49 protein-coding genes and 1 tRNA gene (2 of these 50 running past the window's edge) are annotated in these 57671 nt (G+C 70.9%); 22 read left to right on the plus strand and 28 right to left on the minus strand.

The window, feature by feature from the left end:
• Positions 1-140 carry the 3' portion of an IS701 family transposase gene (locus tag ACWC2B_RS07435; RefSeq protein WP_450715483.1) on the plus strand. The gene continues 1060 nt to the left of window position 1, outside the view, so 140 of the gene's 1200 nt are visible here — the last part of the coding sequence; the start codon falls outside the window, past its left edge; the stop codon is at positions 138-140.
• A gap of 59 nt (positions 141-199) precedes the next feature.
• Here ACWC2B_RS07435 and ACWC2B_RS07440 read toward each other — a convergent pair whose 3' ends face one another.
• Positions 200-1900, minus strand: a complete 1701-nt coding sequence (locus ACWC2B_RS07440; protein ID WP_450715484.1) for an ABC transporter family substrate-binding protein — start codon at positions 1898-1900, stop codon at positions 200-202.
• A gap of 127 nt (positions 1901-2027) precedes the next feature.
• Between ACWC2B_RS07440 and ACWC2B_RS07445 the strand changes: the two genes are divergently transcribed.
• Genes ACWC2B_RS07445 through ACWC2B_RS07455 form a run of 3 tightly spaced genes read left to right on the plus strand, consistent with a single transcriptional unit; the run spans position 2028 to position 5985 of the window.
• Positions 2028-3011, plus strand: coding sequence for an ABC transporter permease (locus ACWC2B_RS07445; protein WP_450715485.1), 984 nt, complete (start codon positions 2028-2030; stop codon positions 3009-3011).
• Positions 3008-3889 carry an ABC transporter permease gene (locus ACWC2B_RS07450; RefSeq protein WP_450715486.1) on the plus strand — a complete coding sequence of 294 codons (882 nt, stop codon included), beginning with the start codon at positions 3008-3010 and terminating at the stop codon, positions 3887-3889. The genes ACWC2B_RS07445 and ACWC2B_RS07450 overlap by 4 nt, the downstream gene beginning before the upstream one ends.
• Entirely contained in the window at positions 3886-5985 is a 2100-nt protein-coding gene (locus ACWC2B_RS07455) for a dipeptide ABC transporter ATP-binding protein (protein ID WP_450715487.1), read from the plus strand. Before ACWC2B_RS07450 ends, ACWC2B_RS07455 begins: the two co-directional genes overlap by 4 nt.
• Positions 5986-5989: 4 nt before the next feature.
• Here ACWC2B_RS07455 and glgA read toward each other — a convergent pair whose 3' ends face one another.
• Positions 5990-7189, minus strand: coding sequence for a glycogen synthase (glgA, locus tag ACWC2B_RS07460; RefSeq protein WP_450715488.1), 1200 nt, complete (start codon positions 7187-7189; stop codon positions 5990-5992).
• Positions 7190-7653: 464 nt separating this feature from the next.
• Here glgA and ACWC2B_RS07465 point away from each other — a divergent pair, with 464 nt between their 5' ends.
• Positions 7654-9006 (plus strand): helix-turn-helix domain-containing protein, encoded by a 1353-nt coding sequence (locus ACWC2B_RS07465; protein WP_450715489.1) that lies wholly within the window; start codon positions 7654-7656, stop codon positions 9004-9006.
• On the opposite strand, the gene manB is transcribed toward ACWC2B_RS07465, so the two are convergent.
• The 7 genes from manB to ACWC2B_RS07500 all read right to left on the minus strand — a co-directional run bounded on the left by manB (position 8987) and on the right by ACWC2B_RS07500 (position 19254).
• On the minus strand, positions 8987-10333 hold the full coding sequence (manB, locus tag ACWC2B_RS07470) for a phosphomannomutase/phosphoglucomutase (RefSeq protein ID WP_450715490.1): 1347 nt from the start codon (positions 10331-10333) through the stop codon (positions 8987-8989). The genes ACWC2B_RS07465 and manB overlap by 20 nt on opposite strands.
• Positions 10326-12521 (minus strand): 1,4-alpha-glucan branching protein GlgB, encoded by a 2196-nt coding sequence (glgB, locus tag ACWC2B_RS07475; protein WP_450715574.1) that lies wholly within the window; start codon positions 12519-12521, stop codon positions 10326-10328. Before glgB ends, manB begins: the two co-directional genes overlap by 8 nt.
• A 98-nt stretch (positions 12522-12619) precedes the next feature.
• Entirely contained in the window at positions 12620-14053 is a 1434-nt protein-coding gene (locus ACWC2B_RS07480; RefSeq protein ID WP_450715491.1) for a maltokinase N-terminal cap-like domain-containing protein, read from the minus strand.
• A complete protein-coding gene (locus ACWC2B_RS07485; protein ID WP_450715492.1) occupies positions 14050-16083 on the minus strand; it encodes an alpha-1,4-glucan--maltose-1-phosphate maltosyltransferase in 2034 nt (677 codons plus the stop codon). Before ACWC2B_RS07485 ends, ACWC2B_RS07480 begins: the two co-directional genes overlap by 4 nt.
• Entirely contained in the window at positions 16080-16688 is a 609-nt protein-coding gene (locus ACWC2B_RS07490; RefSeq protein WP_450715493.1) for a DJ-1/PfpI family protein, read from the minus strand. Before ACWC2B_RS07490 ends, ACWC2B_RS07485 begins: the two co-directional genes overlap by 4 nt.
• A gap of 2 nt (positions 16689-16690) precedes the next feature.
• The gene (locus ACWC2B_RS07495; RefSeq protein ID WP_450715494.1) at positions 16691-18370 is read right to left on the minus strand and encodes a thiamine pyrophosphate-binding protein; all 1680 of its coding nucleotides are present in this window, start codon (positions 18368-18370) and stop codon (positions 16691-16693) included.
• Between the two features lie 47 nt (positions 18371-18417).
• Complete coding sequence (locus tag ACWC2B_RS07500; RefSeq protein WP_450715495.1) at positions 18418-19254, minus strand: type 1 glutamine amidotransferase domain-containing protein; 837 nt, start codon at positions 19252-19254, stop codon at positions 18418-18420.
• Positions 19255-19607: 353 nt separating this feature from the next.
• Here ACWC2B_RS07500 and ACWC2B_RS07505 point away from each other — a divergent pair, with 353 nt between their 5' ends.
• The 6 genes from ACWC2B_RS07505 (at position 19608) to ACWC2B_RS07530 (ending at position 24238) form a co-directional block, all read left to right on the plus strand.
• Positions 19608-20021, plus strand: a complete 414-nt coding sequence (locus tag ACWC2B_RS07505) for a nuclear transport factor 2 family protein (RefSeq protein ID WP_450715496.1) — start codon at positions 19608-19610, stop codon at positions 20019-20021.
• A 28-nt stretch (positions 20022-20049) separates the two neighbouring features.
• Positions 20050-21678 (plus strand): GMC family oxidoreductase, encoded by a 1629-nt coding sequence (locus tag ACWC2B_RS07510; RefSeq protein WP_450715497.1) that lies wholly within the window; start codon positions 20050-20052, stop codon positions 21676-21678.
• The gene (locus tag ACWC2B_RS07515; RefSeq protein ID WP_450715498.1) at positions 21665-22465 is read left to right on the plus strand and encodes an ester cyclase; all 801 of its coding nucleotides are present in this window, start codon (positions 21665-21667) and stop codon (positions 22463-22465) included. Before ACWC2B_RS07510 ends, ACWC2B_RS07515 begins: the two co-directional genes overlap by 14 nt.
• 28 nt (positions 22466-22493) lie before the next feature.
• Positions 22494-22865, plus strand: coding sequence for a nuclear transport factor 2 family protein (locus ACWC2B_RS07520; protein WP_344379392.1), 372 nt, complete (start codon positions 22494-22496; stop codon positions 22863-22865).
• A gap of 5 nt (positions 22866-22870) precedes the next feature.
• Entirely contained in the window at positions 22871-23320 is a 450-nt protein-coding gene (locus tag ACWC2B_RS07525; RefSeq protein ID WP_450715499.1) for a VOC family protein, read from the plus strand.
• Positions 23321-23407: 87 nt separating this feature from the next.
• Entirely contained in the window at positions 23408-24238 is an 831-nt protein-coding gene (locus ACWC2B_RS07530) for an SDR family NAD(P)-dependent oxidoreductase (protein WP_450715500.1), read from the plus strand.
• Positions 24239-24307: 69 nt separating this feature from the next.
• Here ACWC2B_RS07530 and ACWC2B_RS07535 read toward each other — a convergent pair whose 3' ends face one another.
• The 10 genes from ACWC2B_RS07535 to ACWC2B_RS07580 all read right to left on the minus strand — a co-directional run bounded on the left by ACWC2B_RS07535 (position 24308) and on the right by ACWC2B_RS07580 (position 36875).
• Complete coding sequence (locus ACWC2B_RS07535; protein ID WP_450715501.1) at positions 24308-25918, minus strand: FAD-binding oxidoreductase; 1611 nt, start codon at positions 25916-25918, stop codon at positions 24308-24310.
• A gap of 110 nt (positions 25919-26028) precedes the next feature.
• On the minus strand, positions 26029-26403 hold the full coding sequence (locus tag ACWC2B_RS07540) for a nuclear transport factor 2 family protein (protein WP_450715502.1): 375 nt from the start codon (positions 26401-26403) through the stop codon (positions 26029-26031).
• 51 nt (positions 26404-26454) lie between these two features.
• On the minus strand, positions 26455-27645 hold the full coding sequence (locus ACWC2B_RS07545; protein ID WP_450715503.1) for an MFS transporter: 1191 nt from the start codon (positions 27643-27645) through the stop codon (positions 26455-26457).
• A gap of 129 nt (positions 27646-27774) precedes the next feature.
• Positions 27775-28938 carry a low temperature requirement protein A gene (locus tag ACWC2B_RS07550; protein WP_450715504.1) on the minus strand — a complete coding sequence of 388 codons (1164 nt, stop codon included), beginning with the start codon at positions 28936-28938 and terminating at the stop codon, positions 27775-27777.
• A gap of 450 nt (positions 28939-29388) precedes the next feature.
• Complete coding sequence (locus tag ACWC2B_RS07555) at positions 29389-30294, minus strand: ribokinase (protein WP_450715505.1); 906 nt, start codon at positions 30292-30294, stop codon at positions 29389-29391.
• A gap of 60 nt (positions 30295-30354) precedes the next feature.
• On the minus strand, positions 30355-32310 hold the full coding sequence (locus tag ACWC2B_RS07560) for an ABC transporter permease/substrate-binding protein (RefSeq protein WP_450715506.1): 1956 nt from the start codon (positions 32308-32310) through the stop codon (positions 30355-30357).
• The gene (locus ACWC2B_RS07565; RefSeq protein ID WP_450715507.1) at positions 32300-33859 is read right to left on the minus strand and encodes a sugar ABC transporter ATP-binding protein; all 1560 of its coding nucleotides are present in this window, start codon (positions 33857-33859) and stop codon (positions 32300-32302) included. Before ACWC2B_RS07565 ends, ACWC2B_RS07560 begins: the two co-directional genes overlap by 11 nt.
• Positions 33856-34872, minus strand: coding sequence for a LacI family DNA-binding transcriptional regulator (locus tag ACWC2B_RS07570; protein ID WP_450715508.1), 1017 nt, complete (start codon positions 34870-34872; stop codon positions 33856-33858). The genes ACWC2B_RS07565 and ACWC2B_RS07570 overlap by 4 nt, the downstream gene beginning before the upstream one ends.
• Before the next feature lie 320 nt (positions 34873-35192).
• On the minus strand, positions 35193-36200 hold the full coding sequence (locus ACWC2B_RS07575; RefSeq protein WP_450715509.1) for a MerR family transcriptional regulator: 1008 nt from the start codon (positions 36198-36200) through the stop codon (positions 35193-35195).
• A 3-nt stretch (positions 36201-36203) separates the two neighbouring features.
• On the minus strand, positions 36204-36875 hold the full coding sequence (locus tag ACWC2B_RS07580) for a HEAT repeat domain-containing protein (protein ID WP_450715510.1): 672 nt from the start codon (positions 36873-36875) through the stop codon (positions 36204-36206).
• A 221-nt stretch (positions 36876-37096) separates the two neighbouring features.
• Here ACWC2B_RS07580 and argG point away from each other — a divergent pair, with 221 nt between their 5' ends.
• The gene (gene argG, locus ACWC2B_RS07585) at positions 37097-38545 is read left to right on the plus strand and encodes an argininosuccinate synthase (protein ID WP_450715511.1); all 1449 of its coding nucleotides are present in this window, start codon (positions 37097-37099) and stop codon (positions 38543-38545) included.
• A 127-nt stretch (positions 38546-38672) separates the two neighbouring features.
• Here argG and ACWC2B_RS07590 read toward each other — a convergent pair whose 3' ends face one another.
• Entirely contained in the window at positions 38673-39707 is a 1035-nt protein-coding gene (locus ACWC2B_RS07590; protein ID WP_450715512.1) for a PucR family transcriptional regulator, read from the minus strand.
• Positions 39708-39814: 107 nt separating this feature from the next.
• Here ACWC2B_RS07590 and ACWC2B_RS07595 point away from each other — a divergent pair, with 107 nt between their 5' ends.
• From ACWC2B_RS07595 to ACWC2B_RS07610, 4 genes are all read left to right on the plus strand, one after another.
• On the plus strand, positions 39815-40723 hold the full coding sequence (locus tag ACWC2B_RS07595; protein WP_450715513.1) for an alpha/beta hydrolase: 909 nt from the start codon (positions 39815-39817) through the stop codon (positions 40721-40723).
• A 138-nt stretch (positions 40724-40861) separates the two neighbouring features.
• Positions 40862-41734, plus strand: coding sequence for a CPBP family intramembrane glutamic endopeptidase (locus ACWC2B_RS07600; protein WP_450715514.1), 873 nt, complete (start codon positions 40862-40864; stop codon positions 41732-41734).
• Positions 41731-43017: a sensor histidine kinase gene (locus ACWC2B_RS07605; protein WP_450715515.1), complete on the plus strand. Its 1287-nt coding sequence runs from the start codon at positions 41731-41733 to the stop codon at positions 43015-43017. Before ACWC2B_RS07600 ends, ACWC2B_RS07605 begins: the two co-directional genes overlap by 4 nt.
• A complete protein-coding gene (locus ACWC2B_RS07610) occupies positions 42981-43625 on the plus strand; it encodes a response regulator transcription factor (protein ID WP_450715516.1) in 645 nt (214 codons plus the stop codon). Before ACWC2B_RS07605 ends, ACWC2B_RS07610 begins: the two co-directional genes overlap by 37 nt.
• A gap of 143 nt (positions 43626-43768) precedes the next feature.
• Here the strand turns inward: ACWC2B_RS07610 and ACWC2B_RS07615 are convergent.
• Positions 43769-43846 (minus strand) — tRNA-OTHER (locus ACWC2B_RS07615).
• Positions 43847-43913: 67 nt separating this feature from the next.
• On the minus strand, positions 43914-45161 hold the full coding sequence (locus ACWC2B_RS07620) for a serine hydrolase domain-containing protein (RefSeq protein ID WP_450715517.1): 1248 nt from the start codon (positions 45159-45161) through the stop codon (positions 43914-43916).
• 213 nt (positions 45162-45374) lie between these two features.
• On the opposite strand from ACWC2B_RS07620, the gene ACWC2B_RS07625 reads away from it, so the two are divergent.
• Both ACWC2B_RS07625 and ACWC2B_RS07630 read left to right on the plus strand, forming a co-directional pair.
• Positions 45375-45851 (plus strand): protein-tyrosine phosphatase family protein, encoded by a 477-nt coding sequence (locus tag ACWC2B_RS07625; protein WP_450715575.1) that lies wholly within the window; start codon positions 45375-45377, stop codon positions 45849-45851.
• A gap of 90 nt (positions 45852-45941) precedes the next feature.
• Positions 45942-47108, plus strand: coding sequence for a copper resistance D family protein (locus ACWC2B_RS07630; RefSeq protein WP_450715518.1), 1167 nt, complete (start codon positions 45942-45944; stop codon positions 47106-47108).
• 25 nt (positions 47109-47133) lie between these two features.
• On the opposite strand, the gene ACWC2B_RS07635 is transcribed toward ACWC2B_RS07630, so the two are convergent.
• The 3 genes from ACWC2B_RS07635 to ACWC2B_RS07645 form a co-directional block, all read right to left on the minus strand.
• Positions 47134-47784 carry a rhomboid family intramembrane serine protease gene (locus tag ACWC2B_RS07635; protein ID WP_450715519.1) on the minus strand — a complete coding sequence of 217 codons (651 nt, stop codon included), beginning with the start codon at positions 47782-47784 and terminating at the stop codon, positions 47134-47136.
• A 181-nt stretch (positions 47785-47965) separates the two neighbouring features.
• Entirely contained in the window at positions 47966-49060 is a 1095-nt protein-coding gene (locus ACWC2B_RS07640; RefSeq protein WP_450715520.1) for an alcohol dehydrogenase catalytic domain-containing protein, read from the minus strand.
• A 157-nt stretch (positions 49061-49217) separates the two neighbouring features.
• Positions 49218-49616, minus strand: a complete 399-nt coding sequence (locus ACWC2B_RS07645) for a VOC family protein (RefSeq protein ID WP_450715521.1) — start codon at positions 49614-49616, stop codon at positions 49218-49220.
• A 96-nt stretch (positions 49617-49712) separates the two neighbouring features.
• Here ACWC2B_RS07645 and ACWC2B_RS07650 point away from each other — a divergent pair, with 96 nt between their 5' ends.
• Positions 49713-50723, plus strand: a complete 1011-nt coding sequence (locus ACWC2B_RS07650; protein ID WP_450715522.1) for a helix-turn-helix transcriptional regulator — start codon at positions 49713-49715, stop codon at positions 50721-50723.
• Positions 50724-50844: 121 nt separating this feature from the next.
• Here the strand turns inward: ACWC2B_RS07650 and ACWC2B_RS07655 are convergent, their stop codons facing one another.
• Together ACWC2B_RS07655 and ACWC2B_RS07660 are read right to left on the minus strand one after the other, a co-directional pair.
• Positions 50845-51591 carry a class I SAM-dependent methyltransferase gene (locus ACWC2B_RS07655; RefSeq protein ID WP_450715523.1) on the minus strand — a complete coding sequence of 249 codons (747 nt, stop codon included), beginning with the start codon at positions 51589-51591 and terminating at the stop codon, positions 50845-50847.
• A gap of 193 nt (positions 51592-51784) precedes the next feature.
• Positions 51785-52312 (minus strand): NUDIX hydrolase, encoded by a 528-nt coding sequence (locus ACWC2B_RS07660; RefSeq protein WP_450715524.1) that lies wholly within the window; start codon positions 52310-52312, stop codon positions 51785-51787.
• Positions 52313-52690: 378 nt separating this feature from the next.
• Here ACWC2B_RS07660 and ACWC2B_RS07665 point away from each other — a divergent pair, with 378 nt between their 5' ends.
• From ACWC2B_RS07665 to ACWC2B_RS07675, 3 genes are all read left to right on the plus strand, one after another.
• The gene (locus ACWC2B_RS07665) at positions 52691-55222 is read left to right on the plus strand and encodes a collagenase (RefSeq protein WP_450715525.1); all 2532 of its coding nucleotides are present in this window, start codon (positions 52691-52693) and stop codon (positions 55220-55222) included.
• 184 nt (positions 55223-55406) lie between these two features.
• Positions 55407-56282, plus strand: coding sequence for a hypothetical protein (locus ACWC2B_RS07670; protein ID WP_450715526.1), 876 nt, complete (start codon positions 55407-55409; stop codon positions 56280-56282).
• Positions 56279-57274 carry a hypothetical protein gene (locus tag ACWC2B_RS07675; protein ID WP_450715527.1) on the plus strand — a complete coding sequence of 332 codons (996 nt, stop codon included), beginning with the start codon at positions 56279-56281 and terminating at the stop codon, positions 57272-57274. Before ACWC2B_RS07670 ends, ACWC2B_RS07675 begins: the two co-directional genes overlap by 4 nt.
• Positions 57275-57305: 31 nt before the next feature.
• Here ACWC2B_RS07675 and ACWC2B_RS07680 read toward each other — a convergent pair whose 3' ends face one another.
• A protein-coding gene (locus ACWC2B_RS07680) for a purine-cytosine permease family protein (RefSeq protein ID WP_450715528.1) crosses the window boundary here: on the minus strand, positions 57306-57671 show its final stretch. It continues 1347 nt past the right edge of the window; 366 of the gene's 1713 nt are visible here — the last part of the coding sequence; its start codon lies off the right edge, out of view; it ends in the stop codon at positions 57306-57308.

A 57671-nucleotide genomic window follows, 5' to 3' on the forward strand; every position in this document is an offset into this window, starting at 1 on the left:
AGGACTTCGGGCTCGGGGACTTCGAGGGGCGCTCGTTCCGCGGCTGGCACCACCACGTCACGCTCGCATCGGCGGCGCTCGCCTTCGACGCGCTCAGCAGACACACCGAGGAGGAGTGGCTGAGCGGGCAGGGCGCCTGAGTGCGTGAGCCAACTGGCCGTCCGCCGGGCCCACTTGGGGCCCGGCGGACGGCCATGGGCTATTTCGTCCAGCCCACCGCGGCGAAGTCGAGGTCGCCGAGGCCGGGTATCCCGTAGTTGGCGAGGCCGGCGCGGACCGCCATCAGCTGGGGCCGCTGGTAGAGCTCGACGTCGTGGCCGAGCTTCCAGATCTCCGTGTCGGCCTGGTTGTAGAGCTGGGCCGCCCGCGCCGGATCGAGGGTGCCGGAGGCCTCCTTGAGGAGGTTGTCGAGCGTGGTGTCCGAGATCCGGCCGTAGTTCTGGAAGCTCTGGGCGCCGCGCGGCAGCCGGTAGACGGCCTGTGACTGGCTGGGGTAGGTGAGGTCGGTGAAGCGGAAGATCGCCAGGTCGAAGTTGCCGACGTCGAGGTACTTCGGCCCGTAGTCGTCGGCCGGCACCTTCTGGATCTCCACGCCGATGCCGACCTGGGCGAGCATCTGCTGAAGCAGCTGGGCGAGGTCGAGGCCGAGCCGGTTGGTGGACTCCGCGATCACGAACCGCAGCTTGAGGCTCTGCCCGCCCTTGACGCGCGGCTTGCCCCGGCCGGGCGACTTCCACCCCGCCCTGTCGAGGAGCCGCTCGGCCGCTTCGGGGTCGAACGTGCCCAACTCCCCGGAATTGTCGGCGTATCCGGGCTGGTTGGTCATGAAGATGTGGTTGCCGAGCAGCGGCACCCCGACGGGCAGCCCCTCGGCCGCGACGTCCGCCAACGCCTGCCGGTTGACGGCCCGTTGGAGAGCGTGGCGTACGTCGACGTCCTGGAGCGGGCCGCCCGCGCCGTTGAGGCTGACATGGACCTCGTCCCAGGCGGAGCCCGTGCGCACCGTGCTGTCGGGGGCCGACTTGAGCTGCTGGTAGGCCTCGGCCGTGGCCGCGTTCACGGCGTCGATCTCGCCGTTGAGGTAGGCATGGAGGGCGGCGGCCGGCAGCAGCGCGCGGAAGACCACTTTGTCGAGACGTGGTTTCGTGCCCCACCAGGCGGGGTCGGGCACGGCCGTGACGGACTGTGTCGTACGGTCCATCGAGGCGATCCTGAACGGGCCCGCGGTGATCGGGATCCGCCCGGACCAGCCGGTGTTGAACTGCTCGGGCGTGCTGGTGGCGGCCGCCGGGAAGAGCGGGTCGAACAGGCGCTGCCAGTCGGCGTACGGGGAGCGGAAGACGACCTGCACCTCGCTCGGATCGCCGCCCTGGCGCACCTCGGCTATCTGGTCGTAGCCGGACGGGTCGGCCACCAGATAGCGGTCGTCGCCCCGGCCGAGGGCCTTCCACTCGGCCTCGAAGTCGGCGACGCCCAGCGGCTTTCCGTCGGACCAGCGGGCGTGCGGGTTGAGCCGGTAGGTGACCGTCTGCGGCGACGTGGCGGTGACGGACGCGGAGAGCAGGTAGTCGGGGTTGGCGTGCGGGACGCCCTTGGCGTCGCGGCGGAACAGTTTGGGCTCGACCAGGCTGTCGATCTCCGCGGCCTCCCCGATCGTCCCGGCGGCCTGGTTCACGTTGTACTGCGTGATCCACTGGGTGGTGGCGAGGGTGAGCGTGCCGCCCTGCCGGAGGCTCTGCGGAGGCCGTCGGCCGATGTCCTCGGCCCCGTAGGCGGGGGCCTTCATCGCGTGCGGCGACGCGCCGTGCTGCGGCGCCGCCGGGGAGGAACAGCCCGCGAGTACCAGTGCCGCCGCCGCGCCCAACGCCGCCCGCATCCGCGCACCCCGTAACCGAGCCACCCCAGCCTCCGTTCTGACGGCGCGTCAATTATCCGAACTGATCTGCGATTTACCGCTGGGACCTTAACATTGCGGCATGTCAGGCCGGTGAACTGGCCGCGCCGTCCGCCCCTTTGAGGAGACACTCTTGGTCGGCCGCTTGTCCAAGCGCCTCGCCCACGGCGCGCTTCTGCTCCTCTTCTCGGTCTTCCTCTCGTACGTCATCTCCTCCGCCGCGCTCAGTCCGCGCGCCTACTTCGAGGACCGCCAGCCGCGCCCGTCGCCCGCCACGGTCGACCACGAGCTCGCGCTGCTCGGCACCGACGACCGGACACCGGTCCTGGAGCGCTTCGGACACTGGTCGTGGCGGGCCGTCCACGGCGATCTCGGGCGGACCGTCGACGGGGGCTCGGTGGACGCGGAGTTCGGCCGCCGGATCGGGGTGTCCACCCGGCTGCTGCTCATCGGCACCCTGGTCGGCACCGGCCTCGGTGTGCTCGCCGGGCTCTGGGCGGCGGTGCGCCGGCACCGGCTGCCCGACCGGGCGCTGACCGTGTTCTCGTTCCTCGTCCTGTCGGTGCCGACGTTCGTCCTCGCGCTGCTCTTCAAGGAAGGCGCCCTGTGGTTCAACCAGAGCGCCGGGCACACGGTGATCCGCTTCACCGGCGAGCGCACCCCCGGCCTCACCGGATCCCTCACCACTCACCTCAAGGACCGGGCGGTCCATCTGGCGCTGCCCGCGGCGACGGTCGCCCTGGGCGCGATCGCCTCGTACAGCCGCTATCAGCGCGCCGCCACGCTCGACGTGCTCGGCTCCGACCATCTGCGGACCGCGCAGGCCAAGGGGCTCACGCCGGGCCGGGCGCTGCTGCGGCACGGCTTGCGCACCTCGCTGATCCCGCTGACCACGTTCTTCTCGTTCGGGTTCCTGACCCTGTTCACCGGCGCCGTGTTCACCGAGGAGATCTTCGGCTGGCCGGGCATGGGCAGCTGGTTCATGGACTCGGCGCAGAAGGGCGACATCAACTCGGTGGTCGCGGTGAACCTGTTCGCGGCGGTGACCGTGCTGCTGGCGGGCTTCGTCGCGGACGTGCTGCACGCGGTGCTCGACCCGAGGGTGCGCACGCGGTGAGCACGCGAGGGATCGTGCTGCGCGGGCGCGGCGCCACGACCGGGCGGGCACTGCTCCGCTCCCCCCGGGCGCTGACGGGTCTCGCGCTGATCGCGGGCCTGTTCGTCCTCGCGTACGCGGGGCCGTACGCGACCGGCTGGAGCCGCACCGACATCGACTACACGGCGTTGCGCAGCGCCCCGAGCGCCCAGCACTGGATGGGTACCAGCCGGATCGGCCAGGACGTGTTCGCACAGACGGTGCGCGGGCTGCAGAAGTCTCTGCTCATCGGCGCCCTGGTGGCCCTGGCCAGTACGACGCTGGGGGCGGCCTTCGGGACCTGCGCGGGGTACTTCGGCGGGTGGGTGGACCGGGCGCTGATGTTCGTGGTCGACCTGATGCTGGTGATCCCGGGCTTCCTGCTCCTGGTGCTGCTCGCGCCGACGCTGTGCGGCCTCGGCTGGCCCGCCTTCGCGGGTCTCCTGGCGGCGCTCGGCTGGATGATCACGGCGCGGGCGGTACGGATCATGACGCTCTCGCTGCGGGAGCGTCCCTTCGTCGCCGCCGCGCACCACATGGGCGTCGGGCCGTTCCGGATCATCGTGCGGCACATCCTGCCGCATCTGGCCTCGTTCCTGATCACGGACGCGACCGTCGCGGTGGCCGCCGCCGTGATCAGCGAGACGGGCCTGTCCTACTTCGGCTTCGGGGTGCAGCCACCGGACGTGTCGCTCGGCACGCTCATCGCCTCGGGCAGCGATGTGGCGCTGACCTGCCCGTGGATGTTCTTCTTCCCGGCCGGGCTGCTGCTGCTCTTCGTCCTTGCCGTGCACCTGGTGGGAGACACGCTGCGGGACATCCTCGACCTCGGGTCCGACCGGGCGGAGGCCCTGCGATGACGGCCCCTGTGGTGCTCGACGTCCGGGATCTGCACGTGTCGTACGCGGGTACGTCCCGTACGCCGCTGCCGGTCGTACGCGGAGTGGGGTTCGCCCTGCGGCGCGGTGAAGTGCTCGGCCTGGTCGGCGAGTCCGGGGCCGGCAAGACCGCGACCGCGCTCGCCCTGCTCGGGCTGCTTCCGCCGGGCGCGCGGGTGACCGGCTCGGTGCGGCTGCTCGGCACCGAGTTGGTCGGCCTGCCGGTGCGCGATCTCGCCCGGCTGCGCGGCCGCCGGATCGCGATGGTGTTCCAGGACCCGCTCGCGGCGTTCAACCCGGCCCAGCACATCGGCGACCAGATCGGTGAGGCCCTGCGCATTCATCAACGGCCGCGCGCGGCGCGGGAGTTCGCGCGGGGCCGCGCCCTGGAGCTCTTGGAGAGTGTGGGCGTCCCCGACCCGGCCCGCATCGCGCGCTCGTACCCCCATGAGCTCTCCGGCGGGCTTCGCCAGCGCGCGATGATCGCCATGGCGATCGCCAACGACCCCGATGTCATCGTGGCCGACGAACCCACCAGCGCGCTCGACGCCACGGTCCAGGCGCAGGTCCTCGACGCCCTGGAGAGCGCACGCCGGGCGACCGGCGCGGCGCTGCTCCTGGTCAGCCACGATCTGGGGGTGATCGCGGGAGCGGCCGATCGGGTGGCCGTGATGTACGCGGGGCGCATCGTCGAAACGGCGCCGGTGGACGCCCTGTTCGCCCGGCCCCGTATGCCGTACACGCTGGGCCTGCTCGGCTCGGTGCCCCACCTCGACGTCGCCGTGCCGCTGACCCCGATACCGGGCGGCCCGCCCGCGCCGGGAAGCGCCGGGCCCGGCTGTTCGTTCGCCCCGCGCTGCCCGCTCGCGGCCGATGCCTGCCGTACCGGGGAGCCCGAACTGGCGGGATCCGAGGGGCACTTGGCAGCGTGCGTACGCCCGGACGCCCTCGCGGGACGGAGCGCCGCCGAGCTCTTCCCCGCCTCGGTCCCGCTGCGCCGCACTCCCCCGGGCGGCGCGCCACTGCTACGCGTCCAGGGCCTCGCCAAGTCCTTTCCGCTGCCGGGTGGTTCGGGCTTCCGGCTGCGCGGACGACCGGCGGAGGTCCGGGCGGCGCTTGAACGGGTGGATCTGGAGGTCCGCCGGGGCGAGACGGTGGCCCTGGTCGGCGAGTCGGGCTCGGGCAAGACCAGCACCCTGATGGAGATCATCGCGCTGGGCGCCCCCGAGTCCGGGACCGTCGAGATCGCCGGGTACGACACGTCCGCGCTGAGCCGCGCCGATGCCCGCAGGCTGCGTGGCTCGGTGCAGATCCTGGTGCAGGACCCGATGGCCAGCCTGGACCCGCGGATGCGGGTGGCCGACATCGTCGCCGAGCCGCTGCGCGCCCAGCGCGCCCCGAAGGAGACCATCACGGCGCGGGTGCCCGAACTCCTGCGCCGGGTCGGGCTCGACGCCTTGGACGCGGAGCGCCACCCGCACCAGTTCTCCGGCGGCCAGCGCCAGCGCATCGCGCTCGCCCGGGCCCTCGCCGTCCGGCCCGAACTGCTGCTCCTGGACGAGCCGGTCTCCGCGCTCGACGTGTCCGTGCAGGCGGGCATCCTCGATCTGCTGCGGCGGCTGCGCGAGGAGCGCGGCCCGGCCTGCCTGTTCGTCACGCACGACCTGGCGGTGGTCCGGCAGATCGCCGACCGGGTGGTGGTGATGTACGGGGGCCGGACCGTGGAGAGCGGCCCGGTCACCGCCGTGTTCGAGAGCCCCCGCCACCCCTATACGCGTGCCCTGCTGTCCGCCGTGCCGCTGCCCGATCCGGCGGCCGAACGGGCCCGCGTCAGGATCGTGCTGCCGGGCGAACCCCCGGGGGCGGCCGCACGCTCGGCGGGCTGCCGCTTCCGTGGGCGCTGCGCGGTGTACGCCGCGCTGGGAACGGAGCGGCGACAGTGCGAGCGCGAGACGCCGGTTCCGGCCGGCGCTGACCCGCTGTCGGGGCACACCGCGGCCTGTCACTTCCCCTGCGACGCGAAGGGGGTGCCCGCCCGGCTCCGCACGGAGCCGGAGGAACACCCCCCGGTGCGTTGAGAGTTCACGCGCGGTGGGCGGCAAAGACGGAGCCGCGGTAGACCTCAAGGGTCCGCTCGGCCACCTTGTCCCACGAGAAGTGCTCCACCGCCCGCGCCCTGCCCGCGGCGCCGAGTGCCGCGGCCAGGTCCCGGTCCTCGATGAGGTCGTTGACGGCGTCGGCGATGCCCGCCGCGAACTTGTCGGGGTCGACCGGTTCGCCCGTGGCGTCGGGCAGCGCCTCGAAGCCGACGAGCCGCCCGGTCACCCCGTCGTCGACGACCTCGGGGATCCCGCCGACCGCGGAGGCCACCACGGGGGTACCGCAGGCCATCGCCTCCAGGTTCACGATGCCCATCGGCTCGTACACCGAAGGGCACACGAACACCGTCGCGTGGGTGAGGAGTTGGCGTACGGAGTCCTGGTCCAGCATCCCGTCGATGCGGAAGACCCCTTCGCGTACGGCGCGCAGTTCCTCGACGAGTCCCGTGACCTCGGCGGCGATCTCGGGCGTGTCCGGCTGTCCGCAGCAGAGCACCAGCTGCGCGTCGGAGCGCAGGCCGAAGGCGGCCCGCAGCAGGTGCGGCAGTCCCTTCTGGCGGGTGACGCGGCCGACGAACAGCACGATGGGCAGGCCCGGGTCGATGCCGAAGCGCTCCAGCGTGTCGCGGCGCGGGTCGGGCCGGTAGGCCTCGGCGTCGATGCCGTTGTGGATGACGTGGACCCGCTCGGGTTCGACGTCGGGGTAGACGCGCAGGATGTCGTCGCGCATCGCGGCCGACACCGCGATCAGGGCCGAGGCGGACTGTACGGCGGTGCGTTCCATCCAGCACGACAGCGCGTAGCCGCCGCCGAGCTGCTCGGCCTTCCAGGGCCGCAGCGGTTCCAGGCTGTGCAGGGTCATGATGTGCGGCACGCCATACAGCATGCCTGCGAGGTTCCCGGCCATGTTCGCGTACCAGGTGTGACTGTGCACGACCTCCGCTCCGGCACAGTCGGCGGCCATCGCCGCGTCCCCCCCGAGGAATCCCAGCGCGGCGTCGGCCGCGGCGAGGTGAGCCGGTGGCTCGTATGCGTCAACGCCTGGTTCTGTTCTGGCCGTTCCCAGACAGCGCACTTGTACGTCGGCGAGCCGACGAAGCCCCCGCGTCAGCTCGGCTACGTGAACGCCGGCTCCGCCGTAGACCTCCGGCGGGTATTCACGGGTGAGTAGATCGATGCGCATCTTTCCTCCTTCCGTCGTGAGGGCCCGCGTCGCTGCTCAGCAGCACTCCCCCGATGACGCGGGCATCGCGATCTCGGCGCGACGGACGGCGGGCGATTCCCGAGAGGGCCCCGACGTGAATACCAGATAGCCGCTGAGAATTATCCCTGCCGAGAACATCGCGACGATGATCAGCCATATCCCCTTCGATCCCATGAAAAGAGCCCCCGCCCTGGTAACCGTGATTTGACTCATCGAGTCAATCAGGAGTGACCTTTTCAGTCAAGTATCAGTTTGACGGCCTCTGATCTTGGTCGTTACGGAGGGGAGAATTCCGAATCTGGCGTGACAAGGGGGGCCCGGAAGCAGCCAAACTGCGCACCAGAGCCCCCAAAATTCGGGACGCGGACCCTTGCAGGTGCCTGACTTGCGGGTAGCATCACTTGTAATGATCTGAGTCAAGCACCGTCGCTCAAGGAGTCGCCGTGGATCACTCTGAGCCTTCCTCTCCCGTAGGCCTCGGGCAGCGCATCCGTGAACTCCGGGTCCGGCGTGGACTCAAGCAGCAGGACCTCGCGTCCGAGGAGATCTCCACCAGCTATGTGTCGCTGATCGAGTCCGGCAAGCGGGCACCGTCCGACACGGTGCTCGGCACCCTGGCCGAGAAGCTGGGCTGCTCCGCCGAATATCTGCGCACCGGCCGCGACCAGCACGAGATGGAGGAGGCCCGGCTCAAGCTGGCCTTCGGCGACATGGCGCTGCGCAACGGGGCCGACGGCGAGGCGCTCCAGACCTTCAGCGAACTGCTCGGCGGCGCGCTGCCGTTGGACGCCACCATGAAGCGACGCGCCCGCATGGGCCAGGCCACCGCGCTGGAGAAGCTCGGGCGTCTGGAGGCCGCGATCCCCCTCCTTGAGGAGATCTTCGCCGACCGCGCGCTCGCGGCGGGATCGGACGAGTGGTGCCGTACGGCGGTGGCGCTGTGCCGCTGCTACCGCAACATGGGCGACATCGTCTACAGCATCGAGATCGGCGAGCGCGCCATGAGCAAGCTGGACTCGCTGGGCCTGGATGTGACGGTGGACCACGTTCAGCTCGGGTCCACCCTCATGGGCTCCTACCGCCGGCGTGGAGACCACACCCGGGCGCATCTGCTCGCCCAGCGTCTCATCCCCCTCGCCGAGAAGCAGGGCGCACGGGCCGCTCGGGGCGCGGTGTACTGGAACGCGGGTCTGGTCGCCCAGTCGCGGGGGCAGCTGACCGAGGCGCTTGCCCTGACCGAGCGTGCGTTGGCGATGATGGCCGAGGACGACAACGTGCGCCATGTCGCCATGCTCAAGATGAACTACGGGTGGCTGCTGCTGCAGACCGAGTCCGGGGACCTCGGCCGGGCCAAGGAACTCCTGGAAGGGGCGCAGCAGTCGCTCGCGGAGACCGGTAACGCCGACGAGCTCGCGCGCTGCGAATTCCATCTGGCCGAGGCCGATACCGCGCTGGGCCATTGGACCGAGGCGACCGCACACGCGGAGCGCGCGATCGGTCTCCTCGGCAGCGAGCCCCGTGTACTCGCGGTCGCCGCCCGTGCCGCCCTCGCCCAACTGCACTTCCTGCGTCAGCAGAACGACCTCGGCAAGCAGGTCCTGGAAGCCGCGACCCGTCAGTTGCGGCACTTCCCCGCCTCATACGAGACCGCGGAGTACTGGCGCCGGATCGGGGACCTCTGGAGGGGCGAGGGCTTCACCAAGCAGGCCCTCGCCGCCTACGACGCGGCGCTGTCCGCAACCGGGCTCCAGCCGACGCCCAACCCGCGCGACGCGCTCACCGAGCAGGCACGCTAGCCGCCACCACCGAGAGCACCCGCTCCCGCAGCCCCTCCATCGCGGCCAGGGTCTCGGCCTCCACGTGGATGCGGACCAGCGGTACGGTGCGGGCGGCTCGGACGTTGAACCAGGAGCCGTCGCCGAACTCGCCGGTGACGCCGTCGAGATGGTCGAGCTCGGCGTCGGTGGCAGCGAAGTGGGCCGTGACGCGGTGCAGCGCCGCCACGGGGTCCTCGACCCGGATGCCGATCTCCCCGGAGCGCGGGTAGCGGTCGTGGCCCGCGACCAGTTCGGAGAGCTTGCGGCCCGAGTGGCCGAGCTCCGCGACGAGGTGCAGTGCGGCGAGCAGGGCCGAGTCGGCGCACCAGAAGTCGCGGAAGTAGTAGCGGCCCGAGTGCGAGCCGCCGAAGGCCGCGCCCTGTTCGGCCATCAGGGAGCGGATGGCAGCGCGGCCGGCCCGGCAGCGCAGCGGGATGCCGCCGGCCGCCTCGACCGCCTCGATGGCGCTGCGCGAGGTGATGAGGTCGTGGACCACGGCGGCGCCGGGGCGGCGGGCGAGTTCGCGGGCCGCGACCAGGGCGATGACCGCGGCCGGCGAGACCGCGACGCCGCGCTCGTCCACGGCGCGCAGGTGCTCCGCGCCCGCGTCGAAGGCGAGCCCCAGGTCCGCTCCCGTACGCCGCACCCGCTCCCCCAGATACCAACTTCCTTGCCCTGAGCGTTCGTTGGAGACCTGGAACCGTACGGGCACCAGCTCCACCGCCGGGTGCAGCACCCGCGGTGCGGTGAGCGCGGCCATGCCGTGGGGCGCGTCGACCACCACCTTCAGCGGCCGGATTCCCGAGAGGTCGACCAGGGAGCGCAGCTTCCGCGCGTAGTCGTCGAGGACCGGCGCCGCGACCACGGAGCCGGGCGCGTCCGTCATCGGCGGACGGGGTCCTGCGAGCCGCTCCCGGATGGCTTCGAGCCCCGTGCCCTCGGCGACCGCGACCGCGCCGGCCCGGCACAACCGGATGGCGTGCGGCGCGCCGGAGCCGTGGCCCGCTGTGACCAGGGCGCCGGGTACGTCCAGGTGGCCCGAGAGACAGGTCAGCGCGTCGGCCGGTCCGGGGCCCGCGTCGAGGACGTCCGCGCCCTGGTCCAGGATCCCTTGGCCGAAGGCGTCCGCGAGCGCCGGCGAGGAGCCCCGCAGGTCGTGCGCCACCGCGACGACGGGCGCCCCGGTGAGCAGCGCGAAGGCGGCGCCGGTCCGGTAGGCGCCGCCCAGGTCCAGCTCGTCGGGGACCCGGCCGCGGACGCCGTACGCCCCGATGATCCGCTCGGCGGTGCCGCGTACCTCACTCATCGTCGCTCTCCTGGGAGTTCGGGCGGAGCCAGAAGGTGGCCAGCGGGGGCAGGGCGAGGGCGGCGCTCTGGGCGCGACCGTGCCAGGGCACCGGCTCGGGCACGATGGCACCGGGATTCACCACGCCGCTCCCGCCGTACCGTTCGGCGTCGCTGTTGAGCACCTCCGTCCACGGGGCGGCGTCGGGCAGGCCGATGCGGTAGCCGGTGCGGACCACCGGCGAGAAGTTGCAGACGACGACCAGGGGACGGCCTTCGGCGTCGTACCGCACGAACGACAGGACGTTGTCCTCCGCCCGGGACCCGTCGATCCAGGAGAAGCCCGACGGGTCGCAGTCGAGTTCCCACAGGGCGGGTGTCGCGGTGTAGACGTGGTTCAGATCACTGACCAGTGACTGGAGGCCGCGGTGGTCGGCGTGGCCGGGCCAGTCCTCGTCGAGCACCCACCACTGCGGCCCACGGTCGTGGTCGAATTCCTCGCCCTGTCCGAACTCCTGACCCATAAAGAGGAGTTGCTTTCCCGGATGGGCCCACATGTAACCCAGGGTGGCGCGGAGATTCGCGCGCTGCTGCCACCAGTCCCCCGGCATCTTGGCGACCAGGGATCGCTTGCCGTGCACGACCTCGTCGTGCGAGAGGGGCAGCAGATAGGCCTCGCTGTAGGCGTACACCATGGAGAAGGTCAACTCGTCGTGGTGATAGGAGCGGTGGACCGGGTCGCGGGCGACATAGCCGAGCGAATCGTGCATCCAGCCCATGTTCCACTTGAGGTCGAAACCGAGTCCGCCGAATCCGTCCTGGCCCACCTCGTAGGTGGGCCGGGTCACGCCCGGCCAGGACGTCGACTCCTCGGCGATGGTGAGGGCGCCCGGGGCACGCCGGCGCACAGTATCGGTCATTTCCTGCAGGAAGGCGACGGCGGCCAGGTTTTCCCGTCCGCCGTGCTCATTGGGGCTCCAGCCGCCCTCCTCGCGGGAATAGTCCAGGTAGAGCATCGAGGCGACGGCGTCCACGCGTATCGCGTCGACATGGAATTCGGTGCACCAGTAAACGGCGTTGGCGACAAGGAAGTTGCGTACCTCGCGGCGGCCGTAGTCGAATTCCAGGGTGCCCCAGTCCGGATGATGGGCGCGCCGGGTGTCCGCGGGCTCGTAAAGGGGTTCGCCGTCGAATCGGGAAAGGGCGAACTCGTCCTTCGGGAAATGGGCCGGCACCCAGTCCGCGATGACCCCGATCCCGGCGCCGTGCAGCGCGTCCACGAGGTAGCGGAAGTCGTCGGGGGTGCCCAGGCGGGCGGTCGGGGCGAAGTAGCCCGTCACCTGGTAGCCCCAGGAGCCGCCGAAGGGATGTTCCATCACCGGCATGAGCTCCACGTGTGTGAACCCGAGACCGGCGACGTATTTCGGCAACTCCTCGGCGAGTTCGCGGTAGGTGAGGCCCGGCCGCCATGACGGGATGTGGACCTCGTAGACCGACATCGGGCGCTGCCGGCAGTCCTCGCCGCCCCGCTCGGCCATCCAGTCGGCGTCGCCCCAGACGTACGAGGACTCGTGGACGACGGACGCGGTCGCGGGCGGGCACTCGGTGGCGCGGGCCAGCGGGTCGGCCTTCTGCAGCATGCGGCCGTCGCGGGTGTGGATCTCGTACTTGTAGCGGGTGCCGGGTCCGGCGTCCGGCACGAACAGTTCCCATACGCCGCTGGAGCCGAGCGAGCGCATGGGGTGCGCGGTGCCGTTCCAGCCGTTGAAGTCGCCGATGACGCGCACCCCTTGGGCGTTGGGGGCCCATACGGCGAAGGCGGTGCCGGTGACGCCTTCGAGGGTGCGGATCCGGGCGCCGAGGGCCCGCCACAGCTCCCAGTGGCGGCCCTCGGCGATGAGGTGCAGATCGAGGTCGCCGAGGGTGGGCAGGAAGCGGTAGCCGTCCTCGTGGCTCTCCTCCCGTTCTCCGTAGGCGACGTGGAGCCGGTAGGCGGGCACCGCGGTGCCCGGAAGGAGGCCGGTGAACAACCCGTCTCGCTGGTGGGCGAGTTCGACCCGGGCTCCGTCCGCGGTGACCGCCGCCACGCCGCGGGCGAGCGGGCGCAGCACCCTGACCGCGACACCGTCCGCCACCGGGTGCGCGCCGAGCACGGCGTGCGGGTCGTGGTGCGCCCCCGCGAGCAGCCGGTCGAGTTCGGCGTCGGCCATACGGGTCGTCAAGTGCCGGGTCTGGAGCACGGGTTGGGGTTCCTCTCGGAGTCGTCGGGAGCCTGTGAGCCGTGTGACGGCGCATGCGGCACTCGGGTTCAGCGGGGGCCTGCGAGCCGGTGGAGCGCGGCCAGTGGGACGGGCAGCAGGGCCGGGCGGTGCCGTGCCTCGTAGACGGCCTCGTACACCGCCTTGTCGGCCTCGAAGGCGCGCAGCGGCACGGGCCGGCAGTAGGGGTCGGCGCCGCCCGCGTCGCGGTAGCCGTCGCAGAAGGCGCGCCGGTTGCGGACGGCCCAGGCCTGCGCGCGCCGGGTGCGCCGAAGGCGGGGTCCCGGCCCCGTGTCGGCGGACCGTTCCCGCACGTCGGCGAGCGCGGTGCGGGCCGCGTAGTCGAAGGAGCGCAGCATGGAGGCGACGTCGCGCAGCGCGGACTGCGGCCGGCTCCGTTCGGCGGCGGGGGTGGCGGGCTGGCCCTCGAAGTCGATGATCCGCCAGCCGTCGGCGGTGCGCAGCGCCTGCCCCAAATGCAGGTCTCCGTGCGTGCGTTGGGCGAGCATCGGGCAGCCGCGTGCGGCCATCGCCGCGTAGTCCTCGTACAGGCCGCCCAGCGCGGTGCGGTAGCGGGCGAGCGCGGGCACCTCCTCGGTCGCTTCCGCCAAGCGGCGCTTCATGCCCGCGGCGTCGTCGGCCACCTCGCCCGGCTCCAGCAGATGGCGGGGGAACGCCTCGGCGAGCGCGGTGTGGACCTCGGCGACGGCCTGGCCGAGGGTGCGGGCGTGCGCGGTGAAGCCGCCGGTCGCGGGGATGGTGCGGCAGCTGCCCTCGATGTGGTCGGCGGCGTGCCGCACGGCGCTCTCCCAGCCGTCGGCCTCGGCGGGCAGGAAGTCTTCGAGCAGCCCGAGCACCAGTCCCTCGCCGCCCGGCTCGTCGGTGTGCAGCGCGCCGTGCAGGCGGGGGGTGCGGGTGCAGCGCTGTCCGGTGAGGGCGCGCAGGGTTTCGATCTCGGCGTGCGGGCCCGGTTCCGGCCGTCGGTAGAGCTTGAGCAGCAGCCGGTCGCCGTACGCCACCGTGCTGTTGCTCTGCTCGGCGGTCAGTGCCCGGGGTATGAGGCCGACCGGCAGGGGCAGCGCGGAGGTGCGTTCCAGGCGCGGCCCGCCGGTCCGGTCGCGGACGGCGAGGGTGCGCAGGAGCACCCCGAGGAGCGCCGGGTCCTCGACGCCCTCGTACAGCGTCCAGCCCCGCCAGGGCCCGTCCGGCACCTCGGCGATGGCGGCCGGGGCGAGGCGGGCCGGGAGGTCCGGGCGCAGGCCGAGGAGGAGCTGGTAGAGCCGCTCGGGGCCGTCGGTGTGGCGGGCTCGCAGCACGGCGTGGACCAGCGCCGGGGACTGTTCCCGTACGACGGTGACGGCGACCGGGATCAGTTCGGCGAGCGGCCCGCCGCCGCCCGCGAACCAGCGGCGGGTGGTGAGCCAGGGTTCGAGGGCGGGCAGCAGCGGGGTGAGGATGCCCGGCTCGGTGGCGGTGACGCTCATGGCGTCGGCCCGTCGGTGAGCGGGGTGAGCAGGTGGGCGGGCGTGTGCGACGGCTCCAGGCGTACGTAGGTGTGCGGGTGCCAGGTGTGGAGTTCGCCGGTGAGTTCGTCGCGCACCTTGAGGGAGCCGTCGTCGGGCAGGCCGAGGGCCGCGAGGTCGAAGGAGACGGTGGCCTCGCTCGCGTGGTGCGGGTCGAGGTTGACGACCGCGAGGACGGTGTCGGTCGTACCGTCCGGCGCCCTCAACTGCTTGGAATACGCGAGTACTTGGTCGTGGTCGGTGGGGTGGAAGCGCAGGTTCTTGAGTTCCTGGAGGGCGGGGTGGGCGCGGCGCAGCTCGTTGAGGCGGGTGATCAGCGGGGCGATGGTGCGGCCCTCGGCCTCGGCGGCGGCCCAGTCGCGTGGGCGCAGCTCGTACTTCTCGGAGCGGGCGTAGTCCTCGGTGCCCACCGCGAGCGCCTCGCCCTCGCACAGCTCGTAGCCCGCGTACACGCCCCAGGTCGGCGCGAGGGTCGCGGCGAGCACCGCGCGCGCCTCGAAGGCGGACCGTCCTCCGTTCTGGAGGTAGGCGTGCAGGATGTCGGGGGTGTTGACGAACAGGTTGGGGCGCAGGAAGTCGGCGCTGTCCTGGGCGAGTTCGGTGCCGTACTCGGTCAGTTCGTCCTTGGTGTTCTTCCAGGTGAAGTAGGTGTACGACTGCTGGAAGCCGGCCTGCGCGAGTGCGTGGACCATCGCGCGGCGGGTGAACGCCTCGGCGAGGAAGACCACGTCGGGGTCGGTGGCATTGACGGCGCCGATGACGCGCTCCCAGAAGGCGACCGGTTTGGTGTGCGGGTTGTCGACGCGGAAGATGCGGACGCCCTGGGCGATCCAGTGGCGCAGGATCCTTAGGGTCTCGGCGACCAGGCCCTCGAAGTCCGTGTCGAAGTCGAGGGGGTGGATGTCCTCGTACTTCTTCGGCGGGTTCTCGGCGGAGGCGACGGTGCCGTCCGCGCGGTGGGTGAACCACTCGGGGTGCTCGGTGAGCCAGGGGTGGTCGGGCGAGCACTGGAGCGCGAAGTCCAGGGCCACCTCCAGGCCCAACTCCCTTGCCCTGGCGACGAATTGGCGGAAGTCGTCGAGGGTGCCGAGGGCCGGGTGGATCGCGTCGTGTCCGCCGTCGGCCGAACCGATCGCCCAGGGCGAGCCCACGTCGTCGGGGCCCGCCGTGAGCGTGTTGTCCGGGCCCTTGCGGTGGCTGCGGCCGATGGGGTGGATGGGCGGCAGGTACACCACGTCGAAGCCCATCGCGGCCACCGCCGGCAGGCGCTCGGCGGCGGTGTTGAACGTGCCGCTGACCGGCGCCTGCCCCGGGGTGAGCACCGCTCCCTCGGAGCGCGGGAACAGTTCGTACCAGGAGCCGACGAGGGCGCGCCGGCGCTCGACGAGGAGGTGCAGCGGCCGGGAGGCGGTGACCAGTTCACGCAGCGGACGGGCGTCCAGCGCGGCGATCACCTTCGGATCGGTGGTCGCGGCGAGCCGACGGGGGGCGGGGCTCGCTTCGTCGCGGAGCGCCCCTGCCGCCGCTGTCACCGCCTCCCGGCGGTCTGTGTCCGGGATCGCGAGGGCGGCCCGCTCGTGCAGCAGCGCCCCCTCGGCGAGCGTGAGCTCCACGTCGACCCCGGCGGGAATCTTCAGCTGTGCGTCGCGGCGCCAGGTGCCGACGGGGTCGGCCCAGGCCTCCACGGTGTACGTCCAGAGCCCGGTGGTCTCCAGGACGACGGTCGCCTCCCAGCGGTCGGCGTCGGCGTCGACGAGCACCATCGGCGTCCACGGGCCGGGCCGTCCGGCCGGGTCGCGCAGGACCACGTCGGCGCCGACCTTGCCGCTGCCCTCGCGGAACACGGTGGCGCCGATGGTCACGCTCTCCCCGGCCACCGCCTTGGCGGGCACCTCGCCGCCGCGCACCCGCGGGGTGACGTCGAGGACCGGGATGCGGGCGCCCCGGGGAGCGGCCGGGGTGGCGGCGCGTGCGGAGGTCATGGAGGTCATCGCGCACTCCTCACGGTGGCCCTGCAGGCCGGGCGCTCCCGGTCCGCGAGGAGGTCGATGATGGTCCGGGCGAACAGGTGGCAGTGGGCGCCGGTCCGCGCGGTGACCAGGTCGTCGTGGACCACCACGTCCTGGTCGACGTACTCGCCCCCCATGTTGCGCAGGTCGCCGAGCAGGTTGTTGTGGACGACCGCACGCCGCCCACGCACAAGCGAGGGGACGGGGGCGGCGAGCCACATGCCGTGGCAGATGATGCCCTTGACGATCGCCGGGTCGTTGAACGCCCGGCGCAGGAACGTGGAGGCGGGCGGCAGCCGGTCGGGGTCCTCGGTGTAGCGCAGCCGGTCGGAGACCATGCCGGAGGGCACGATCACGGCGGAGAACTCCTTGAGCGCGAACTCGTCGATGTCCTCGAAGGAGCGGTCCACCTCGAACGGCATCCGGTGCTCGTGTCCGGTGAAGGTCATCTTGTCCTGGCCCCACAGCCGGGTCAGGAAGTGCACTTCGGCGCCTTCCTCGGGGAAGCGGTGCTGGTAGTAGAGGATCTCCGGTTCGTAGAAGTCGCTCTCCATCAGGACGGCGATCTTGTGGCCGGTGAGCCGCACGGCTACTCCTCCCTCCCCCGGCCGGTGACCAGGTCGATGAGAAACGGTCCCGGAGTTCCGAGCGCCTCGGCGACGGCCGCCCCGGCCTGGCCGGGCTTGTCGACGCGTACGGCCGGTACGCCCAGGGACTTGGCCAGGGACGTGAAGTCGATGGCGGGCCGGCTCAGGTCGAAGATCTCGGGGTGGTCGTGGGCGGGGACGTCCACCGAGCGCCAGTACTGCTCGATGTTGTCCTCCAGAAGCTTGTAGCTGCCGTTGTTGCAGATGACGAACTTGGCGCCGATGCCGTAGCGGGCCGCCGTCCACAGCGCCTGGATGGTGTACATCGAGCCGCCGTCGCCGGTGAATCCCACAACTGTCTTGTCGGGGTGGGCGAGTTGGGCGCCGATCGCGCCCGGGATGCCGACGCCGAGGGAGCCGCCGCGGGTCTGGAACCAGTGGCCGGGCCGGGTGGGCGGCAGATGGCGGAAGAGGTCGGGCGACGCCGTCAGCGCCTCGTCGAAGAGGATCGCGTCCTCGGGGAGCTGGCGGGCCAGTTCCTGGGCGAAGGCGGTGGTGGGCAGGGCCAGCGGGTCGAGCGCGGCCTCGTTCTTCTGCTGGTTCGCGGCGAGTTCGTAGGACCGCTCGGCGACCCGGCGTTTCAGCCACTCCTCGGCGCGCCGCCGGCTCTCGGGGCTCATCCGGGCTTCCAGCGCGTCGGCGAGCGCGGCCAGGGTGCGCTTCGGGTCGGCGACGAGACCGAGGTCCACGGGGAAGTTCTTGGCGATGGCGTCGGTGTCCAGGTCGATGTGCACGACCGGGGCGCCGGGCGCGAAGACCCCGTCGAGGGCGGGATACACCTCGGGCAGCGCGTACGTGCCGACGATGAGGACGGCGTCGGCGGCCGCTGTCACCCGGCGGCTGTTCTCGCCGAACATGTGGCCCAACTGCCCTGCGTACGCCGGGTGTTCCACCGACAGATTGACCTCCGACCAGTCGGCGCCCCACACCTCCGCGCCCCACGTCTGGGCGAGCCGGGCGAGCTCCTGATGCGCGCCGGAGAAGTGCACCCCGTCCCCGGCGACGACGATCGGACGCTCGGCACCGGCGAGCAGCGAGGCCGCCCTGCCGAGCGCCTCGGGGTCGGGGGTGCTCGCGGTGTCGAGGTAGGTGACCGGCACGGCCTCCTCGGTGGTGGGCCGGTCCATGACATCGGCGGGCAGCACCACGAGCACCGGGCCGTACGGGGGCGTGCCGGCCACCTTGAAGGCGCGGCGCAGGGTCCGCAGCGTGGACTCGGGGTCCACGACGCGGGTGGCCCACTTGGTGACCGGCTCGGCCATGGCCACCAGGTCGGCGGCCATCTGCGCTTCCATGTTCTCGTAGCGCAGACCGGCCTCGCCGGCGATCACCACGAGCGGGGCGTGTCCCCGTTTGGCCTGGTAGAGCATTCCGACGCCGTTGCCGAGGCCCACTCCGGTGTGGAGCTGGACGACGGTGGGGCGGCGGGTGGCCCGCGCGTAACCGTCCGCCATGCCGACGGCGACGGCCTCCTGCAGTGCGAGGACGTACTCCAGTGAGGGGAAGTGGCGCAGTTCGTCGAGGAATCCCTGCTCGACCGTGCCGGGGTTGCCGAACATGTACCGGACCCCGTCGGCCTGCAGCTGTTCGAGCATCGCGACCCGCGCGGGCCTGCTGACCATGGTGTGCTCACCTCTCGTGCGGAACGGTAACTGCCGTACGGATCAGGTCAGTTGGTGAGGAAGCCCCACTGGCGCAGACCCTGCTCCAGGACCTCGACGACCTTCTGTCCGGTGAGGTAGGAGTCGGGGGTGGACCGCCCGGTGATGAACGGGTAGTCGACGATGACCGACGTCTCCTTGCCGAAGTTGCCGTGGTAAGCCCCGTCGGGCGCGGTCGCGTCGCGCAGGATGTACTCCAGCGGGTACGGCGGCGGGCCGATCACGAAGTCGGTGCCCATGAACCCGGTGCCGTCCTTGTAGTCGTACTCGATGCAGTGCCCGGTGACGTGCTTGCCCCGGATGATGCTGGTGCGGTCCTCCTGGTCGCGGGCGAAGGCGAGGGCCGCGACGCCGTAGCACTCGGCCGCGATCGGCAGGTCGAGCGCGTGGAAGGCGAGGATCAGGTCGTGCACCCGCCAGTTGTTGGCGAGGTCGACGATGGGGCCGCTGCCGCCGACGATGAGCAGCGCGTCGTAGCGCCCCGCGATCTGCTCGCGGACCTGCTCCAGGCGGGTGTTGTACGCCTCCCAGTCGCGCAGGAAGTACGGCTTGCTGCGGTAGGGGCGGTCGGGCAGCCAGGACGACAGGTCCAGCGGGTCGTCGAGGCGGTCGGAGGTGTCGATGGCCCTGACCTTGGCGGCCATCTGGGGTGTGGTGACCGAGCGGCCGAGCGGCGGGTCGATGTAGTCGGGGTCCATGCTCGGCGGCAGGGCGGGGGCGCGCTTGCCGGTCGGGGTAGCGAAGCTGACGTGATAGCCGGCCTTGTCGAACGTCTCCAGGGGGCCGATCAGCTCCTCGCCCCAGTAGCCGTATTCGGACAGGACGACGAGGATGCGCTTGCTCACGGGAGTTCCTCTCCTTGGGGGTTCCACGTGGTGCCGGGGTCCTGTCTAGATCCGCGCTGTCGGCCGGGACCAGCCCTTGACGGCCCGGGGCGCGGACATCCACAAGTGGGTGGGCGGACTACGGCATGTCGCGCTCAGGCCCAGGCCACAGGGGGTGTGGTGGCTCAACTTCCCTATGCGCGAGTCGAGTTGCCGCAGCCCGTACGACGACTTCACGCAGTGTGTACCGGCCGCCGGACGGGCCGTGCGCGACGGCTCGGGGCTGTGCCGGAATCGGTGGGCGGCACCGCGCCCCGGGTGCCGCGCCGAGTCGTGCCGCGGGCCCCGGGCCCGCGCACTGAAGGGAGTCAGCCATGACGGCCGAGAAGACCGCGCCCGGCACGGGCATCGCCGCGTTCGTCCAGCACTGGTTCGACATTCTCAGCAGCCACGAGCCCGTCGAGGAACTCCTCGCCCACATCGTCGACGACGGCCTGGAGATGGCCTTCCCCGAGCGCACCCTGCGCAGCCACGCCGACTTCCGCGAGTGGTACGAGGTGGTCGGCGAGGCCTTCACCGACCAGAGCCATGTGGTCGAGCGCCTGGACGTCTCCGAGGACAACACGGGCGTCGACATCTCGCTGACCGTCGTGTGGACGGCCAAGCAGACCTCCGACGGCTCCGTCAGCTCGTTCCGCATCGGCCAGACCTGGCGCCTCGTCCGCGAGGCCGGCACCGGTCGGCCGCTCATCTCCGGCTACCGCGTCGGCGACCTCAACCCGGCCTGACCGCGACCACCCCGATCCAGGAGGTTCCATGTCGCCCCGTTCCACGGGCAATTCAGCGGCCCGCGCCTTCGACTACATCGTGGTCGGCGCCGGGTCGGCCGGCTGCGCCGTGGCGAGCCGGCTCAGCGAGGACGAGAACACGGCCGTGCTCGTCCTGGAGGCGGGCGGCTGGGACGAGCGCCCGGAGATCCACCGCACGGACGCGGCCGCCGTGCTCGCGCTGCTCACCTCCGAGTGGAGCCCCGAGATCGACTGGGGGTACGCCACCGAGCCCGAACCCGCCCTGGACGGCCGCCGGATCCCGGTCGCCCGGGGCAAGGTCGCCGGCGGCTGCAGCTCGGTGAACGCGCTGATGTGGGTGCGCGGCAGCCGTCACGACTACGACCGCTGGGCGGCGCTCGGCAACCCCGGCTGGTCCTACGACGACGTCCTGCCGTACTTCCGGCGCTCCGAGGACTACTCGGGCGGCGGCTCGGACCTGCGCGGCAGCGGCGGCCCGGTCCGGGTGCGCGACCTCGACGACCCCACCCCGCTCGCCGAGGCGTTCGTGGCGGGCGCGGCCGAACTCGGTTACAAATCCGCCGAGTTGGACTACAACGCCGAGCGGCAGGACGGCTTCGGCTTCCTCTACCAGACAACCCGGGACGACGCCGGAGCGCGTTCCTCCGCGGCGGACGGCTATCTGCGTCCGGCGCTGAAGCGGCCCAACCTGACCGTCGAGGTGCGGGCCCGGGCCACCCGGCTGCTCCTGGACGGCACCCGGGTCACAGGCGTCGAGTACGAGCAGGACGGGCAGCTGCACCGAGCCGTCGCCGAGCAGGAGGTCGTGGTGTCGGCGGGCGCCTTCGAGTCCCCGAAACTGCTCATGCTGTCGGGGATCGGCCCGGCCGCGCACCTGCGCTCACACGGCATCGACTGCGTGCAGAACCTGCCCGGCGTCGGCGGCAACCTCCAGGACCACCTGTTCGTGCCGGTGTGCTTCCAGTCGCTCCAGGAGCACCCCGAGGGCGCGCTGCTCTCCGAGGCCGGGCTCTTCACCCACACCAAGGACGCGGGTCCCGGCGAGCCGCCCGACCTCCAGTTCACGTTCGGGCCCATCAAATTCCTGGCGCCCGACGCGCCGGCCGCGCACCAGCAGGGCCCCGGCTTCACGTTCGCGCCGATCTCGCTCCTTCCGCAGAGCCGCGGCCGGCTCCGGCTGCGCAGCGCCGACCCGACGGCCAACGCGGTCGTGCGCGCCAACTACCTCGCATCGGCGGCCGATACGGATGTGCTGGTGCACGGCATCCTGCTGGCCAGGGAACTCGCGCACACCTCGGCGTTCGGCCCGTTCCGCGGCGAGGAGCTGGGCCCGGGCGAGCACGTGAGGGACCCGCGCGCGCTGCGCGGCTACGTCGCCGCCCACGCGACCACCCTGTGGCATCCGGTCGGCACCTGCCGCATGGGCACCGGGCCCGACGCGGTCACCGACGCCGAGCTGCGGGTGCACGGCATCGACGGCCTGCGGGTCGCCGACGCCTCCGTCATGCCGACGATCGTCGCAGGGAACACCAACGCACCGAGCGTGATGATCGGCGAGAAGGCGGCCGGTCTCATCCAGAAGTCCTTCCTTCAACCGTCACTTAGGACCGAGGGGAATCCCCATGCCCACGTCTGACCACCTCCGGCTGTACGAGCGGTTCCTCACCGCGCTCAACACCGAGGACTACGCCGAGATCGGCCGCGTGATCGGCGCCGACTTCGAGGACCACCACCCCGGCTTCGACATCAAGGGGCTTGAGTCCTATCTCGACGCCCTGCGCGGCGCCCACCGCACGCTCGCGATCAAGGGCGAGCTCCTGGAGTCGATCGAGTCCGGCAGCAAGCTGATCACCCGGGTGCGCCTCACGGGCGCCCACCAGGACACCGTGCTCGGCTTCCCCGCGACCGGCCGCAAGGTGGAGTGGACCACCACCGAGATCTGGCGGATCCAGGACGGCCGCCTCGTGGAGCGCTGGGCCGAGGACGATCTCCTGGGCCTGCGCGGCCAGTTGTCGCCCGACGAGGAGAACGTCGCCGTCGTGCAGAAGGTCAGCGACGCCGTCAACGAGCGCCGCTACGACGACCTCGACGACCTGTTCGGCCCCACGTTCAAGGACAACAACCCGGCGTGGGACGTGCGGAGCCTGGACGAGCTCAAGGGCATCATCAAGGCCGCCCACGACGCGCTGGACTTCAAGGTCACCCTGGATGCCCTGTACGCGGCGGCGCCCGACAAGGTGATCATGCACATCACCTTCCACGGCAAGCACATCGCGCCGTTCTTCGGCATGGAGGCCAGCGGCAAGGAGGTGTCGTGGACCAGCCTGGAGGTCTACCGCCTGGAGAACTTCAAGGTGGTGGAGCGCTGGGTGCAGGCCGACACCGCCGGCCTGAAGCGCCAGCTCGACGTGCCGCTCCCGTAAGTACGCGCCGACCCAGGAGGGATCACCCATGAACACGCGAGAGATCGTCGACACGTACTACCGGCTCGCCAACTCCGGTGAGTGGGACGCCTGGTGCGACCTGTTCGCCGTCGACCAGACGATGGACGAGCAGCTTGCCGGACACGTCGAGGGACGTGAGACTCTCAGGGAGATGATGAAGGGCTTCCCCGAGATGTACGCGTCGTTCTCCAACACCCCGGTGCACATCGTGGTGGACGGCGAACAGGCCGCGGTGGTCTCGCACATCTCCGCCGTCACCACCGGCGGCGACACCGTCGAGGCGGAGGTCTGCAACTACTTCCGGATCTCGTCCGGCCTGATCCAGTACATGTCCAACTTCCACGACAGCGTGCCGTTCGCGGCCGTCACGGGAGCGTGACGCCCGTGTCCGCACCCGCCGACGTGAACGTCCGCTGGGCCCATGTGGGCCTCAACTGCCGTGACCAGAAGGCCACGGAGGAGTTCTACAGCCGCTGGTTCGGCTTCAGCCGGGCCCGCGTCGTCGAGGCCGACGGCAGCCGCGTGGTGTTCCTGCGCAGCGGCCCGGTCTACCTGGAGCTCTTCCCCACCGACGCGGCGCCCGCCTTCGACACCGTGAAGGACGGGCCCGACAACCCGGGCGCGGCCCGGCACCTGGCCTTCCAGGTCGACGACGTCGACGCGTTCCTCGCGGCGGCGGACGGCGAACTGGAGGTCACGCTCGGCCCGCTCACCTTCGACGAGTTCATCCCCGGCTGGAAGACCGTCTGGGTCTCCGACCCCGACGGCCTGGTCATCGAGGTGAGCCAGGGCTACACCGACCAGTCCGCCGAGGAACTGCGGACGTACGCGTGAACCCGCACGATCGCTCGGGGCACGGCCGGTCACTCGACCGGCCGTGCCCCCATGGGCACCATCCGACATCCCACGGAGTGAAACCGCATGACCGCTGTCACCGAGCAGACCGTCCTCATCACCGGTGCGACCGACGGCCTCGGCCGGGCCCTCGCCCATGAACTGGCCTCCCAGGGCCACGCGTTGATCCTGCACGGCCGCAGCGCCCGCAAGGGCCAGGAGCTCCTCGCCGAGCTGCGCGAGAAGACCGGCAACGAGAACATCTCCTACGAGCTCGCCGACTTCTCCTCACTCAAGGACATCGGCGCCCTCGCCGACCGGATCACCGACCGGCACGACCGGCTCGACGTCCTGGTGAACAACGCCGGCATCGGCGTGGAGCTGGCCCGCCAGGAGAGCCAGGACGGCCTTGAACTCACCTTCCAGGTCGACTACTTGGCGGCCTACATGCTCAGCTGCCGCCTCGCCCCGCTGCTCGTACGCTCCGCGCCGGCCCGCATCATCAACGTCAGCTCGGCCGGGCAGGCCCCCATCGACTTCGGCGACGTCATGCTGGAGCGCCGCTGGGACGGGGTGCAGGCGTACTGCCAGGCGAAGCTGGCGCAGATCAGCCTGACGGTGGACCTCGCCGAGCAGCTGGCCGGTACGGGTGTCACGGTCAACGCGCTGCACCCGGCCTCGTACATGCCGACCAAGATGGTGGTGCACCTGTTCACGCCGCAGAGCACGGTCGCCGAGGGCATGCGCAACGTGGCGCGGCTCGTGACCGACCCCGCGCTCGCGGAGGTCACCGGCGAGTACTTCGACCGCGACCGCCGCTCGCGGGCCGGCGCCCAGGCCTACGACCCGGCGGCCCGCGCCCGGCTGCGCGAACTGAGCGAGTCCCTGACGGGGGTCGCGCTGCCCGCCCTGACCTGATCTTCCCCCGTAGGTGAAGTGCCCCGTCCCGGGTCCCGGGGCGGGGCGCTTCACGTCGTACGGGACGGGTCAGGCGGTAATCGACAAGGCGTGATGGAAGACGTTCTTCGGGTCCCAGGTCTTCTTGACCTTCTGGAGCCGGGGGTAGTTGCCCTTCCAGTACAGGGTCTGCCAGGGCACGCCCGAGGTGTTCCAGGCCGGGTCGGTGAGGTCGACGTCCGGGTAGTTGATGTAACTGCCGTCGGCGGGCCCGTCGGGCAGCGGCACCCCGCCGGTGTCGGCGTACATGTCCCGGTACAGGTTGCGCATCCAGGCGATGTGCCGGGCGTCCTGGCCGGGGTCGCTCCAGTACGTGGTGAAGTTGGCCTTCAGCATCGAGTCGCGCTGCGCGAGCGCGGTGGCGCCGGGGGCGACTGTGTTGACCTGGCCGCCGTAGGTGTAGAGCAGGATGCCCGCGTGGCCGTCGTAGGTCCTGTCGGAGAGGTTGCGCCAGAGCACGGCGAGCTGCGCGTCGGACCAGCTCTCGCGGAGATAGGCGCCCTTGAACTTGCCCCGGTTGAACACGCCGGTGTCGTACGGGTCCTTGAGGGTGGCCTTCAGCCAGGGCCAGCTGGAGGTGGCCGTGTTGTGCGGCGCGGCCACCCCTTCGGCGACCGCGGCGATGTAACTGCCCATCAAATCGGACGAGTTGGAGAGCGATCCGTCGATCTGGGCGCTGAGCACCAGGGCACCCTGCGCGTAGTTGTTGAGGATGAACACGCTGTTGAGGCTGTCGTACGGGGTGCCGACGGTGTTGTTCGCGTGGTGCCAGTTGTTGTGGTTGCGCACCAGGCGGTCGAAGTCGGCCTCGGTGAGGTCGGTCCACTTCCAGCTCGCGGTGGTCTTGAGCAGGGTGTGCGGCGGCTTGGGGAGCAGGCTCGCGGGGGTGGTGCCGGTGGCGTCCGGGGAGCGGAACCAGTACCGGGTCACGATGCCGAAGTTCCCGCCGCCGCCACCTGTGTGCGCCCACCACAGTTCGCGGTTGGGGTCGGTGGTGTCCCGGGTCGCGACCACACAGCGTGCGATACCCAGGGCGTCGACGTACACCACTTCCACCGCGTACAGGTGGTCCACGACCGCGCCGTACTGGCGGCACATCGCCCCGTACCCACCGCCGCTGACATGGCCGCCGACGCCGACGGTGGGGCAGGTGCCGCCGGGTATGGTGACGCCCCACTCCAGATAGAGGGTGCGGTAGACATGGCCGAGCAGGGCGCCGGCCTCCACGGCGAAGGCGCGGCGCGCCGAGTCGTAGGTGATGGCGCTCATCTCGGACATGTCGACGAGTATCCGCACGTCGGGGTCGTCGACGAGGCCGTCGAGGCAGTGTCCGCCGCCGCGGACCGCGATTCTCCTGCCGCCGGAGACCGCCTCCTGTACGGCCTGCACCACCTGGTCAGTGGAGTGCACCAGGCGTACGGAATCGGGCTTGGCGGCGAATCTGGCGTTGTAGCCGCGGGCCGTGAGGTCCAGATAGCGGGGGTCGTCGGGGGTGACGGTCAGGGCGGCGACGGTCGTGCTCGTCGTGTCCGCGGTGCCGGTCGCGGCGCGGGCCGGGCCGGCCGCGGTGATGCCGAGCATGGCGGCGCCGCCGACTCCCGAGGCGGTGCCGAGGAATCCCCGGCGGGTCACTCCAGCCATGGTGGTCTCCTTCAACAGGGTTCAACAGGCGGGTGGGGCAGGTGAAATGAGAGCTGCCGCTCCCCGAAGCGAGGGCTTCGGGGAACGGCAGCGGGGGGAGCGGGTGTGGCTCAGTAGACGTCGTGACCACTGACCGTGGTCTCCGGCACGTCCTCGCGGACGTCCCAGTGCTCCACGATCCGGCCGTCGTCGATGCGGAACACGTCGACGACGACCATGCCGCGGTGACCCGGCTGCGGCCGGAAGTGGGAGTGCGCGAAGACCAGGCCGTCGTCGCCGGCGATCCGGCGGATCTCGAACCGGGCCTCGGGCAGCTGCTTGCGGAAGCCCTCGATGAACTCGACGAGCGGCTTGCGGCCGTCGGGCAGGTTCGGGTTGTGCTGGATGAGCCGCTCGGCCAGGTACTCGTCGGCCCGGTCGGTCTGCCCCTCGTTCCAGATGTTCTCCATGTAGTCGCGCACGAGCTGCACGTGGTGGTTGGACACGATGTCTCCTTGTTGTTTCTGCCTGTTACGAGGTGTGGTGCGGGTGGGCCGTTACGCGCTGGGGACCGGCGTGGTGGCCGGCTGCTCGGCCAGCGTGACCTTGCGGGCCGACGAGGCGTGCGCGAGGGCGGCCACGGCGAGGATGACGAGGGCGACGGCCGGGATGGGGCCCGCGCCCAGGCCGGGCAGCAGGGCGCTGCCGATGAAGCTGCCCAGGCTCATGCCGAGGTAGAGGGCGGCCGCGTTCATGGCCAGGATGAGTCCGGGCTGGGTGGGCAGCAGGTCCACGAGGCGGGCCTGCTGGGGTGCCTGGTACATCTGGCTGAAGAACGCCCAGATCGCGAAGAGCACGAGGCCGGGCTCGGAGTGCGGGGCCACCAGGAGCAGTACGAATCCGGCGGCGAGCCCGGCGACCGCGATGGTGATGGTGCGCGAGCCGCCGAGCTTCTCGGCGATCCTGGGCGACGAGGCGTTGCCGAGGACTCCGATGACGCCGAACGCGAGCAGGGTGACCGAGATCAGCCCGGAGGAGGCGTCGAAGCGGTCCTTGAGATAGGCGCCCGCGATGCCGTAGACCGTGAACTGGGCCGCCATGAACAGCAGCGTCGTCGAGACGGTCGAGAGCGCGGCGGGGGTGCGCAGGGTGTCGCGGTAGGCCTTGACCGTGGGCGGCTCGCCGGAGGGGATCTCCGGCACGTACACCGCGACGAGCAGACACCCGAGTGCCGACAGTGCGGCCACACCGAGCATCGCAGGGCGCCAGCCGAGGCTGCCGCCGAGGAACGAGGCGAGCGGCACGCCGAGCACCGCGGCCGCCGTCATTCCGGCGAACACCGTGGCGAGCGCGCGCTGCCTGCGCTCGGGCGGGACGATCAGCGAGCCCGCGGCGGAGGCGCCGGGTCCGAAGACGGCCGCGCCCATCGCGCCGACGACCCGGGTCGCGGCGAGGAAGCCGTAGTTGGGGGAGAGGGCGCCCAGGGCCGCGCCCACGGTGAGCAGGCCGATGCCGAGCAGGAGCACCCGCTTGCGGTTCCAGCGGCGCAGCAGAATCGGGGCGGCCGGGGCGAACAGCGCGAACGTGAGCGCGAAGACGGTGACCAGGAAGCCCACGCGAGCCGGCGCGACATGCAGGTCGTCTCCGATGGGGCCGTTGAGACCGACCACTGCAAGTGAGATCGTCCCCAGACTGAAATAGCCCAGCGACAACGCGAGCAGGGCCGGTGTCGAACTGCGGGACGGCATCACGCCACCTCCTTTTCCATGCCGGAAGACTTGAGGAACTTGAGTACGCAGGAACGTTAGGGGCCCGGCCCCCTCGCCTTCGCGCCCGGCGCCCACCCGTCGCGACACTCTGCGAGGTCCCTGCCCGTACTACGTCAACTGCGCGTCCGACATGGCCTGTTGGCCCCCGCGGAAGATCAACGGGACCTGCCGCCCCGTGCTGATCAGCCAGTGCTCGACGCCGTTCACGGCGACCAGCAGAGCGGCCGCCGAGGAGAGCGTGACGAGTCCCGGGAGCCAGGGCGCGACCCCGCCGAGCGCGAGCAGGGCGAGCCCCCCGGCGAACCGGGTCAGGGAGGCGGCGCCGAACATCCGCCGCCGGGTGTAGCAGAAGGTGAGGGTGAAGAGCGCGGCGCCGACGGGCAGCAGAGCGGCGGCGAACCGGTGCGGAACGTGCGCGGGCTCGACAACGATGCGATCCGCCCCCACGGACACGAGCAACAGTCCCAGAACCAGCACCAGATGGCCGTAACTGAGCACGTCACGCACCACGACGGACGGGGTGGGATGGGTGCGCAGGGCATGGGCGATGGCCGAGGCGACGAGGTGGAAGTAGAGCCACCACAGGGCGCACCCGGTGAGGAAGGCGAGGGAGACGGCGAGCAGTTCGAGCAGCCCGAGCCGCCGCCCGGCCACCCAGGCGCCCACGGACACGACGTTCTCGCCGAGCGCGATGATGATGAAGAGCCCGAACCGCTCGGGCAGATGGTTGACCCCGAAGGCGAGCTGTCGTAGGTGCCCGCTGAGGATGAGTGGAGCAAGTAGTTCCGCGACCACGGCGACGGCCCAGCCGATGGTGCGCAGCCCGGGGGGCAGCACGGCGGTGGCGAACAGAACGAGAGCGAAGGCGAGTCCGGCCCGGTAGGGGTGAATGGTGTAGACGGCGCACTCGCGCCGGATGGCCTCCCCGATGAGCAGCCGCAGCGCGAGATAGCACCCGGCGTAGAGGAGCGCTTCGTAGCGGGTCTCCAGGGCGTGCGGGGCGGCGACGCTCATGCCGTACGTGGCGAGCCCGGCCAGCAGCAGGAACACCCGCTGCATGGTGGTCTCGTGCACGGCGTTCATCGCCATGACGACGTCGACCCAGGCCCACCAGAGCGGCACCAGAACGAGCAGACAACTGCCCAGCGTCGCCCAGCCGGGCCACTGCGCGAGAACGTGCGCGATCTGGCTCACCCCGAAGGCGAGCACCAGATCGTAGAAGAGTTCCGTCCACGTCGCCCGGTCCCGCACATCGACGAACCCGGGCTCCACGGACCGTACTTGACCAGCGAGATGGACCACCGCTGCACCTACTCCCCTCGACCGACGGGAATGCTGGTTGCAGCGCCAAATGTGTCCGGCCCTCCAGGGGCGCCCCGTGGCACGGGGCGGCGCGGGAGCGCATTGCGGTAAGTCGCGGAGGGGGCTGTCCGAACTCGGGGGTGGCCGGCGTTACGAGGTGGCCCGCGCCGACGGGCTCGCACACAGCGTGTAGCCCCGGCTTGTCACCGGGGCGACACGGGTGGTGGTGGCGCTCTTACAGGCCGAGTATGCCAAGCACGGCGTGGAGTAGTCCGCCGAGCAGGTCTCCCAAACCTCCCATGACGATGTCCTTTCTGTAGAGGGTGTCGGGTTCTAGCTGCTCCGACGCTACCCAGACCCCCCGAGTAGCGCTCCCCAGCTCACCCATTAGGGGACACCGGCCCACAGCCCGGCCTGCTCCTAATGGCCCCCACCCGGCAGCTCCCCCGCCGTCGGGTACGACTCCTGCGCCCCCCGCCGGGTCACCGCGGCCGCCCCCACCCGTACCGCGAACGCCGCCGCCACCGTCAGGTCCTCGCCCACTCCCAGACGCCAGGCCAGCGCCGCCGTGAACGCGTCGCCCGCGCCCGTCGTGTCGACCGGGTCGACCTTCGGGCTCGGGACGCGTACACACCCGTCCGATGAGGCGACGAGCGCACCGTCCGCGCCCAGGGTGACGACCACCGAGCGCGGGCCGAGGGCCAGCAGCGCACGCGCCCAGTCCTCGGGGCCCTCCCCCGCCGACTCCCCCAGCATGAACCGCGCCTCGTGTTCGTTGACGACCAACGGGTCGCAGGCCGCCAGGACTTCGACGGGAAGGGAGGCGGGCGGTGACGGGTTCAGGACCAGGCGTGCGTCCGGCGCCAGGGAGCGGGCCACTTCCGCCACCGTCTCCAGGGGGATCTCCAGCTGTACGGAGACGACCGGGGCCAGGGCGAACAGGGTCCGGGCGGCGCGGACGTCGTCCGGGGTCAGTCGGGCGTTGGCACCCGGGGACACGACGATGCTGTTGTCGCCCGACGGGTCGACGGTGATCAGGGCGACCCCGGTGGGCGCCCTGCCCACCGACACGCCCACGGTGTCCACCCCGGCCGCACACAGCGACGCCAGCAGCAGCCGCCCGTGATCGTCGTCGCCCACCTTGGCCAGCAGGGCCGTACGGGCCCCCAGGCGCGCGGCGGCCACCGCCTGGTTCGCGCCCTTGCCCCCGGGGTGGACGGCGAGGTCCGAGCCGAGCACCGTCTCGCCGGGCGCCGGCCTGCGCTCCACCCCGATCACCAGATCGGCATTGGCCGACCCCACCACCAGCAGACCGTAGTCGTGCATGAAATCGTCGCCCTTCCTCACAGCTGATTGCTCGTCAGACAGCAGTGCCGCACGCCGCGTTCACGCGACGAATTCCGCCGCGTTCTTCTTCGTCACCACCTTCACCGGCACCTTCACCGCGCTGTCCGGCTTCTTGCCCCGGGCCGCCCGTACCGCGTTCTGTACGGCCATCCGGCCGAGCTCCGCCGGCTGCTGAGCCACCGACGCGTACAGCGTGCCTGCCTCAACCGCCTTGATTCCGTCGGGAGTTCCGTCGAAGCCGACGACCGCGACGGTGCTGCCCGCCTTGCTGCCCAGCGCCTTCACCGCGCCCAGCGCCATCTCGTCGTTCTCGGCGAAGACGCCGGTGACGTCGGGGTGGGACTGGAGCAGGTTGGTCATGACGTCCAGGCCCTTGGTGCGGTCGAAGTCGGCGGGCTGGCGGGCGGCGACCTCGATGCCCGGGTACGCCTTGAGGCCTTCGGCGAAGCCCGCGCCGCGCTCCCGGCTCGCGGAGGTGCCCGCGGTGCCCTGGAGGATCGCGATCTTCCCCTTGCCGCCGAGCTTCTCGGCGAGGGTCTGCGCGGCGAGCCTGCCGCCCGCCACGTTGTCGGAGGCGACCAGCGTCGCGGTCTCGGCCTTGTTGACCCCGCGGTCGGCGGCGACCACCGGGATGTCCGCCTGGTTGGCGCCGCGTACGGAGGGCCCGATCGCATCCGAGTCCACCGGATTGACGATGATCGACTTCATGCCGGAGCTGGTGAAGTTCTGTATCTGGTTGGCCTGTTGGGACGCGTCGTTCTGCGCGTCGGTGACCGTGAGGTCGATGCCCTCCGCCTTCGCCTCGGCCTGCGCGCCCGCCTTCATCTGCACGAAGAAGGGGTTGTTGAGGGTGGAGAGCGACATCCCCAATTTCGTGGTGGTGCCGGCGGACGACCCCGGGTTCAGGAGGTACCCCGCGCCCACGACAGCCGCCAGGCACACCGCGGCGACCGCGAGTTTCACCGCGCCGGGCCCCTTCCCGCCGGACCCGGCCGTGCCGGAAGGGGCTCCGGGCGTCGCGCCCGCCTTGCGGCGCACAGTGTCGAGGAGGACCGCAAGGGCGATGACGACACCGATGACGACCTGCTGCCAGAACGCCGACACGGAAAGGAGGTTGAGCCCGTTGCGCAGCACCGCGAGGATGAGCGCGCCGATCAGGGTGCCCGACGCCTTGCCGACCCCGCCCGACAGGCTGGCCCCGCCGATGACGACCGCGGCGATCGCGTCGAGCTCGTACCCCTGGGCCGCCTGCGGCTGCGCGGAGGTGAGCCGGGAGGCGAGGACGATGCCCGCGACGGCGGCGAACAGGCCGGACAGCGCGTAGATGACGAGCTTCTGCCGCTTCACGCGCAGGCCCGAGAGCCGCGCCGCCTCCTCGTTGCCGCCGATCGCGTACATCGAGCGGCCGATGTACGTACGGGAGAGGACGAGCGCGGTGACGAGTCCGGCGGCGATCATGACAAGGACCGGGACCGGCAGCCAGCCGCCCAGTGTGTCGCCGAGGACGGACACCGAGTCGGGGAAGGCGATCGGGCTGCCCTGGGAGATCACCAGGGACAGGCCCCGGCCGACCGACAGCATGGCCAACGTCGCGATGAACGGCGGGAGTTTGCCGTACGAGACGAGCACGCCGTTGACGAGTCCGCAGGCGATGCCGGTGGCGATGGCCAGCAGGACGGCGAGCCACACGGGCATGCCCTCGGACGTCGCCGACCAGGCGAGCACGGTCGCCGAGAGCGCGGCCACCGAGCCGACCGACAGGTCGATGCCCGCCGAGACGATGACGAAGGTGACGCCGAACGCGAGGATCGCGGTGACCGCGGCCTGCACGCCGACGTTCAGGAGGTTCTGGGTGGTGAGGAAGTCGCCGGAGAGCAGCGCCATCGCCGCGACCAGGACCACCAGGGCGCTGAGCGCGCCGTTGTCGAGCAGCAGCCGGCGCACGATCGCGGCCCCGCTCGCGGCCGTGCGGTTGTCGAGCGTTTCAGTGGCCACGGGAGCCCTCCATGTCTTCCTGCTCCTGCTGTGCGTTCGGTACGGCGACGGCCAGCGCCATCACGGCGTCCTGGGTCGCTTGGTGTGCGGGGAGTTCGCCGGCGATGCGGCCCTGGGCCATGACGAGGACCCGGTCGCTCATGCCGAGCACCTCGGGCAGATCGCTGGAGATCATCAGGACCGCGTGCCCGGAGGCCGTGAGTTCGTTGATGAGCTGGTAGATCTCGACCTTGGCGCCGACGTCGATGCCGCGGGTCGGCTCATCCAGGATCAGCACCTTGGTGTCCGCGAGCAGCCACTTGCCGATGACGACCTTCTGCTGGTTGCCGCCGGACAGGGTGCGCACCTGCTGGTCGAGTCCGGCCATGCGCACCCCGAGCTGCCCGGCGATGCGGGCGGCGGCCGTGCGCTGGCCCTTGAGGTCCACGAGCCCGGCGCGGCTGGCCGAGCGCAGCGTGACCAGGCCGAGGTTCTCCTGTACGGAGGCGTCGAGCACCAGGCCCTGCCCCTTGCGGTCCTCGGGCACGAGCCCGACGCCGGCGCCCATCGCGGCGTTCACATCGCCCCGGGCGAGCCGTTCGCCGCGTACCTCGACGGTGCCCGCGTCGTAGGGGTCGGCGCCGAACACGGCGCGGACCACCTCGGTGCGACCGGCGCCGACGAGCCCGGCGAGGCCGACGACCTCCCCGGCCCGCACCTCGAAGCTGACGTCGTGGAAGACGCCGTGCCGGGTCAGGCCGCTGACCTGGAGCAACGGCCGCCCCGGGTCCGGGCGTTCGCGCGGATACTGCTGCTCGATGCTGCGGCCCACCATCAGCCGTACCAGCTCGTCCTCGGGCGTCGTGGCGGGCACCTGGTCGATGCTGCGGCCGTCGCGCAGCACGGTGACCCGGTCGCCGAGTGCCGCGATCTCTTCGAGGTGGTGGGTGATGAAGACGATGCCCACGCCGTCGTCGCGCAGGGTGCGCACGATCCGGAAGAGCTTGTCCACCTCCTCGGAGGTGAGCACGGCGGTCGGCTCGTCCATGATCAGCACGCGGGCGTCCAGGCTGAGCGCCTTGGCAATCTCGACCATCTGGAGCCGGGCGATGCCGAGTTCGCGCACTTTGGTACGGGGCGGGACGTCCACGCCGACCCGCTTGAGCAGCTTCTCGGCGGCGTCTTCCATCGCCCGCCGGTCGATCATCCCGAAGCGCCGGGGCTGGCGGCCGAGGAAGATGTTCTCGGCGACGCTCAGCTCAGGCACCAGGTTGAACTCCTGGTAGATGGTGGCGATGCCGAGGCGTTCGGCGTCCTGCGCGCCGTGGATGCGCACCTCGCGCCCGTCGGCGAGGATGCGTCCGCTGTCGGGCCGGTGGGCGCCGGAGAGCATTTTGATGAGGGTGCTCTTGCCCGCGCCGTTCTCGCCGAGCAGCACGTGCACCTCGCCGCGCCGCAGATCGAAGTCGACCCCGTCGAGGGCAACGACCCCGGGAAAGGCTTTCCGTACCCCTTCGAGGCGCAGCAACTCACCGGAATCCACGGCCAGTTGATCCTCTGCTGAGCTCACTGCTCGCTCCTCGGGTTCGGGGCGCTCTCGCCGCAGGAGCGGCGTATGACGAGGGAGGCGGGGAGGGTGACGGACTGCGGGGTCCGGCCCTCGATGAGGTCGGCGAGCGCGCGCACCGCGGCCCGGCCGAGCTCGCCGGTCGGCTGGGCGATCGCGGTGACGGGCGGGTCGGTGTGCACGAACCACGGGATGTCGTCGAAGGCGGCGAGCGCGACGTCCTCGCCGATCCGCAGCCCGCGGGCGCGCAGGGCGTCGAGCGCGCCGAGGGTCATCAGGTTGTCGGCGGCGAAGACGGCGTCGGGCGGCTCGGGCAGGGCCAGGAACCGTTCGGTGGCCCGGCGCCCGCTGGCCGCCTGGAAGTCGCCCTGGCCGACGTAGTCGTCGGGGAGCGCGATGCCGTGCTCGCCGAGCGCCGCGCGGAACGCCTCGACGCGCTCGCTGCCGGTGGTGGTGGCTGCCGGGCCCGCGATGATGGCGAGCCTGCGGCGGCCGAGCCGGTGGAGATGGGCGACCAGGTCGCGGATGGCGGCCCGGCCGTCGGCCCGCACCACGGGTACGTCGATGCCGGGGATCCACCGGTCGACGAAGACCATGGGGGTGCCTCCGCGCGCGGCCTCCAGCATGAGCGGGGAGCCGCCGTCGGTGGGCGAGACGAGCAGCCCGTCGATCCTGCGGTCCAGGAGGGTGCGGACGTGGTGGTCCTGGAGTTCGGGCCGCTCGTCGGCGTTGCCGATGATCACGCTGTAGCCGAGGGCCCGAGCCGCCTCTTCCACCGAACGGGCGAGCTCGGTGAAGTACGGGTTCAGTACGTCGCTGATGACCAGGCCCAGCGTGCGCGTCTGGTCGGTGCGCAGCGAGCGGGCCACGGCGTTGGGCCGGTAGCCGAGCGTCTCGACGGCCGCGAGCACCCGGGCGCGCGCCGCCTCGCTGACCGACGGATGACTGTTGAGCACCCGCGACACCGTGGCGACGGACACCCCCGCCTCGGCCGCGACCTCCTTGATTCCCGCCATCTCCGGACCACCTCCTCGTGGAACCCCGACTCCCGATCCCACCCGCGTGAACGGTCGTGGAATCGATTACACGCACGCATTGGAATCGATTACATGCGGGTCGGGCAAGACCTGGAGGAGGGAGGAGACCGGATCGTGACAAGGAATCTCCCGCGACACCGGAGCGCGCCAGTCCGGCCGTGCGAGCTGTGACTTAGCGGCTCAGTTGGCCCTTTGGCGTCCGAGTTGGCCCGGCTGAGCGCCGCAGCTGGCCCGCCTGATGAGGTGGGCGCTGCCGACCTGGGCGTTTCGGCCGCGCGCGGCACCCCAGGAGAGACCTGTCACCGTGCGTCGCGTATCTGAAGAAGGTACGCCGCAGTCAGCGCAACGGCACGGTCCACGTCATGCGACAGCTCCACGAGGGCACGTAGCGCCCTCGTCCCCGGGATGCCCGCCAGCGCCTGGGTCAGCCGTCCGCGTGCAGGCGCTTCCGTGGTGTCGTGGGCCAGGCGGTCGACGAGCCTGGTCGCGATCTGATCCGCCGTCGCGGTGTCGCTCGCCAGCACGCTCAGTGCATCGGCTGCATCGGTGTCGTTCCTGCCCTCCACGATCAGGTCGATGAGTGTCGGGACCGCATCGGCCACACCACGTGTCCCGAGCACCAAAGCCGCATACCCGCGGACCACGACGTCGGGGTTCGCGAGGGCGTCCCGCAGCCGCGCGGTAGCCTCACCACCGGGCATCTCGGCGAGAGACTGAACGGCGCGTTTCCGCACCGCGGGCACCGGTGAGCCGAGGCCCTCCGCCAGCAGTGCCGGGCCGCAGTCGCCCCCCGATCGCGCCAGCGCCCATCTAAGGGCCCCGGCGACGTTCGGCTCCGTCTCGCTCAGTGCCGCCTCGACCAGGGCCTCCACCGGCACCGGAACCTCGTCGACCGAGGAAAGGGCGGCGCGCTGACGCGCGTCGGCGCTCTTCGACCCCAGGGCCTGGAGGAGTGCAACGACCTGAAGGACGTCCTCCCAGCCGGCGGGGTCCGCGGCATTGATCCGACGGAGCCGCGTGAGCAGCTCGGTCTCCGCCGCGATGCGGTCGCGTGTCTGACGGATGAGGTCGTCGACAAGCGCCGAGGGCGCGAAGCCGGGATCGTCGAGCGCGCGCCCGATCTCGCGCAGCGACAGCCCCAGCGACCGCAGGCTCTCGATATGGAAGATCCGTCGGATGTCCTCCGCGGAGTACTCGCGATAACCGGAGCCGGTACGGCCCGAAGGCCGCACCAGACCGAGCGACTCGTAATGCCGGAGCATGCGAGCACTGACCCCGGACCGTCGAGCCACCTCACCGATCAACACGTCCTATCGTCCCTCCCGGCCGGACCCGCCGAGGGCCACGACGCGCTTCGCTTCCTCGATCGCGAACTCGAATCCGGCATCCGGCTCGCGTAGCAGCCGTTGTGTGGCGAGCGCGTGCGCGCGCACGCGTGGGTCGGGGGCCGTCGTCGCAGCATGCAGAGCCGGCAGAACCGCTTCACCCAGCGCGATCAGCGCCCGGCTGAGACTCAGCTGCGTCTCCCGCCCACCGCGCCCGAGCTGCGTCGCCAGCACCGCGGCCAAGGCGGACTCCTCGCCTTCCGGCACGAGCACGACCGCGGTCCGCCAAGCGCTCCGCGCCACCTCGTCGTCGGCGTCGGACAGCAGCGCCCGTGTGATCGCCGGCCACGCCTGCCGGTCCCCGATCTTGGACAGCGTGTGCAACGCCTGGCTCCGTGCCTGCGAACGCTCCGAGCGGACTTCGCGGACCAGCTCGGGAAGCGTCATGGACACCGGATGGCGGGTGAGCGCCCAGGTCAGCATGTCGCGGACGAAAAACTCGGGCTCGATCGCGCATCGCTCGATGAGCTTGTCGACGAAGCGCGGGTCAGGCGCCGTGCCGACCGCCAGAGCAGCCCGCAGTCGCACGGACGAACGGCCGTCCTCCAACCCCTGAAGCGCCCGTATCGCACCCGTGTCCTGTCTCGTGATCCTCATCTAGACCACCTCCTCGGCAAGCAGTGAAGACCCTGTCACCGTGTCAAGGTCAAACAGGGCCCGCTGCGCGATCACCAAGTCCCTGCCTAGGGCCAACCCTGACTCTCAGACGGGCCAACTCAAGTGCCAAAGGGTCAGATCGGCTGCTCAGTCTCACGAGCGCGCCAGTCCGGCCACACGGCAGGGTTGCATAAACATTCGTATTGATGCATACTCTTCCCATGTCCAAGGTTCTCACCTCCCTGCCCGCCGGCGAGCGCGTCGGCATCGCCTTCTCCGGCGGACTCGACACCTCCGTCGCGGTCGCGTGGATGCGCGACAAGGGCGCCGTCCCCTGCACCTACACCGCCGACATCGGCCAGTACGACGAGCCCGACATCGCGTCGGTGCCCGGCCGTGCGAAGGCCTACGGTGCCGAGATCGCGCGCCTGGTCGACTGCCGGGCGGCACTGGTCGAGGAGGGCCTGGCCGCGCTCGCCTGCGGCGCGTTCCACATCCGCTCGGGCGGTCGCGCCTACTTCAACACCACCCCGCTGGGCCGCGCAGTCACCGGCACCCTGCTCGTGCGGGCGATGCTGGAGGACAACGTCCAGATCTGGGGCGACGGCTCGACCTTCAAGGGCAACGACATCGAGCGGTTCTACCGCTACGGCCTGCTCGCCAACCCGCACCTGCGGATCTACAAGCCCTGGCTGGACGCGGACTTCGTGACCGAGCTCGGCGGCCGCAAGGAGATGTCGGAGTGGCTGCTCGCCCACGAGCTGCCCTACCGGGACAGCACGGAGAAGGCGTACTCCACCGACGCCAACATCTGGGGCGCCACGCACGAGGCCAAGACGCTTGAGCACCTGGACACGGGCGTCGAGACCGTCGAGCCGATCATGGGCGTGCGGTTCTGGGACCCGTCGGTCGAGATCGACACCGAGGACGTGACGATCGGCTTCACCCAGGGCCGCCCGGTGACCATCAACGGCAAGGAGTTCGCCTCGCCGGTCGACCTGGTGATGGAGGCGAACGCGATCGGCGGCCGCCACGGCATGGGCATGTCCGACCAGATCGAGAACCGGATCATCGAGGCGAAGAGCCGCGGCATCTACGAGGCCCCCGGCATGGCGCTGCTGCACGCGGCGTACGAGCGCCTCGTGAACGCGATCCACAACGAGGACACCCTCGCCCAGTACTACAACGAGGGCCGGCGTCTGGGCCGGCTCATGTACGAGGGCCGCTGGCTGGACCCGCAGGCGCTGATGGTCCGCGAGTCGCTCCAGCGCTGGGTCGGCTCCGCCGTCACCGGCGAGGTGACGCTGCGGCTGCGGCGCGGCGAGGACTACTCGATCCTCAACACCACTGGCCCCGCCTTCAGTTACCACCCGGACAAGCTGTCGATGGAGCGGACCGAGGACTCGGCGTTCGGCCCGGTGGACCGGATCGGCCAGCTCACGATGCGCAACCTCGACATCGCCGACTCGCGCGCCCGCCTTGAGCAGTACGCCGGTCTCGGCATCGTCGGCACGGCGCACCCGGAGCTGATCGGCGCCGCGCAGGCGGCGGCGACCGGCCTCATCGGGGCCATGCCGGAGGGCGGCGCGGAGGTCATCGCCTCGCGCGGCGAGGTCTCCGCCGCCGACGAGCTCCTCGACCGCGCGGCGATGGAGTCCGGCACGGACTGACGACATGCGTCGGCCCGCTCCTCACGAGGAGCGGGCCGAGGTGTTCGAGAGCCTGTGGTTGAAAGTCTGTAGTTGAGAGCCTGTGCTTGAACTCCGTCCGGCCCGGGCCGGGTTCAACCACAGGCTCTCAGCCGTCGAGCAGCCGCTGCGCGGTGAGGGCGAGCCGGGCTCTCAACAGCCCGGTGGGCTCGGTGAGTTCGAGGCCCAGGGTCTTCCCGATCAGCTCCAATCGGCGGGCGACGCTGCTGTGGTGCAGATGGAGCAGGTCCGCGGCCCGGCGCAGGGAGCCGGTGGCGCAGTACGCGTCCAGCGTCTCCAGATCCTCCGGGTTTCCGGCGAGGCGCGCGATCGCGGCCACATCGGCGTTGGCGCGCGAGGCGCCCTGCGGTATCTCGGCCAGCAGGGCCAGCGCGCCCAACTCCTCATAACGGACGACCGGTTCGCGCACGCTGGCGAAACGGAGTGCGGTACGCGCTTCGCACCAGGAACGGTCGGGGCTCTCGGCGGCGCCGATGCCCGCGCGTACGCCGGCCGGAAGCCCGGCCGGATCCACGCTCGCGGCCAGGATCACGCCCACGTCACCGAGCGGCGCCGCCTTCACCGGACGCGCGGGGCACAGCAGAGCGCCGACCCGGTCGAGCGGAAGGTGCGAGCGTACGGCGACGACGCGGACCGGCGCCCCGGCGGCGAAGCCCAGGAGCCGTAGCGCCCGGGCTCGGGCCGCCTCCTCGCTGTCCGAGCTGACGACCAGTTCGACGAGGGCGGGATCGGCCATGGTGGTGCGGGCCGGCCCGTACCGCTCGACGGCCGCCGCGACGGCGATGGAGAGCCGTTCGAGCACCATGTCGTCGAGCGGTCCTGTCGCGCCGGGCCGTTCCAGCCACACCGTGCCGATCTCCTCCTCGTCGAGGGTGATCGGCGCCGTGCTGGACGGAGGCGGCGGCGGGGTGGACGCCGCCGACCCGTCGGGCGCGAACCGGACCGCCCGCCCGGTGCTGTGCAGCCGGATCCCGGCCACGCATTCGGCCAGACCCGCCGAGGCCCGGGCGAGCACCGGGAGATCGACGCGGCGGCGCATCAGCGTGTCGTAGAACATGACGACGCGGATGGCGCCTTCCGCCGCGGAATCCAACTGCGACAGCCGTATGACCAGTGCCTCCATGACACCTCCCCCACAGGAGGGTAGGCGCCGAACGGTGCGTGATGGGCACCCGATGCCCGACGCCCGGCGGATGCTCCCGGGGACCGGCCGGGCCGAGGATGGTCCCCATGGAACACAAACTGGATCCCGAACTCGAAGCATTCATCTCGCTGTTTCCCCGCGCCGACCTGACCGACCCGGTCAAGGAGCGCGTGAACTTCGCCGCGCTGGCCGCCTCGGTACCGGCACCGGACACCTCGAACCTGGACGTCGAGGACCTCATGGTGCCCGCCGCTCCGGAGGTGCCCGTACGGATCTACCGCCCGCGCCAGGCGCAGGGCGCCATCATCTGGCTGCACGGCGGCGGATTCGTCATGGGCGACGTGGAGACCGAGCACCCGTGGGCCGCCCGGATCGCGGAGGCCTCCGGCGCCGTGGTGATCTCGGTGGGCTACCGCCTGGCCCCCGAGAACCCGTTCCCGGCCGCGCCGGACGACGCCTATGCCGTACTGACCTGGGCGGCCGGGCACGCGGCCGAACTCGGCATCGACCCGGACCGGATCGCGGTGGGCGGACACAGCGCCGGTGGGGGCCTCGCGGCCGCGATCGCCTTGCGGGCACGTGACGAACAGGGCCCGCGGATCCACTTCCAACTGCTCAACCAGCCGGGCCTCGACGACAGCCAACAGACTTGGTCCGCAAGGGAGTTCACCGACACACCTTGGATGACCCGCGACAAGATCACCGCATCGTGGCGCCACTACCTGGGCTCCACACCGGTCTCGCCGTACGCCGCCCCCGCCCGCGCCACCGACCTGTCCGGACTGCCACCCGCGTACATCGCGACGGCAGAGTACTGCCCGAACCGCGACGAGGACATCACCTACGCGCTGCGCCTGTTGCAGTCGGGCGTACCGGTCGAACTGCACCAGTGGTCCGGCACGTTCCACGGCTCGCAGGCACTCCTGTCGGCGGAGGTGTCGCAGCGTCAGCTGGCCGAACTGGCCGCGGCGTTGCGCCGAGCCCTGGCCAAGTGACCCCACCCGCTTATGCCGAGGTGCACGTGGGTGTACGTGGGTACACCCCCGCCCGGTTGCCAGGCCCAATGTCCGCACTCCTCGGAGTCGGCATCGTCTAAGGCAGACGTTGTCGACCAACCCACGGGGGCAGTTCAGATGGGCAACACCGGATACGAGTACAAGTCGGCGCCCGGCAGGAATGCACCCCCTCAGGCTTCTTCACCCGGCCGCACCGGGCGCACGCGCACCGGGCACATCGGGCGAATGGCGGGCGTGTTCCTGGCGGTCACATTCCTGGCGGCCGGGCTGCTCGGTGCGGCGCAGCCCGCGTCCGGGATCCCGGACGAGGTCGTCCAACTGACCCAGTTCGGCCCGGCACTTGGGGTCGCGACCGCCGCGCTGGTGTGGCGGACGCGGATACGTTCGCTGCTCGCCGGATCCCTCCAGGGCGACCACCAGAGCGCACGGAGCGGCCTGCCGCTGCTCTTCACCGCGCCGCTCGTCATCGCGCTCTGCGCGGGCACGTACGCGATCGTCACCAGGGACGGCCACTTCACCAGCCCCGGCACCTTGCGGCACTCGTGCCCGCTCATCGTCGCGGCGCAGTTCATCGGCGCGTGCGGTGAGGAGATCGGGTGGCGCTGCTTCCTTCAGCCACTGCTGCGCACCCGCTTCGGCGCGCTCGTGTCGTCCGTCGCGGTGGGGCTGTTGTGGGGTGTCTGGCATGTTCAGGTCTTCGCGCAGGCTCCTGCGTACGCGGGCGGGTTCCTGCTCGGCTCGGTGTCCCTGTCCGTCGTCATGGGGCTCGCCCTGGACCGGGTGCGGGCGTGGCGGCTCCCGCTGGCCGGGGGCTTTCACGCGCTGATCAACCTGGGGATGCTGCTATTCATGGACGAGGAGTCCGGAGCGGTGCTGCCGATGGTGCTGTTCGGGGCGGCGGCCCTGGTGGCCGCGCTGCTGTGGGCGTGGAGGACCCCGGCTAGGATCCACGCGTTCCCCGAAACTCGGACCCCGAACCCCGTTCGATGACGCGACAGGCAGCGATGGCACCGGCAGTCTCCCGATCCCTGATCGCCGTCGGCCGGTGCCAGTTGGCGAGTCTGCTCTCCCTGGGAGTGGCGGCGGTGGGCACCCTCGTGGTGTGCGCCCTCCTCCTGCTGCCGATCGGCGTCGGATTCGGGCTGCTGCTGCCCGCGGCGACCGTCCTTCGCACGCTGTCCGACCGGTCCCGCAGGTGGGGCACGGAGTGGACCGGGGCACGTATCAGCCCACCGGATCCCCTCGCCGTCGACCGCCGCTTGAGCCGACGCGGGCAGGCGGCCGCGATCCTCGGCGACGAGGGGTTCTGGCGCGATCTGGCGTGGGCCTGGGTGGAACCGGTGACCGGCGGGCTACTGGCTGCCGTACCCCTCGCGTTCATCGGGTTCGGGGCGTTCGGGACGCTGGTGCAGCCGTTCGTCTGGCGGCACCTCGGCCCCGGAAACTGGTACGCGTTCATCCCCGTCGACAGCACCGCGACCATGCTCGCGGCGGCACTGCTCGGCCTCGTGTTCATGGCCGGCGGCGTACTCATCGCGCCGAAGGTTCTGCGCCTGCGAGCCCGCTGGAGCCGCCCGCTGCTCTCGGTGCCGCGCAGCACCGAACTCGCCCGCCGGGTCGACCGGCTCACCGACACCCGCGCCCAGGCCCTGGACACCCAGGCGGCCGAACTCCGGCGCATAGAACGGGACTTGCACGACGGAGCGCAGGCCCGGCTGGTCGCCCTGGGCATGACCCTTGAGCGCGCCACCGTGCTCCTGGAGAGCGACCCCGGCGCCGCCCGCGCCCTCCTCCTTGACGTACGCGACACCTCGGCGCGGGCGCTCGGGGACCTGCGCGACCTGGTGCGGGGCATCTCCCCGCCGGTGCTCGCCGACCGCGGCCTGGGCGACGCCGTGCGCTCGCTGGCGCTGGACAGCCACCTCGACGTCGAGGTCGAGGTCGGGCCCCAGCTGCCCGGAAGGCTGGCCTCCCCCGTCGAGTCCGCCGCCTACTTCGCGGTCAGCGAGCTCCTCGCGAACGCCGCCAAGCACGCGAACGCCCGGAACGTACGCATCGTGCTGGAGTACGCCGGCGAACGGCTCCGGATCACGGTCACGGACGACGGCCACGGCGGCGCGGATGCCTCACGAGGCACCGGACTGCTCGGCGTCCGGCGCCGGTTGGGTACGTTCGACGGGACACTCGTCCTGCACAGCCCGCAGGGCGGGCCCACCACTGTGACGTTGGAGATTCCGTGCGCGTTGTCCTCGCCGAAGACCTCTTCCTCCTGAGGGACGGGCTGATACGCACGCTTCGTGAGCACGGCTGCGACGTCGTCGCCGCGGTGGACAACGGCCCGGCCCTGCTGCGGGCGCTCCTGGACGAGCGGCCGGACGTCGCGGTGGTCGACGTACGACTGCCGCCGAGCTTCACCGACGAGGGCCTCCAGGCCGCCCTCGAAGCCCGCCGCACCTGCCCCGGCCTGCCCGTCCTCGTCCTCTCGCAGTACGTCAACCAGCTGTACGCCAATGAGTTGCTGGCCGGGGGCGAGGGTGCCGTCGGCTACCTCCTCAAGGACCGGGTGACCAACACGGAGCAGTTCATCGACGCGGTCCGCCGGGTCGCGGCGGGCGGCACCGTGATGGACCCGCAGGTCATCGCCAAGCTGCTGGCCCGCAGTGACGCCCGCGGCACGACGGACAGCCTGACCCCGCGCGAACACGACGTCCTGGAACTGATGGCAGAGGGCCGCTCGAACGCCGCCATCGCCCACACCCTGCACTTCAGCGAAAGCGCCGTGGCCAAACACACGGCGAGCATCTTCACGAAGCTGGACATCGCCCCGTCGGCCGACGACAACCGGCGGGTGTTGGCGGTGCTGGCCCACCTCAAGAGGTAGTTGCCGCCAGATCGACAGAGCGGCCCGGCCCGGCCCGAGGGCCGGACAGGGCCGAGGGCCGGACAGGGCCGAGCACGTGTCCAGAGGTCAGAGTCGGCGGCGGTACACAGCGCTCTACCAAACTGAGCTACACCGGCCGGAGCCGACGACGGGACTCGAACCCGCGACATCTCGATTAACAGTCGAAGTAACCGCTGCCTGCGCACCTGGACGAGCACCACCGTAGCTCGCGCGCGATCACGCCGGCACGCGAATAAAGTCCCGCCCTGCCCAAGCTGGTTCCTCACATCACCCGGAGCTGGGTGAGGACGACGGCGAGGACGACGCATGGGGTTCCTCGGCCGGGATGTCGTACACGTGCTTCGGGCTCACCACCTTGGTGATCGCCCGGCCGAAGAGGGTGCTGGGCTCGCTCCCGTTGTGGAGGATGTCCGTGTTGAGGACCAGGGACATCGTGGCCTTCGCCTCGGGGAGGTACACCGTCAGGGACTCGTACCCGGGCAGTGAGCCGTTGTGGCCGATCCAGCCCTCGATGTTGAAGATGCCCAGACCGTAGCCGCCGTGCGGAATCTTCGTCGGGATGGTCTTGAGGCGCTCGGCCTGCGTCTTGGGGGACAGCAGGGTGCCGGTGGCCAGGGTGGTCGCCCAGCTCTTCAGGTCCGACAGGTCGGAGATCATCGCTCCGGCCGCCCAGCCCCAGGAGGGGTCCCAGTCCGTGGTTTTCTCGACCTTTCCGGACAGGGTCTGGTTGGTGTAGCCCTGGGCGTGCGGGCTGGGGAACGCGGCGTTCGTCGGGAAGCTGGTGTGGGTCAGCCCGGCCGGCTTCACGACCTTCTGTTCGATGAACTGGTCGAGCGGCATGCCGCCCGCCTTCTCCACGACGAGCCCGAGCAGGATCAGGTTGGTGTTGCAGTACAGGAAGTCCTTGCCCGGCTGGAACAGGACCGGGTGTTTGAAGGCGTAGTCCAGCAGCTGCTGCGGCGTGAAGGGCTTGGTCGGGTTGGAGAGCAGCGCCTTGACGAAGCCTTCGTCCGCCGAGTAGTTGAACAACCCGCTGCGCATCTCGGCCAGTTGACGCAGGGTGATCCTGTCACCGTTGGGGACGCCCGGGATGTACTTGCCGATCGGATCGTCGAGGCCCACCTTGCCCTGGTCGACGAGTTCGAGCAGCGCGGTCACGGTGAAGGTCTTGGTCACACTGCCGATGCGCATGTACATGTCCTGCTTCATCGGGGCGCCCGTGGCCTTGTCGGCGACACCGAAGGCTTTGACGTAGCTGCCCTTGCCGGGTGCCGAGAGACTCACCATCACGCCGGGGACGTTCGCCTCACTCATGACCTGCTTGATGGCGGTGTCCAGCTTCGCGGCGACGGCCGGGCTGAGCTGGACGAAGTCGCTGTCGCTCGACGCCGACACGGAGGGGGACGGGGGCACCGCGGCCCCGTACGCGCTTCCCGTGACGGCCGGCACGGTCAGCAGCGCGGCCGCCGCGACCCCCACGCCCGCTCTGCGCCACTGGATGTGTGAATACCTCACGGGCAGACCTCCTGCCGGAAGAGGAACGCCCGGACACAGACATCCGGACGACGACATCACTCGCTTCCCACGCTAGGCCCGCCGAGCCGCCCTCGCATGGCGGCGCCCGGGTTGCGGAGGCGGCCGGTCCGTGCGGTCCCGACGGCAACTGAAGGGATGACCGCTCCCCCCTCCTTGCCCAAGGACTAGCCTCGCCCCATGAACGCCATGGCCATGGAGCAACCCTGGGACCCTTCGACTGAAGGCGTCCTACGGCTGCCGTCCGGACTGCTCGTACGCGGCCGGGGCCTGAGGAAGCCCCTCCCGCCCGGCCCGAAGCCGGAGTTCGCCCTCCACCTGCGCGGCCGGCGCCCCGCACCGGTGGAGTGGGACCACCAGTGGCTCCGCTGGCCGGACTTCTGGCTCCCGACGGACCGGGCAGCCTTCACGCAAGCACTGCGCACACTGCTGGCACGCGCCGGGAAGGAACGCGTGGAAGTAGCCTGCGGAGGCGGCTTCGGCCGCACGGGCACAGCCCTGGCCTGCCTGGCCGTCCTGGACGGCGTCCCGAACGCGGATGCGGTGGCGTACGTACGGGAAAACTATTCGCCCCGCGCGGTCGAAACGCCTTGGCAGCGGGGGTTCGTGGCGAGGTTCGGACAACACCGGCCCGACCCGAGTCGGCCTCGACCTGAAGCACCGGACGCATAGGTGATTCCCGGGGGCAAACCCCCACCTTGCATGCCCGATCGGCGGACGACGCGACCCACTATCGAGTTACTTAGGTTAGCCTCACCTCTCATGAATCTCGTTCACCTGGCCGCCTCGGCCGGCTACACCACGCCCCCGCTCTGGCGGATTCTCACGAAATCGGGCTATTTCGCGGGCTTGTCCGGGGCCATCGGCGCCACAGTGACGTACGCGGCGACCGTCCGCCCGGCACTTCGCGCGCCGGGGAACGAGCAAGGTGACATCGACGTACTGGCTCGGCGGTCGGCGAAATACCTGGCGTGGGCCGGCGTCGCACTGCTGGTGACCGGCTATCTCCAGCTCGCCGGTCGTGTGGCCCGGGCCGGGAAGGGCATGCCGTTCGGCGAGGCGCTCGCCCCGGGGAACATCTGGGACTTCCTTCGCGCGCCTGCGGCGAAGGGCGCATGGGTGGCTCAGGGAACGATCCTCATGGTGCAGAACGTCGTCCTGGTACTGGCGTCCGCGACGCTGATCGCGCTGTTCTCGGGCCGCGTTCGAAGACGTCTCGACGCCCTCGCTCTCACCGCGCTGCCCCTGACGTTGGCCGTGTCGCTCATCGCGGCGGTCCCGGCCACCGCGCCGAAGAACGCGGAGAAGGTGGTCGACCTCGTGTGCTCACAGATCCACATCGTGAGCGGCACGGTGTGGGTCGGCGGCCTGGTGGTCCTCGCCGTCCTCGCCACGACCCGCGGTCGCCTGAGCGAGGGCGCGGGCGCGCTCTGGGCGGATCTCTGGCGCCGCTTCAGCCTCGTCGCCCTCGTCTGCGTCGGCGCCGTACTCACCTCCGGACTGTGGATGAGCTGGAAGCACGTCGGCGGCATCGGACAGCTGTGGAGCACGAGTTACGGACTGTTCCTGCTCATCAAGATCGTGCTGGTACTCGGCATGGTCGTGGCCGGCGGCGTCAACCAGTTCTGGCTGATGCCCCGCATCGCCCAGGCCCGCCGCGCCGACGCCACGGCGTCCCTGCTGCACCTGACACTGCGTCACTTCCCGAAGGTCGTGTGGGCCGAGGTCGCCCTGGGAATCGCCGTCCTGGCCGTGATCCCCTTCCTCAGCGGCTCGGCCCGCGCGGAAGCGGGCAGCCCGCCGGCCGTCACGAACGCCGGCATCATCACGGTGGGCGCCGCCCTGGTCCTCACGCTCGCGGCGTCCCTCTGCATCACGGCGAGGACGTCCGACGCGCTGGCCCGCCGCGGGAGCCCGGCTGTGGCCTGATCGGGACGGGGTTGGACCCAGGCTCTCAGAGAAGTCCCAGATCGCGGAGTTCCTTGTGGAGGTCGGCGCGGCCCGCGTCCACCGGGGCCGCGGGACGCGCTTCGCCCGCGACGGCTGCGGGACGGCGACCGTCACGCAGCAGGTACGCGCCGGCCATGCCGCCGACCAGCCCACCAAGGTGCGCCAGCCAGCTCACTCCCGGAGTCCCAGGAACGGCGACCGTCACCATGTAGGCGAAGGAGGCCGCCATCACCAGGCCGATGAGCGTGTCGATGAGACGGCGGTCGAACAGGCCGCGCAGCACCACGTATCCGAAGTAGCCGAAGATCACGCCGCTCGCGCCGACCCCGATGGTGTGGCTGCCCTGGAAGACCCAGACCGCGAGGCCGCTGGTCACCGCGACGAGGAGGGTCAGCCACAGAAAGCGGACCACACCGCGGTACGCCGCCAGGAACCCGAAGACGAACAAGGGCCCGGAGTTGGCCTCGATGTGGTCCCAGCCGAAGTGCAGGAAGGGCGCGACCAGGATGGCTCCCAGACGGCTCGGGTCGTGCGGGATGACCCCGAAGTCCATGTCCAGGCGGTAGTCCGACAGCCAGTTGACGACCTGGAGGACCCAGACGACCACCATGAATCCGAACATCACGAAGAACGCCTTGCGCGCCTCCGCGATCATCTCTTCGGCGCTCCGCCGCCCCGTCCGATCCCACCCCTGCAGCAGCCCGCCCACCGAATGCGCCCCCTGTAGCCCTGTGCTCGAATCCCTGGAATCCGAAGGGGCATGGTAAGCCCGCGGGGAATGCCGCGGGAAATGTCCCATGAAGTGCCGCGTGAACGGGCGACTGGGGCGGGCGGGATCAGCACTGATCGGGCCGGATCACCGTCGTCCTGAAAGGCCCTCCGTCGGCGGCAGCGTGGGCAACGGCCGCATGGGCCTCGTCCAGAGGGAATTCCGTCACCTCGAACTGGGTCAGATCCAGGAGGCCGGACCCGATCAGGCCGGTGAGGCGATGGCCGGCGCCCGGCGGACACAACCACTGGCCCCGGACCGTGATGTTGTTCCGCATGAGCCACGGGTAGGGCAGCTGGAGGTCGTCGCCGCCCAGCATGCCGACGCCTCCCATCAGGACGACCCGGCCGAACTCGCGCACGGTCATGGCCGCCGTCCGCACCAGGGTCGCCCCGGCCGCAGGCGGCAGCAGATCGAGTACGCAGTCGATCGGGCCCGGGGCCGTCCGGCGCATCCGTTCGCGGTTCTCGTCCTGGTCATCGGTGAGCCGCACGGGCCGGACGCGCGGGCCGAAGCGGCGTACCAGGTCGTCCAGCACCTTCTCGTTGCGGCCGGGCGCCACCACGCACCCCGCCCCCATCGCCAGGGCGACCTGTACGGCCGCGCTGCCGAAGTGGCCGGTCGCGCCGCTCACGAGCAGCGTCTCACCTGCCTCCAACCGCGCCGCGAGGAGGCCTCCGTACGGCACGAGGAGCAGTCCGAGTGCGCACCAGCGCCCGGCGTCCGCAGGGGTGATCGGGCCGATCGGGACCGCGCTCTCGGTCGGGATCAGCATCCGCTGGGCGAAGCCACCGTGGCGGAAGTGACGCTGCAGGTGCAGCCCGCCGTCACCGCGGGCGCTCAGGCCCTGGAGGGTGATGTCGGGCGTCTTCCCGCCGTCGCGCGAGCGCACGGTCGGGTCGCAGTAGACCCAGTCGCCGACGGCCAGACGCGTCGCGTCGGGCCCGACCGCCCGCACCCTGCCGACCGCCCCGGCTCCCGGCACGAGCGGCAGTTGGAGCAAGTACCGGCGCTCGCCGCTCAACACCTCACCCATGTACGGGAGTACAGGACTCGCCACGACATCCACGACCACCTCCCCCGTACCGAGGACCGGGTCCGGCATTGCCTCGATCACCAGCGGTGATCCGAACGACCTCAACAGTGCGGCCTTCATGGTCATGGCTCTTCCCTGGATGCTCTGGAGTTCCGTGGAGTGGGACCACCATGACGAGTCGCCCCACCCGCATCCAGGAGTGGCTCATCCTAGGACTGCCAGCCCTCTGCCAAGCCTCTGCCTGACGTCCGGCTGGGCAGCGACGCCGAACGGGGACGCCGCATCAGCCGGCGAGCCTCTCGATCGCGGCGGGGGTGACGGGGGTGAAGAAGTTCACGAGGTTGCCGTCGGGGTCGCGCAGGAGGAGCGAGCGGTTGCCCCACGGCATCGTGGTGGGCTCCTGGACGAAGTCCTCGACGTGGGCGGTCAGGTTCTGGTGGACGCCGTCCACGTCGTCCACGCGGAATTCGAGGATGACGCTCCGGTTGTCGGCCGGGTGGGCGGCGCCGGGTGCGAACAGGGGGACCGTGCGGGTGCTGCCGATCGCGAGGGTGGCCGTGGCGGTCCTGAGTTCGGCGAAGTCCTCGGTGGACCAGGCGGCGCGCACGCCGGTGGCGCGCTCGTAGAAATCGACGAGGCGGGTGATGTCACCCGTGATGACGCGGATCGAGACGAAGTCCATGGGGTGGCTCCTTGAGCGTGTGACCAGTGCTTGTGGTCGCACGCTACGACCGATACCGGACAGAATCCGTCCGGTATCCGCGAGAGACTTCCGGACATGCCCCGACCCACCGCCCGCGTACTCACCCTGCTGGAACTCCTGCAGTCCGGCGGCGTCCGCAACGTCGCCGAACTCGCCGGTCAACTCGACGTCGACGAGCGCACGGTGCGGCGCTATGTCCAGCACCTCATCGATCTCGATGTGCCCGTCAAGTCGGTGCGCGGGCGTTACGGCGGCTACCGGCTCGCCCCCGGCTACCGCATGCCTCCCCTCATGCTGAGCGACGACGAAGCGCTCGCGGTGCTCCTCGGCCTGGTCGCCGGTCAGCGGGCCGGTCTGATGACGAGCACCGGCGCGGCGAGCGAGACGGCGGCGGCCAAGATTTGGCGGGTCCTGCCCACGCGGCTCGCCCGCAGGCTCGACGCCGTCCTCGACTCGCTGGCCTTCACGACCCCGCCCGGCGACTCGGTCGGGCCCGAGAGCACGGTCCTGCTCACGATCGCCGACGCCGTACGCCACCACCGGCCGGTCTCGCTCCGGTACGCCGCCGCCGATGGCCGGCGCAGCGAACGCACCCTGCACCCGTACGGGCTCGTCGCCCACTGGGGGAAGTGGTACGTGACGGGCGAGGATCCCGCTCTCCGCGAGGAGCGGACGTTCCGGCTCGACCGCATCGCCGATGCGAGGACTCTGCCCGGCTCGTTCGTGCCGCCCGCCGGAATCGACCCGGCGGAACGTGTCCTGTCCGGGCTCGCCACAGCTCCGTACCGGCATGCGGTGACCCTGCGGATCCAGGGAACGGCCGAGCAGATCCGCGCCCGGCTGCCCGCCGGGCTCGCGACCCTGGAGGAATTGCCGTCCGCCACCCGCGCGGATGCGTCGGCCGGGCCCTGGTGCCGGGTCGAGCTTCGGGTGGAGCGGCTCGACTGGCTGCCAGGCGTACTCGCCTCACTGGACCGGCCGTTCGTCATCGAGCGCCCGGACGAACTCCGCGCCCTCGTCGCCGGTCTCGCCGCCCGGCTCGCCGTTTCGGCCCGGCCGCCCGGGGGCGGCGGGAGGCATCAATGACCCCTGTCCGGTGTGCCGGCTCAGTTGTCATGGGCATCTGGCCTGCGAGTTGGGACACGCAGCACGCGCCATCCCGGCGCCCCGCGTTGCGCGCGCGGCGACTCGGGGCTCCGCCCCGTCGTCAGGCGCGGCAGCGCAGCATCTCGAAGGCCGGGTTGGCCCGGTAGTCCGCCCAGAACTCGCCACCGTACGCGGCGATCCCGGCAGGTGACACCTCCGTCGGCACCCATGTGATCTCGCTGAACCCCGCCTTGGCCAGGCAGGTTTCGAACACCTCGCGGCGTGCCAGCCCGGAGGTGAACGAGATCGGCGCCCCCTCCAGCAGCGCGGTGACCTTCACCCGGGGCCCGGTTTCGGACTGTTCGCCGGTCAGCTCGGTGAGGAACCCGTACGGGCGCGGCGACGGCCCGGAGAAGTCGTAGTCCGGCTTCTGGTGCAGCATGAAGAACTCGCCGCCGCTCTTCAGGCTCTCGTGCACCTTGCGACACAGGTGCTCGAACTCGGCGTCGGTTTCCGCGTAGTTGAGCAGCATCACGGCGGTGGCGACATCGAATCGTTCTTCCGCCAGTGACAGGTCGGCCACGTCACCGACCTGGTAAAGCACTCCGAGCGGGTCGGCCTGCTCGATGCCTGCCGCGGCGGCGATCATCTCGCCGGAAATATCGACGCCGAACACATCCGCCGCGCCGCGCCGCTTCAGCTCGCGGCTGTAGAACCCGGTTCCGCAGGCCAGGTCGATCACCTTCTTGCCGGCGACGTCCCCGACCATGCCGAGGAAGCTGGGCGCCTCCACGTACTGGGCCAACGGCAGGGCCTTGAACCCCTCGAACGCCTCACCGATCTCGTCGTACATCTCCTGCGTGCTCACTGAGCACTCCTCCCGTTGGTGGTGCACTCTCCCTGGACACCGGCAGTCTCTCCACATCCGGCAGCGGGCCCGTACTGGCAGAAGCTACGAAAGATCAGGGGCGCGAGGCGGTGGTCACACGAACGCGGCGTGCCCAAATGGCCGGGACCCCCACACGAATTCGAGGAGTCGGGGTCACTCGCGTGTCGATGCATTAGGGCTGGCGATACGAGGCTGGACGCGCCCCGCCCCGGCGATCTCGTAGCGCCGTGGCGATCAGGTCATGGATGAGGTACTCCCCCGGGGCACGGTTCTCCTTGAGCCGGGCGAGGTCCTGGGGCCCGAACCAGTCGTAGCCAGTGTGCTTGGACCACTCCAGGGCGGGGTGGTCCAAGTCGCCGTCGACCTCGACGAGATAGTCGGCCTCCTGCCGCACCCGGCCGTCGTCGTCCCCGGCCCAGCTGGTGACGCCCAGCAGCCCGCACACGCGACGCACCCGCCAGCCGGTCTCCTCCTCGACTTCCCGCGCGAGGGCGCCGATGAGGGACTCGCCGGGCTCAACGTGCCCGCCGGCGATGTCCCAGCAGTCCGGGAAGAGACGGCGATGGGGACCGCGTTTCTGGGCGAAGGCCTTGCCGTCCCGATTGAGGATCACCGCGCCGACGGCCCAGAGTTCGCCGACGGCCGGCACCAGGGCCCGGACGCCGCTGTCCACGGCGATGTCGTGCTGATCTTCTGACATGCCTTCACGGTAACCGCAATCCAGGCCCCAACTCCGCTCCAGTGAAGTCGAGTTCGAGGGCAGGGCGGCCGCCGGAGCCGAGCGCGAACGCACCCCCGTCCCCCAGGAATTGCCTCCGGTTTACCCGCACTCCCTTCACAAGCCATGTGACATATGCAATTTTACAGACCGCACGAGCAAGCCGCGTTCATGCCAATCGATCAGTACGACCCGCGGGTGTCATCGGGTCCGCTCCGCCGTGCCCCGGAGTCAGGGGCGGCTCGCCCCGAAGCAAGGGGCGGGTACGCACCGGGTTCCGGGGCGGTCGGACGGCCCGTGCCCGCGGTACCCCCACCGCCGCGCCCCGAGCGCGGCCTTCACACCGCTGGGAGGCGGCACGTGAACACCCGTCCAGATGGACAAAGACGAAGTCTCACCGGCTTCCTGATACTTGCCCTCGCCCTCTGCCTGGGCCTCGCCATGCTCGTACAGCCGGGCCGAGCCGCCGCCGTCGACGGCCCCTCGGGGTCCACCGGCGCGGCGCAGCCCAAGAGCAAGTCCGCGCCCCCGCCGGTCGGTTCGACGGCCGACGTGTCCGACCGTTCCGACGCCCGGCACAGCCCGATCGACGCCGCTCATCTTCCCCCCAACAGACCGCTGACCTCACCGGTCACGCAGAAGCCGAGGAGCAGCGCGGCGAAGGGCGCGGCCGCGGCGTCCTGCACCCCGGGCGACTTCGGCAGCCGGACCGGGGCCGACCTGGTCGCGTTCGTCCAGGCGTCGACCACCAACTGCGTCAACACGCTGTTCAGCCTCACCGGGACCAACGCCTACAACGCGTTCCGCGAGGCGCAGATGGTCACCGTGGCCAACGCCCTGCAGAACACGGCGCGCACCTACCCGGGTGACAACTCCACCAACGTCTGGCAGCTGGTGCTGTTCCTGCGCGCCGGGTACTACGTCCAGTCCAACAACGCCTCCGACGTCGGCCCCTACGGCCCGACCCTGGCCACCGCCAGCGAGGCCGCCCTGGACACGTTCACCGCCTCCTCGCACTTCATGGACGTCAGCGCGGCCAACGGCGACATCATGGGCGAGGTCCTGATCCTCACCGACAGCGCCAACGAGCAGGCCCGCTACCTGAACACGTACAAGAAGGTGCTCAACGCCTACAACAGCTCCTACGACGCGTACTGGAGCATGGACACCGCCGTCAACGACGTGTTCACCCCGCTCTTCCGCGGCCACTGGAACCCGGCGTACATCTCGGCGGTGACCGCCGACCCGAGCATCATCGACACACTGAGCAGCTTCACCCTGAACCACCTCTCCAAGCTCAACGACGCCTGGTTCTACCTGGCGTCCAACGCGGGTACGGAGACGGCCCGCTTCCTCGACACGCCCGCGCTGCAGGCCAAGGTCAGGCCGCTGGCGAAGGGGCTGCTCGGCGCCTCCGCCATCACGGGTCCGGCCGCGCCGCTGTGGGTCGGGGTCGCCGCGATGACGGACGCCAACGACAAGGCCCAGTGCTCGTACTACGGCACCTGCGACTTCGTCGGCCAGCTCACCAAGGCCGCGCTGCCGATCACGTACAACTGCGACGCCGGCCACACCTTCCGCGCCCAGTCCCTGACCGACGCCGCCCTCACCGCGGCCTGCACCAGCCTCAAGGGTCAGGACGCGTACTTCCACAGCCTCGTCAAGGACAACGGTCCCGTCGCCGACGACCACAACACGAACATCCAGATCGTGACGTTCGCCAGCCCGAAGGACTACCAGACGTACTCCGGCTGGATCTTCGGCAACAGCACCAACAACGGCGGCGAGTACCTGGAGGGCAACCCCTCCGACCCGAACAACCAGGCCCGGTTCCTCTCGTACGTGAAGAGCGTCAACGACGGCTTCCCCGGCGACATCTGGAACCTGAACCACGAGTACACGCACTACCTCGACGGCCGCTACGACATGGCCGGTGACTTCAACGCCGGGCAGGCCGTGCCGGACATCTGGTGGATCGAGGGCTTCGCGGAGTACGTCTCGTACAGCTACCGCGGCATCGCCGACACCGAGGCGATCGCCGACGCCGCGCAGCACACCTACGCGCTGAGTACGTTGTGGCAGAGCACGTACGCCAACTCCGACCTGACCCGCACCTATCCGTGGGGCTACCTCGCCACCCGCTACATGGTCGAGAAGCACCCCGCCGACGTCCAGAACATGCTGACCAAGTTCCGTGCCGGCGACTACACCGGTGCTTACGCGGTCTACAACACGGGCATCGGCACCCGCTACGACGCCGACTTCAACACCTGGCTCGACGCGTGTGCCGCCGGCGCCTGCGGTGCCACGAGCAGCGGCCCGGCCGCGGGCTTCGACGCCACCGTCTCCGGCCTGACGGTGAACCTGACCGACAAGTCGACCGACGCCGGCAGCACCATCACCGCCCGTGCGTGGGACTTCGGCGACGGCACGACCTCCACGGCCACCAGCCCGTCGAAGACCTACAAGGCCCCCGGCACGTACACGATCACCCTGAAGGTCACCGACGCCAAGGGCAAGACCGCCACCACCACCAAGTCCGTCGCGGTCACCGGCGCCCTTCCCACCTGCACCAACGCCGACCCCCGCGTCATGGACCAGAACTGCTCCCGCTCGGGCCGCACGGCCACGGCGGGCAACCACGACTACATGTTCCTGTACATGCCGGCCGGAAAGGTGACCCTCCACATCACGACCACGGGCGGCACCGGCAACGCCGACCTCTACTACAACCCGAACGGCTGGGCCACCAACACGTCCTACACCGCCCGTTCGACCAAGGCGGGTAACACCGAGAGCATCACCGTCACCAACAGCACTGCCGGATACCGGTACATCAGCCTGTACGCGAAGACCGCGTTCAGCGGAGTAACGGTCACGACGGCCTACTGATCCCGGTCCACTGATCCCATCGGGGTGCCGGTCCGGAGAAGCGGGCCGGCACACCGAGGTCGGGAAACGGCTTCCCCCGTGGCGAAATCCCATCGGTCCGCGCACGGTGTCGACTTGAGCCGGATCACCTGCGATTCTCCTATTACAACGGCGTATTCGCAGTCGTGGAAGTTGTAGGTGCGACATGGCGGGATGGCTGCGGACTTCGGTCTGGCGGATGGGTGCGGTGGTGGTGCTGTGCGTGCCGACGGTCGCGGCGTGCAGCAGTGCGGGCTCGACCGGAGCCGACAGACCGGCGGTGACGCCGACGGCCCCGCCCGCGTCGGACGCCTCGGACGCCGGGTCGGCGTCGGGCGGCGCGACGTCGCAGGGCCCAACGTCGGAAGGCAGCACGTCATCGGTCGGCGGCACGGCATCCGGAGGCTCAGCCTCGTCGGGCGGATCGACCTCGTCGGGCGGCGGCACCTCGTCCAGCGGAGGAGGCTCAACCAGCGGCGGCACGTCCTCCATCGGCGGCACCTCGTCCGGAGGCGGAACCTCCACGACCGGCGGGAAGTCATCCGGCGGGGGGACCTCGACGAGCGGCGGCAAGTCGTCCGGCGGAACCGGGTCCGCCTCCGGCGGCCGGAGCAGCGGGGGCGCGGGCGGGCCGACCGCCCCGGGGTCGCCGTTGCACATCCCGGCGTTCGGGCGGTTCGGCCTGCCCATCAACGAGGAGGGCCCCGGCACCATCTGGGAAGAGCTCAAGCAGAAGTTCGTCAAGGAGTGCGGAGGAAAGCTCTGCGTCAAGCTGGTCCACGCCTACCAGAAGGCGGGCCCGGACAGCACCCCCTGCGGTTATGTGGGGATGGATCCGGCCGAAGGCAAGCAGTTCCACCGGGGCGACACCGTCAAGGTGATCGGCGCGGCCCCCTGCGGCACGGGTTCGAGCCCGAAATCCCCAAGTCCCCCTGAATCCCCGCCCGTTGGGTCGGGCACGCACAGCCCTTCGGCCTCTCCGGCACACCGCGCACCCCCCGCCTCCACCTCTCGCTCCCCCTCCCCCTCCCGGTCCTCATGAGCGAAGGAGCACCAGCCGCGCCCGCGGCCACCCCTGTCCGCAGGCTCGGCGCGCTCTTCGGCGCGGTGGTCGCCCCGACCAGTTTCGTCTCGGCGCTGCTCTACTACTTCGGCTACTGGCACGTGTACTGGTTCTTCGCCTACTTCGGCGTCAACTCCACCGTCCTCGACTTCGGCACGGTCGACTATCTGATGCGCAGTCTCGACGCCCTCTTCATCCCGATGGTCGTCGTAGCGGCGGGCGGTCTCGCTGCGTTCTGGGGCCACGATCTGCTGCGTACGAGGATCGCCGCGGGACCGGAGCCGCGGCTGCTGCGCTACGCGCTGCCCACCGTCGCCGCGACCGGTCTGTTGCTGACGCTCGGCGGCCTGTACAGCGTCGTCGACCGGCGGTTCTTCCTCAACCACCACCTCGTGGCAGCCCCCTTGAGCCTCGCGTCCGGCGTGATCCTGCTGGCGTACGCACTCCATCTGCACCGCACCGTCACGCGGGCGGCGCCACCCGGAGGCCCAGCGCCGCCGGGGAGTACGGAACCACCGCCGGATGGCGAGGACCCGCCTCCCCCGCCCAGCCCCGCTCCCCGGCCGGAATGGGCGGCGCTCGCCGAATGGGCCGTCGTCTTCGTGCTCATCGGACTGGGCCTCGTCTGGGCGGCCAACGACTACGCCGCTGCCGTGGGCCGGGGCCGCGCCCAGCAGCTCGTCGACGAACTGCCGTATTCCGACACCACCGTCCTCTACAGCGAGCACGGCCTCTCGCTCACCGCGCCCGGCGTGCGCGAAACCCACTGCCGCGACGCCGATTCCGCCTACCACTACCGCTACGACGGCCTCGTCCTCATCCTCCAGTCCGCGAACCAGTACGTGCTGATCCCGCAGGACTGGGCCCTCTCCACCGGAGTGGCCCTCGTGCTGCCGCGCAGCGATGCCGTACGCCTGGAGTTCGCGCCGTACGGGTCCCGGGTCAGCGCCGGCCGCTCCCCCGCCTGCTAGCACCGCTGCGTCGGCTACGTCACTGTGACCCTCAGACGGCGGTGCGCACGGTCGGCAGCGGCATCAGGACCGGGCCTGCCGTCGGGTCCTTGCGGCAGGCGTCGCCGCACTCGGCGTCGAGCGAGCAGCACAGCGAGCAGATCGGTCCGGCCTGGACCGGGCAGTCGGCGATGTCCGGGAGTTCGTAGGCCGTCTCGCAGACCGCGCAGGTGTGGGTGGCCGTCACGTCCGCCACAACCACGTCCGGTCCGTTCACCGGGTTGGGGCGGGCGAGGTAGTACCTGCCTCGGGTGGCCCAGGCGATCAACGGGCAGAGCACGAGGGCGAGTCCGGCCGCGATGAAGGTCGAGAAGGCTTCGGCGTACCGGCCGAACAGACCGAAGAAGGCCAGGATGGA

This window comes from Streptomyces sp. NPDC001415 (assembly GCF_053597395.1).

Bases quoted from the DNA above. Each gene is read 5' to 3' on its own strand.
- ACWC2B_RS07595 (WP_450715513.1), top strand. From the start codon at position 39,815: ATGGAACACAAACTGGATCCCGAACTCGAAGCATTCATCTCGCTGTTT.
- ACWC2B_RS07650 (WP_450715522.1), top strand. From the start codon at position 49,713: ATGCCCCGACCCACCGCCCGCGTACTCACCCTGCTGGAACTCCTGCAG.
- ACWC2B_RS07485 (WP_450715492.1), bottom strand. From the start codon at position 16,083: ATGACCTCCATGACCTCCGCACGCGCCGCCACCCCGGCCGCTCCCCGG.
- ACWC2B_RS07675 (WP_450715527.1), top strand. From the start codon at position 56,279: ATGAGCGAAGGAGCACCAGCCGCGCCCGCGGCCACCCCTGTCCGCAGG.
- ACWC2B_RS07590 (WP_450715512.1), bottom strand. From the start codon at position 39,707: ATGGAGGCACTGGTCATACGGCTGTCGCAGTTGGATTCCGCGGCGGAA.
- ACWC2B_RS07495 (WP_450715494.1), bottom strand. From the start codon at position 18,370: ATGGTCAGCAGGCCCGCGCGGGTCGCGATGCTCGAACAGCTGCAGGCC.
- ACWC2B_RS07625 (WP_450715575.1), top strand. From the start codon at position 45,375: ATGGAGCAACCCTGGGACCCTTCGACTGAAGGCGTCCTACGGCTGCCG.
- ACWC2B_RS07505 (WP_450715496.1), top strand. From the start codon at position 19,608: ATGACGGCCGAGAAGACCGCGCCCGGCACGGGCATCGCCGCGTTCGTC.
- ACWC2B_RS07645 (WP_450715521.1), bottom strand. From the start codon at position 49,616: ATGGACTTCGTCTCGATCCGCGTCATCACGGGTGACATCACCCGCCTC.
- argG (WP_450715511.1), top strand. From the start codon at position 37,097: ATGTCCAAGGTTCTCACCTCCCTGCCCGCCGGCGAGCGCGTCGGCATC.
- ACWC2B_RS07455 (WP_450715487.1), top strand. From the start codon at position 3,886: ATGACGGCCCCTGTGGTGCTCGACGTCCGGGATCTGCACGTGTCGTAC.
- ACWC2B_RS07605 (WP_450715515.1), top strand. From the start codon at position 41,731: ATGACGCGACAGGCAGCGATGGCACCGGCAGTCTCCCGATCCCTGATC.
- ACWC2B_RS07640 (WP_450715520.1), bottom strand. From the start codon at position 49,060: ATGACCATGAAGGCCGCACTGTTGAGGTCGTTCGGATCACCGCTGGTG.
- ACWC2B_RS07515 (WP_450715498.1), top strand. From the start codon at position 21,665: ATGCCCACGTCTGACCACCTCCGGCTGTACGAGCGGTTCCTCACCGCG.
- ACWC2B_RS07510 (WP_450715497.1), top strand. From the start codon at position 20,050: ATGTCGCCCCGTTCCACGGGCAATTCAGCGGCCCGCGCCTTCGACTAC.
- ACWC2B_RS07530 (WP_450715500.1), top strand. From the start codon at position 23,408: ATGACCGCTGTCACCGAGCAGACCGTCCTCATCACCGGTGCGACCGAC.
- ACWC2B_RS07520 (WP_344379392.1), top strand. From the start codon at position 22,494: ATGAACACGCGAGAGATCGTCGACACGTACTACCGGCTCGCCAACTCC.
- manB (WP_450715490.1), bottom strand. From the start codon at position 10,333: ATGAGTGAGGTACGCGGCACCGCCGAGCGGATCATCGGGGCGTACGGC.
- ACWC2B_RS07545 (WP_450715503.1), bottom strand. From the start codon at position 27,645: ATGCCGTCCCGCAGTTCGACACCGGCCCTGCTCGCGTTGTCGCTGGGC.
- ACWC2B_RS07635 (WP_450715519.1), bottom strand. From the start codon at position 47,784: ATGATCGCGGAGGCGCGCAAGGCGTTCTTCGTGATGTTCGGATTCATG.
- ACWC2B_RS07570 (WP_450715508.1), bottom strand. From the start codon at position 34,872: ATGGCGGGAATCAAGGAGGTCGCGGCCGAGGCGGGGGTGTCCGTCGCC.
- ACWC2B_RS07480 (WP_450715491.1), bottom strand. From the start codon at position 14,053: ATGAGCGTCACCGCCACCGAGCCGGGCATCCTCACCCCGCTGCTGCCC.
- ACWC2B_RS07670 (WP_450715526.1), top strand. From the start codon at position 55,407: ATGGCGGGATGGCTGCGGACTTCGGTCTGGCGGATGGGTGCGGTGGTG.
- ACWC2B_RS07660 (WP_450715524.1), bottom strand. From the start codon at position 52,312: ATGTCAGAAGATCAGCACGACATCGCCGTGGACAGCGGCGTCCGGGCC.
- ACWC2B_RS07630 (WP_450715518.1), top strand. From the start codon at position 45,942: ATGAATCTCGTTCACCTGGCCGCCTCGGCCGGCTACACCACGCCCCCG.
- glgB (WP_450715574.1), bottom strand. From the start codon at position 12,521: ATGGCCGACGCCGAACTCGACCGGCTGCTCGCGGGGGCGCACCACGAC.
- ACWC2B_RS07580 (WP_450715510.1), bottom strand. From the start codon at position 36,875: ATGAGGATCACGAGACAGGACACGGGTGCGATACGGGCGCTTCAGGGG.
- ACWC2B_RS07555 (WP_450715505.1), bottom strand. From the start codon at position 30,294: ATGCACGACTACGGTCTGCTGGTGGTGGGGTCGGCCAATGCCGATCTG.
- glgA (WP_450715488.1), bottom strand. From the start codon at position 7,189: ATGCGCATCGATCTACTCACCCGTGAATACCCGCCGGAGGTCTACGGC.
- ACWC2B_RS07535 (WP_450715501.1), bottom strand. From the start codon at position 25,918: ATGGCTGGAGTGACCCGCCGGGGATTCCTCGGCACCGCCTCGGGAGTC.
- ACWC2B_RS07600 (WP_450715514.1), top strand. From the start codon at position 40,862: ATGGGCAACACCGGATACGAGTACAAGTCGGCGCCCGGCAGGAATGCA.